Source organism: Nonomuraea sp. NPDC050786 (assembly GCF_040654115.1).
In the GTDB taxonomy this organism is placed as follows: domain Bacteria; phylum Actinomycetota; class Actinomycetes; order Streptosporangiales; family Streptosporangiaceae; genus Nonomuraea.
Genome location: NZ_JBFAHJ010000045.1, coordinates 1 through 56,553, shown reverse-complemented (window position 1 = coordinate 56,553; position 56,553 = coordinate 1). Strand labels below are relative to the sequence as shown.

The following is a 56,553-nucleotide window of genomic DNA, read 5'->3' as shown; positions in this document are numbered from 1 at the left end:
TGATGCCGATGCGGGTTGAGATCGTCGACCCCACGGTGCAGCCGGTGCCCGCCGACTGGGAGCTCTTCCGCAAGCAGCAGGGCCTGATCGCGGCCTGGCAGGCGGACGCGCTGACCACGGTCGCCTGGTGCTCCACCCGCTCGATCCGGCTGGGGATCGTGCGGGACGGAGGCCAGGTGGTCGCCCTGTTCACCGGCGAGGTGGCCGGGCTGCCGCCCCGCCGGGGCAGATACGCCGAACCCGGGGCGCTGCCGCCGGCCGGGTGGTTCAACTGCCGCCTGCCCATCGGCTTCACCAGCGGGTTCTCCTTCGCCGCCGAGCTGTCCGAGCGGGACAGGGCCGCCGTGCTCGCCGCGTTCGAGAAGGCGCTGCGCCGCGTGCTGGGCCGGCGCTGCCTGGGCATCGTCTACCGGCAGGTCACCGCGGACCTGCTGCCCGTGGTGGCGCGGCGGTCCCGGCCCCGGCTCACGACCGCGCCCAACACGCTGCTGCGCAACCGCTGGAGCGACATGGACGCGTACTTCGCCGACCTGCCGCGCGACCGGCGGCGCCGGCTACGCAAGATCCACGCCGAGGCAGGAGAGAGCACGCGGGTGCTGGCGGGCGCGGGCGAGATCGACCCCGCGCAGGCCGGCACGCTGGCCCGGGCCACGCTGCGCAAGCACGGCAGCTCCGACGCGCCCCTGCCCGCCCGCTACTTCCACGTGCTCGGCGGCGAGGAAGGCGTGCGGTACTTCGGCCACCTGGACGGGGACCGGCTGCTCTGCTTCGACCTGGCCTTCGACGACGGCCGGCGGCTGGTCACCACGGTGACCGGGGCGCTGGACGTGCGCGACGGAGGCCGCCGCAACCTCTACTTCGACCTCTACCTGCGCGAGATCGACTACATGATCGGGCACGGCCGCGAGGGGTGCGAGTTCGGCAAGGGGATGGCCGAGCTGAAGCAGCGGTTCGGGTGCGAGCTGATTCCCCAGACCGCGGTGCTGGCCGCGTGGTGACCATCCGACATCTTGAGAGGCGAACGACCGTGGAGTTCTCACAGGCGCTCGACGCGCACCTGAAGGCGATAGAGGCCCGCGACCTGGAGGCGTACCTGGCCACCGTCCACCAGGACGCCTCGGTGATCCTGCCGAACGGGACGCTGCTGCGCGGCAAGGAGGCGATCGCCGAGTTCCACACCGCCTGGTTCGGCGACCCGGACTGGTCGCTGCGGGCCGAGACCGTACGGGTGGAGACCCTCGGGGAGGCCGCCTTCGCCCTGCTGTCGGTGGAGTACGACGACCTGGACCCGGAGGGCAAGCCGTACCAGAAGGTCTACTACCTCACCCTGTACTTCACCAGGACCGACGGGCGGTGGCTCCTCGTCCACGACCAGAACACCTTCTGCTGAGATGGCCGGATCGGGGTTCTCCGAGCGAGCCTGGGACCAGGCGTACCGGGCCGCGGTGGCACAGGCGTTCGGCACCGTGCCGTACTACCGCGAGATGTGGGCCGAGGCGGGCGCGCGGCGGGAGGACCCGGCGCCGACGCCGGTGACGCGGCTGGAGGAGGTGCTGGCCGCGCTGTACCCGCTGGGCGCGCCGTACGAGCGGCGGCGGGAGGAGCCGGGCTGGATCGGCGAGCCCGCCGAGCTGCTGGAGGCGCTGCGGCTGACCGGGGCGTACCGGGGTGAGCGGCCGCTGTTCGAGGTGCGCCGGGCCCTGCTGGACTGGCGGCGGGTCGGCAGGGCGCGCTACCACGTCGTGCTCAGCGCGGACGCCGAGGCGGCCGACCCCGAGACCAGGGCGGCCGGGCTGCGCGCCCTGCGCGCCGCGCGCGAGCCCGCCCTGCTGGGCGACCCGGGCCAGCTCGCCGAGCTGCCCGACCACCCGGGCGGGGCACGCCTGCTCGTCCGCCTGCCCCTCACGGACCCCGCCGTCAGTGAGCACGGCGCCCACGAGCACGGCGCCCACGAGCACGGCGCCCACGGGCAGGAAGTGCACGGGCAGGAAGTGCACGGGCAGGAAGTGCACGGGCATGTGGTGCACGACGGCCACCTGGGTTATCTCGGGGGCCGGGACCGGGGCTGCGGCCGGGTCCACGTGAACTGGCGGCGCGTCCACGTCCGCCAGACCCCGGCGGGACCGCTCTTCACCCTGCTGCGACGGCGCCGGCCGACCCTGGTGGGCATCAGCGTGCCGGGCACCGCCCACCTCGCCGTGGAGCGCTGCGCCCGGCACGGCACCCCCGTGCTGGCCGCCCGCGAGGCGGTTGCCGCGTGAGAGGGTCCACGTTCAGCCTCGCGCCGGTCGCCTATCACCTGGCCGGCATCCGCCGCAGGGAACGTCTCGGCCACGAGGCGCAGCTGCGGCTCCAGGCCCAGCGGCTGCGCGCCCTCGTACGGCACGCCTACGCCAACGTCCCCTACTACCGGCGCACGTACGACCCCGCCCGGGTCGAAGCACTGCGTACCGCGCACGACCTGGCCGGCTTCCCGGTGCTGGACCGCATGGACCTGCACCACCACGGAGCCGCCCTGCTCGCGGACGGGTTCACCGAGGCCGACACCCGCTCCGCCACGACCAGCGGCTCCTCCGGCATCCCGATCACCATCCGCAACTCCGAACGCGACCTCGGCTACCTGCGCGCCACCTACCTGCAGGACATGCTCTCCAGCGGCCTGCGTCCCACCGACCGGATCGCCTATTTCCGGGTCAGACCGTTCCTGCGCCATCCGCTCGAACGCCTGGGAGTGCTGCGCAACTTCCACGTCCCGACCGACAGGTCGCTGGACGAGCAGGTGGCCGCGTTCCTGGCGGCCAGGCCGACGTTCCTCGTCGGCTTCCCCAACGTCATCGGCAGCGTGGTGGACGAGCTCAAGCGGCGCGGCATCGCCTACGACGGCGTCAGGACCGTGCTGTTCGGCGGCGAGCGGCTGACTCCGGTCGCCCGCGCGCACATCCTCGACTACTTCGGCGCGGCCCACCAGGAGGTGTACGCCTGCGTCGAGACGTTCACCATCGCCCGCGCCTGCCCCCGGGGCAGCCTGCACCTGCGCACCTCCGACCTGGTCGTCGAGGTCGAGCACGACGACGGCACCGTCTCGGTCGAGGACGGCCGGGGAGAGATCCTCCTCACCAGGCTGCGCGGCCAGGCCATGCCGCTGATCCGCTACCGGCTCGGCGACCGGGTGCACATCACCCCGAACGACTGCGCCTGCGGAGCAGCCCGCACGCCCATCGTGCGCGAGGTGCTGGGCCGCAGCGAGGACCGCATCGCCGACGCCGACGGCCGGCGCTACTACGGGGACTTCCTCACGTACGTGGTCCAGGACTTCCCCGAGGTGACCCGGATGCAGCTGATCCAGCACCGTCCGGGGGCGATCGAGGTGGTGGTCGTGCCCACGGCGGACGCCCGCCACGACCTTACGACCGACATCGAGCAGGCGCTCCGCCGCAGGGCGCCCGGCCTGGAGGCCACCGTACGGACGGCGACCCACATCGCCCCGGAAGCCAACGGAAAGATCAAGATCGTGAAAGTCCACGGAGACCCCGTGCTTTCCGGTGACTCGTCCACAACCTAAGAAAGGTCACTGCCACATGTCGCTGAAAGCAACCATCGACCAGCGCATCGCCGAGCACCTCCAGAGCACGTACACCGATGACCACGCCGTCCGCAAGCTGTCGCAGCACTTCCGCCGCGAGGGCTACGTGAAGCTGCCCGAGTTGGTCCCGCAGTCGCTGTTCACGGAGGTCACCGACGAGGTCCACCGACTGCTCGACCTGCACGAGAAGCGGATCGACATCCACCTGGCCGAGACCGGCAACTCGCCCCGCTACATGAGCACGATCAGCCAGCAGGCCATCGCCAAGGACAGCGAGCTGATCCCGGCCATCTACGAGTCGCAGGCCCTCATGGGCTTCCTGTCGCGGCTGGCGGCGCAGCCCGTCGTGCTCTGCCCGTGGGAGGAGGAGAAGTACATCGCCATCCGCCAGCACAAGAAGGGCGACACGCACGGCTGGCACTGGGGCGACTTCAGCTTCACGGTGATCTGGATCATCGAGGCACCGGAGGCCAAGTACGGCGGCCAGCTCCAGACCGTCCCGCACACCGACTGGAACAAGCAGGACCCGCGCGTCGAGGAGTACCTGCAGGAGCACCCGATCAGGACCTGGGGCCACGTCACCGGCGACCTGTACTTCCTGCGTTCGGACACCACCCTGCACCGCACGATCCCGCTGAACGCCGACCAGACGCGCATCATCCTGAACACCTGCTGGGCCAGTGAGTCGGACGCCAAGAAGGAAGCGACTCACGAGACCATGCACGCGATGTTCGACTGACAGATGTCCGAGTTAATTCATCAGACAGGGGCGCATGCGGGCACGAAGGACGTCCGCATGCCACCCCCCGGCATCACCGCGATCATCCCGTGCTACAACGAGATCGCCTGTGTCGAGCGCGCGTACCAGGAGATCCAGGCGGAGCTGAGCAGGTACGACGACGTCGAGCTGCTCTTCATCGACGACGGCAGCACCGACGGCACCCTGGAGGCGATCAAGGGCTTCGCCGCCGTCGACCCCCGGGTGAAGTACATCTCCTTCGCCAGGAACTTCGGGCTGGAGGCGGCCTTCTCCGCCGGCTTCAAGTACGCCTCCAAGGCCTGGACGGTGCAGTTCGACGCCGACCTGCAGTCGCCGCCGCGCGAGATGCACCGGCTCGTGGCCAAGGCGATGGAGGGCTACGACGTGGTCTTCGCCGTGCGCGAGAACCGCCAGGACGCGTGGTACCGCAAGCTCGGCACCTGGGCGCACCAGACGATCGCCCAGCGCTGGCTCGGCATCGAGCTGCCGCAGGGCGCGTCGGTGTTCCGGATCGTCCGGACCAGCGTGGCGCGCAAGGTGGTGGACAGCAAGCTGTCCACGCCGTACTTCATCGCCACCGCCCCGCTGCTCGGCGCCCGCTACACCACGCTGCCCACGGCGCACCAGCCGAGGGTGGACGGGGCCGGCAAGTGGAACCTGCGCAAGCTGTTCACGCACGCCGTCGAGCTGTTCGTCGGGTTCTCGTTCCGGCCGCTGGCCTGGCTCATCGGCCTGGCCGGCGTGGCGGTGGCCGGGGGGATCGCGATCGCGGCGCTGGCGCTGGCCGGGCGCGTCGCCCCGATCGCGGTCGACCTGGCGGCGCTGCTCACCGCCCTGGTGACCCTCGTCCTGCTCGCCGTGGTCGCGCGTTACCTCGTACGGGTGATGCGCGTGCAGGCGATCGGCGTGCCGCGCTACCAGATCCGCGAGGCCAACATCCCGATCCGGGCGGACGAGGCCCTGTACGGCCACGAAACCCCGTATGTCGTCGCCGAAGTCTGGGAGAACGTCAGTTGAGAAACCTCATCGTGCTCGGCGGAGGCGAGGACCAGATCCCCGCCTACCGGGAGGGGCGCAGGCTCGGCTACCGGGTGATCGGCGTGGACCAGCGCCCCGACGCGCTCGGCGCCGCGGAGGCCGACCAGTTCCTCTGCATGACCAGCAGGGATCCGGAGGGCATCGCCCGCGCCCTGGGCCCGATCGACGTCGCGGCCGTCATCTCCCCGGCCAGCGACGCGGCCCAGGAGGCGGTGGCCGAGCTGCGCCGGATCTACCGCACGCCGCACCAGACCGCGCCCGACGCCCTGCGCTGCACGGTGGACAAGGGCTTCTTCCGGCAGGTCATCGACCGGCTGGGGCTGCCCGCGTACCGCTACGCGCAGGACGACGACATCGAGAAGCTGACCGCGGCGGCGGCGGACCTGGGCTACCCGCTGATCGTCAAGCCGGCCGACTCGTCGGGCAGCAAGGGCATCACCGTGCTGCACGACCCGTCCGACCTGGCGGGCGCGATCGAGCACGCCCGCAAGAACTCCTTCTCCCGCCAGGTGATCCTGGAGCAGCTGATCGAGGGCAGCCACGGCGCGGTGGAGTCGTTCTTCGCCGACGGGCGGCTGGCGTTCATGGCCGTCACCGACCGCGTCATCACCGGGCCGCCGGCGATGATCAGCCTGGCCCACGTGGTGCCCGCCGCCCTCGACCCGTCCGTGTACGCGCGGCTGAGCGAGGCGGTCAGCGCCATCTGCGCCGAGGTCGGGCACCGGCACGGGCCGGTCAACTTCGACTTCGTGCTCACCCCCGGCGGCGACCTGTGCTTCATCGAGATGGGCGCCAGGCTGGGCGGCAACGGCATGCCGCTGATGGTCCGGCACGCCTTCGGCCTGAACACGGTCGAGGCGGCCATCCGGCTGGCCCTGGGCGAGCCGCTGACCATCGACGTCGCCCACCGGCGCACCGCCGCGCTGCGCATCCTGGCCGCCGAGGCCGACGGCGTGCTCACCGCCGTCGAGGGGCTCGCCGAGCTGAGGCGGATGCCCGAGGTGGTGGACGTGCAGGTGTTCAAGTCTCCCGGCGACCACGTACGCGCCTACACGCAGGCCGGGCACAAGCTCGGCTACCTGGTCCTGGTCGCCGACACGCGGGAGCTGCTGGAGGACGCGCTGGACCGGGCCCTGCGCACGCTCCAATTCAAGATCGAGCCCGATGTGAAAGGTTCCCCATGATCCCCCGTAAGCCGCTCGGCTTCCTGATCTTCCTGGCGCTCGCCGTCGCCGCCGCGGCGTTCGTCTGGTTCGGCCTGCCCCATGACCGGGAGGTGAAGTCGCTCGGCGTCTTTCTGGTGAAGCTGCTCCCGTTCGTCTTCGCCACCGAGGCCCTGGCCAGGCTGGACGTCGAGTGGGCCAAGCGGATCAGGCTCGCGCTGTGGACGGTGCCGCCCGCGTTCCTGCTGTACTTCCTCTACTTCGTGCCGAAGATCTTCTTCTTCGGCGGAGTGGAGGAGCGCAGCCGCGAGGCGTTCTACGGCCTGTACTACCACGTCCTGACGGTGACGCCGTTCCTCATCCTGGCCATGGTGCTGGCCTTCCGGCTGGGCGGCGGCTCGGCGTCGCTGGTGCGCAGGCTCTCCTACGGCATGCTGCTGCTGATGCTCTCCGGCCTGGAGGACCTCGCCTTCCTCACGGTCAACGACCACACCGACCCCGCCTACGCCACCATCCCCGACGTGTGGGACTGGGCCTCGCACATGACGGTCTTCCTCGGCCACCCGCCCACCAAGTACGAGGCGTACGCGTTCATCATCGTCCACGTGGTGCTGGCGCTGGCGGTCTTCTTCACCCCGCAGCGCTGGTGGGACGGGCTCAGGCTGCGCTTCGTCCGGACCCGGACCGAGAGCGCGTAGCGATGCTCGTGCGCGAGGCGGCGTACGTGCCGCTCACCATCGCGCGGCAGTACGGCAGCGCGGCGGCCCTGCGCCGCCGCCAGCTCCGCGGGCTCAACCGGGTGCTGGAGCTCGCCCGCACCCGGGTGCCGTACTACCGCGACGACCCGCGCTACGCCAGGGGGCCGCTGCGCTCCCTCGCCGAGCTGGCCGAGCTGCCGGTGCTGGACAAGCAGGTGCTGCGCGAGCAGCCACTGGAGCGCATGCTCGCCGACGGCGTGGACCCGGAGCGGTGCCTGTCGTTCCAGACCAGCGGCAGCACCGGGCGGCGGGTCAGGATCCTGCACGACCAGGACAGCCACGACTACCACATGGCCGCGTGCGTGCGCAGGTTCCTGGCCACCGACCGCTACCTGCCCACCGACCGGCTCAGCCACATCCGGCCGTTCGCGCCGCCCGCCCGCATGTTCGAGCGGTTCGGCCTGTTCAGGCGGCACGTCATCCTCTCGCACCGGCCCATGGCGGAGATCAAGGCGGAGCTGCTGGCCAACCGCCCCAAGGTGCTGATCGGCTACCCCGTCCACCTGCGGGCCCTGCTGCGCTCGCTGACCCCGGACGAGCTGGCGCGGCTGCGGCGGACGCTGCGGATCGTGATGACCGAGTCGGAGCTGCTGCTGCCCGAGCACCGCGCCATGTTCGCCACGCAGTTCGCGGCGCCGGTCTTCGACGAGTACTCGGCCTTCGAGGTGCTCAACGTAGCCTACGACTGCCGCCACGGCCGCGCCCACCTGGGCGAGGACCGCGTGTACGCCGAGATCGTGGACGACCGCGGCAAGCCGGTGCCGGACGGCGAGCCCGGCCGGGTGGTGGTCACCTCGTTCCTCGAACGGGCGATGCCGCTGCTGCGCTACAGCCTGGGCGACATCGGCCTCATCGAGCCGCACCGCTGCCCCTGCGGCCGCCGCTTCCGCACCCTGCGCCTGACCACGGGACGCAGCAACGACTACGTCACGCTGCCGTCGGGGGAGCGGCTCTACCCGGACGCGTTCCTGCACCTGGCGGCCACCCACCCCGGCATCAGCGAGTGCTTCGTCCACCAGGAGGCCGACGGGCTGGTACGGCTGCACGTCGTGCCGAGCGGCGAGGAGGAGGCCGAGCGGGTGTTCGCGACCGCGCGGGAGAAGCTGTTCGGGCTGGCCGGAGGGGAGTTCCCGCTGGAGGTGGTGCGGGCGGAGTCCGTGCTCATCACGCCGGGCGGCAAGGGCAGGTTCGTCACCTCCGATTACCCCGCATGAAACTCCCCGCACCGGCCTCCACCAGGCGGCTGGCGGCGCTGGTCGGCGGCCGGGCGGCGTTCCGCGGGACGCTGCTGCTGGCCAACGTGACGCTGCTGGCGGCCTGGGGCTCGCCGGTCTACGCGGGATACGCGCAGGCCATGGGCGGCGCGGCCGTCCTGGCCCTGATCGCCTCCACCGGGATCGAGAAGTGCGCGCTCAAGCTGATCCCCCGGCTGCGCTACACCGTCCCCGCGCTGGTCGGCGTCTTCGTGGCGCTCGCCGGGCTGCTGCTCGTGGCGGCGCTCGCCGTCCTGGGCGGCATGCTGGCGCTCGGGCGCAACGGTCCGTGGCCGCTGGCCGCGCTCGCCGGGCTGAGCCAGATCGGCGTCGGGCTCAACCAGGTGCTCGTCGGGCTCACCAGGGCCATCGGCAAGCCCGCGCGCGACGTGGCCAACCACCTCGTGCTCTCGGCGGCACTGGCCGGCTGCACCGTGGCGGCGCTGGTGCTGAAGATCACGCCGGTGACGTTCCTGGCGCTGTACTCGGGCACGGTGGCGCTGCTCAGCCTCGCGCTGCTGGCCGGGCTGCGGCCCGACTTCCGCGGGCTGCGCCGCCGCACGCTCAAGCGGGCCGCGATCGGGACGTCGCTGCGGATGGCCGTGCCCGACCTGGCCGGCGGGATGACGATGAGCCTGATGTTCCTGGCCCTGTCCGTGGCCGGCGCGCAGGCCGAGAGCACCGGGCTCTACATGGCCTCCACCGCCTCCTCGACCCTGCTCAACGCCTTCTCCTACCTGCTGCGCATCCTGCAGCCCGACGTGTCCAGGGCGCTGCACCAGCGGGACCTGACCGCCGCCTACCGGCGGCTGTCACGCTGGCTGCGCCTGCTGATGCTGACCGGCACGCCGTACGTGCTGGGCGTGCTGGTGGTGGCGCTGACCGTGCTGCGGCCGCACGGGGACGCCGGGGTCGTGATCCTCTACATCGCCTGCGTCCCCGTCATCTTCGCCGTCGGCAGCGCCAACTACGTGATGGAGAACGCCACCCGCGAGGCGCTGCACGCGACCGCGGTAGGGGCGGCCCTGTCGCTGGCGGTGATCGGGGTGCTGGCGTTCGTCGTCGTGCCGTGGGCGGGGGCGTTCGGCGCGGTGATCCTGATCGCCTTCGGTGAGCTCATCCACGCGGGGGCGATCCTCCGCTGGCTCGGACCGCACTCTCGCCAACTCACAGGGGTGGAACATGCGCGTTGAGAGACCGATGGAGGAGACCGAGCAGCGGCTGCTGCCGGCGCCGGCCCGCGGCCTGGTCCTGGCTCTCGTGCTGACCGGGGCCGCCGTGGCGCTGGTCCTCGTGGCCTTCGGCGGCGCCGTGGGGGGCTCGGGGCAGGCGGTCGCGGGGGCGGGCGCGGAGGAGGTGACGCGGGCCGAGTTCGCGCTGCGGCTGTTCATCGCGGTGGGGGCGATCAGCGGGCTGGCCTCGCTGGGCGGGGTGCTGGCCCGCAGGCTCGGCCAGCCGACCGTGGTGGGGCAGATGGTGGCCGGGCTGCTGCTCGGGCCGTCGGCGCTGGGCGCGCTGGCACCCGGCGCGATGAACCTCATCACGCCGGACTGGATCAAGCCCGACCTGAGCCTGATCGCCCAGGCCGCGTTGGCGATCTTCATGTTCACCGTGGGCATGGAGTTCGATCCTGGAGTGCTCGGCCGCCAGCGGAGCGTCATCGGGGCGGCCAGCGTGGCGATGATGGCGGTGCCGTTCGCGCTGGGCGTGGTCGCCGCGGTCCCGTTCGCCGCCACGATGGCCGGGCCGGAGGCCGGGATGACCGCGTACGTGCTCTTCGTCGGCACCGCGCTCAGCGTCACCGCCTTCCCCGTGCTCGCCCGGATCGTGCAGGAGTCGGGGCTCTCCGGCACCAGGCTGGGCTCGCTGGCCATGGTCTGCGCGGGCGTCGCGGACGTGCTCGCCTGGTGCGCGCTGGCCGTGGTGCTGGCGATCACCACGGCGGGCAGCCCGGCCGGGGTGCTGACCGCGGTCGCCCTGACGGCCGGGCTGGTGCTGTTCGTCCTGCTCGTCGTACGCCCCGCGCTGCGCGCCCTCGCCGCCCGCCACGCCGGGGCGAGCCTGCCGACGCCCGCTGGCCTGGCCCTCGTACTCGGACTGATCTTCGCGCTGGCCGCGGCCACGGACGCCATCGGCGTGCACGCCATCTTCGGGGCCTTCCTGGCCGGGGTCGTGCTGCCACGCGACTCCGCCCTACTTGGCACCGTGCCGGAACGGCTCGGGACGCTCAACCGGGCCATGCTGCTGCCGGTCTTCTTCGCCTCCATCGGGCTGCAGACGAACGTCCGGCTGGCCGTCGACCATCCGGCCGTGCTGATCGGCGGGGCGGTGCTGCTCGCCGTCGCCGTGCTCGGCAAGCTCGGCACCGCCTCCGTGGTCGCGCTGGCCGGAGGCATGCCCAGGCGGCTCGCGCTCGGCCTCGGCGTGCTCATGAACGCCCGCGGCGTCACCGAGATCGTCGTGCTCAGCACCGGGCTGAGCGTCGGCGTCATCAGCGACGGCGCCTTCGCCATGCTCGTCGTGATGGCACTCGTCACGACCGTGATGACGGTGCCCGCGCTCCGCCTGCTCAAGCTCTACAACCCCGCCGGGCCCGCATCCGGGCCGGAGCAGCACGACGCCGCCACAAGCGGCGTCACCATCAGCGGAAAGGAACGACTTTCATGACCTCCACCTCACTCGTCACCGGGGGCGCCGGGTTCATCGGCTCCCACGTCGCGGCCGACCTGCTCCGCGCCGGACACCGCGTGGTGGTGCTCGACGACCTGTCGGGCGGGGACGCGGCCAACGTGCCCGAGGGCGCCCACTTCCACGAGGGCAGCGTGTGCGATCCGGAGACCGTGGACGAGCTCTTCGCGACGTGGCGGTTCGACTACGTCTTCCACCTGGCCGCGTACGCCGCCGAAGGGCTCAGCCACTTCATCAAGCGCTACAACTACACCAACAACGTGATCGGCAGCGTGAACCTGATCAACGCGTCCGTCAACGCCGGGACCGTGCGCTGCTTCGTCTTCACCTCCTCCATCGCCGTCTACGGCCACGCCAGCCCGCCCATGACCGAGGACCTGACGCCCGCGCCGGTGGACCCGTACGGCATCGCCAAGTACGCGGTCGAGCAGGAGCTGAAGGTCAGCCACGAGATGTTCGGCCTGCCGTACATCATCTTCCGGCCGCACAACGTCTACGGCGAGCGGCAGAACATCGGCGACCGCTACCGCAACGTCATCGGCATCTTCATGAACCAGATCCTGCGCGGCGAGGAGTGCACCGTCTTCGGTGACGGCGAGCAGACCCGTGCCTTCAGCCACATCGACGACGTGGCGCTGCCGATCGCCCGCTCGATCGGCAACCCGCGCGCCTACGGCGAGGTCTTCAACATCGGCGGCGACACCCCCTACACCGTCAACGAGCTGGCCGGGGCCGTCGCGGAGGCGATGGGCGCGCCGCTGCGGGTACGGCATCTGGAGGCCAGGCACGAGGTGGTCCACGCCTTCTCCTCGCACGACAAGGCCAGGGAGATCCTGGGCGTGGGCGCGGACTCGGTGCCGCTGGAGGAGGGGCTCGCGCAGATGGCCGCCTGGGCGAAGAAGCACGGGCCGCAGGAGCCGTCGGTGTTCTCCGGGATCGAGGTCAGCCGCAACATGCCGCCCTCCTGGCAGGCCCTGGTCAGATGACCGCCCATGTACTCCAGTGATCAGGAGATCCGTAACGCACGTGAAAGGGCGATGATGATCGAGACGTTGTTCGACGAGGACTATCTGCGTGACCCGCATCCGGTCTACGCGCGGCTCCGCGCGGAACGGCCCGTCTTCCAGACCGCGACACCGCAGGGCGTACGGGTCTGGGTGGTGAGCCGCTACGAGGACGTCAAGGCGGCCTGCACCGACCCGCGCCTCAGCAAGGACTTCACGAACAACCCGCATCTGATCAAGGCGAACGAGCTGGAGGGCGGCGACAGCAGCGGTTACGAGGCCGTGGTGCCCCACAACATGCTCTTCGTCGACCCGCCCGACCACGCGCGGCTGCGCAGGCTGGTGGGCAAGGTGTTCACCGCCGGCCGCGTGCAGGCGCTCCGCCCGCGCGTCGAGGAGATCAGCGCCGGTCTCCTCGACAAGGTGGGCCCGGAGTTCGACCTGCTGCGCGACTACGCCGTGCCGCTGCCCGCCATGGTGATCGGGGAGCTGCTCGGCATCCCGGAGAGCGACTGGCCGCGGCTCATCGAATGGTCCAACACCACCATCGAGGGGGCCGTGCTGGACCCGGAGGACGTCGTACGGGCCGCCGTCGACTTCACCACCTATCTCGGCGAGCTCTGCGAGGCCAGGCGGGCCGAGCCGACCGGCGACCTGCTCAGCGCCCTGGTGCAGGCCCAGGACGAGGCGGGCGCGCTGAGTCAGAGGGAGCTGGTCGACACCGCGTTCCTGCTCACGGTCGCCGGCCACGAGACGACCGTGCACCTGATCTGCAACGGCATGCTGGCGCTGCTGCGCCATCCGGAGCAGTTCGCCGCGCTGCGCGCGGACCCGGGGCTGCTGCCTGGCGCGATCGAGGAGTTCCTCCGTTTCGACGGGCCGGTCAGCACGTCCACCCTCAGGTTCACCAAGGAACCCGTCACCATCGGCGGTACGGAGATCCCGCAGGGCCAGCTGGTCCTCGTGTCCTTCCTGTCCGCCAACCGGGACGCGGCGCAGTTCGACGACCCCGACCGTTTCGACGTCACCCGCGCGCCCGGCCAGCACGTCGCCTTCGGGCACGGCATCCACTACTGCCTCGGCGCGCCGCTGGCCCGCACCGAGGGCGCGGTCGCCTTCGGCCACCTGCTCGAACGCTTCCCCGGCCTCCGGCTCGCCGTCCCCGAGGACCGCCTCGCCTGGCGGCCGGGCCTGCTCATGCACGGCCTGACCAGCCTTCCGGTCTCGACCTCCTGAGCGTCCTGCTCGGGGCGGGCAGTGGCGTGGCCGTCCGCGTGGGGCCACGCCACCGGCCGGCGACGATCGTCTATCCCCCGGCGCCTGGATGGGTGCGGCGACCCGGTGGGCCGGCTGTCGAGGCGCGCGGCGCTTTGGGCGGCGGCGTGGGGCCGTGGCGTGTGCCGGGGCGTGGTGCCTGTTCTCTGTGGCCTCGGCGATCGCGCGTCAGTGGCCGGGCATTCGCACGGTCGTAGGGCGCTGGAGCGTCAGGGGCGGATCGCGCCGGCGAGGCGGTTGCGCCAGTAGTCGTCCAGGTCGACGATCTTGATGACGTCCCCGGTCTGCGGGGCGTGGACCATCTTGCCGTCGCCTGCGTACATGCCCATGTGCCCCAGCCCCTTGCTGAAGAGCAGGTCCCCGGGCTCCAGCCGGTCGAGCGGGACGCGGCGGTTCGCTCCCCAGCTCCACTGCGTCCAGGTCGTGCGGGGCAGCCGGACTCCCGCCGCGCGCCAGGCGGCCTGGGTCAGGCCGGAGCAGTCGTACGAGCCGGGCCCGGTGCCGCCGTACCGGTACGGCTTGCCCACCTGAGCGAAGGCGAACCGGAGCGCCGTGCGGGCGCTGCCGGAGGCCGGGCCGGTGTACGGGATGCCCGTGCTGTCGGGGTTCCCGGTCTTGAACGTACCCAGCCCGCGCAGGAGCTTGGTCTGCTCGGCGATCAGCTTCTCGATCCTGGCCTGCTCGTCGCGTACCTCGTCACGTGCTGCCTCCGCCTCCGCCAGGGCTCTCCTGGCCTCGTCGCGCCGATCGCGCAGCTCCTTGGTGGCCGCCTCATACGCACGCACCTTCGCCGCCCTGGCCTCGGCGATCTCCTGGAGCGAGGCCATGCCGCCCATGATCGCCTCAGGGTCGCCCTGGCCGGCGAGGCGCTCCCACCCCCGGAAGGGGCCGAGCTGGTAGTCGCCGACCGCCACCCTGACGACGTCCTCGCGCAGGGCGCCCGCCGAGGCGTCCTTGCGGCCGAGCTCGACGTCGAGGGCGTCGTACTTCGTCTTCGCCTTCTTGTACGTCTCCGTGGCCTGGTTGAAGCGCTCGACCACCTGATCGGCCCGCTCGTTCAGCTTCACCAGCCTGGCCCTGGCCTGGGCCGGCGACGGCTCGGCCACGGCGGCGCCCGGGGCGGCTGCCAGCGCGGCCGAGGTCAGGGTCACGGCCGCCGCTGTCCGCCCGAGCCATCTCGGCACGGTCACCACGATGCCTCCTCGCGAAGTCCTGCTTCACTGGCCGACTTCACGTGGGGATACGCGTGGCGTCGCTCCGGCGTTCAGTACGCGGGCCCGGTGCGGCGACGGGTCAGAGCTTGGAGACGTAGTACATGTTGCCGGCCGGCTGCAGGACGTCGGCCAGGGCGGAGGCGCTGATGACGTGGGTGCCGCCGGTCGGCTTCCACGGGTCGTAGACGGTGATGGTGCGGGCCGACTTGTCGTAGCCGTACGCGAGGATCGCGTGGCCGATCCTGTGGCCCTTGACCTTGCCCTTGTTCCAGGGCAACTGGTCCATCCACACCGTGAGCACCGGTGCCCGGTGCAGCTCGCCGATGTCCTTGGCGACCCGTTTCATGAGCACGGCCGGGTTGCCGTCGGCGTCGGTGGGCATCGTGACCTTGTAGCCGAGGAAGTTGATGTAGGTGTTGATCACCGGTACGGCGTCCACCCCCTCGGTGCCGTAAGGCGGGGCGGTCTTCATCTTCTTGGCAAGGGTCGCCTGGTTGACCATGATGCCGAAGCTCGCCAGGCTCATCGACGACGAGGCGGGCACGCAGAAGTAGTTGGTCTGCTGCCGCTGGGCGTCCAGGCTGAGCTGATACTTCAAGGGCCTGACGAGCTGGTCGGACTGCGGGTCGGCGACCGGGGACCCGGCCGGGACACCAGGGGAGGCGTAGGCCGGGGACAGAGGGGTGAGGCAGAGCGCTCCCACCGTCGCAGCCAGGGCGAGGGCGGTGCCGGTCGCCGGTCCAGGTTTCTTCACGTGACCACTCCTACATATGCACATAAAGAAGCAAAGAGTAGTCAACGACGGCTGATAAGTGGTCAAACATGAGCAAATGGTGATTTGTCGGGACTCATGGGGCAAAAGAGGACGGCAAATTTTGCCGTCCGCAGCGGACCGCTGGAGCTATGCCAGCGTCGAGTGCCGGCGGCTGTAGGCGAAGTAGATGATCAGCCCGATCAGGAACCACACGGCGAAGCGCAGCCACGTCACCGGGTTCAGGAACGTGATCAACCAGAGCGAGAAGAGCGCCCCGAGGCCCGGCACCACCGGCATCCCCGGCGCCCGGAACGAACGCGGCAGGTCCGGCTGCCGGTAGCGGAGCACGATCACCGCCACGCACACGACCACGAACGCCAGCAGGATCCCGATGTTCGTCAGCTCGGCCGCCTCACGGATGGGCAGGAATCCGGCGATCGCCGCCGACGCGACGCCCACGATCCACGTGACCCGCGAGGGCACCCGCCGTACCGGGTGGAGCTTGGCGAACCACTGCGGCAGCAGCCCGTCGCGGCTCATCGAGAACCAGACGCGGGTGACGCCGAGCATGAACGTGAACATCACCGTGAGGATGCCGATCACGGCCCCGGCCGCGATCAGGCTGGCCAGCCCGGACAGCCCGACGGCGGCGAACGCCGAGGCGAAGCCGCTCTCCGGGTCGATCTGCCGGTAGTTCTGCATGCCGGTGAGCACGAGCGTCGCCAGCACGTACAGGACCATGGAGATGATCAGCGAGTACACGATCGCCTTCGGCATGTGCCGCCGCGCGTCCCGCGACTCCTCGGCCGCGGTGCTCATCGCGTCGTAGCCGAACACGGCGAAGAACACGGTGGCGGCCCCGGTGATCGCGCCGCTGATCCCGTACGGGAAGAACGGCGTGTAGTTGGCCGTGTTGATGTGGAAGAAGCCGACCCCGATCACCAGCAGCACCACGGCGACCTTCACGGCCACCACGAACGTCTCGAACCGGGCCGCGGCGCGGATCCCGAGGTTCAGCATGAAGGCGATGAGCAGGCACAGCAGCACCGCGAACAGGTCCACCACGTGCCCATGGCCGGTGCCGGGCGCGCCGAGCATCCACGCGGGCAGCGTGAAGCCGAGCTGCTGGACGAGGAAGCCGAAGTAGCCGGAGATGCCGATCGCCACGACCGCGACGATGGCGGTGTACTCCAGCAGCAGGTCCCAGCCGATGAACCAGCCGACGATCTCTCCCAGGACCGCGTACCCGTAGGTGTAGGCGGACCCGGCCTTCGGGATCAGGCCCGCGAACTCGGCGTAGGAGAACGCGGCGGCGGCGCTGGCGATCCCCGCGATGAGGAACGACACGAGCACGGCCGGCCCCGCGGTCTCGTTGGCGACCGCGCCGGCCAGGGCGAAGATGCCCGCGCCGATGATGCCGCCCACCCCGATGGCGGTGAGCTGCCACAGGCCGAGCGATCTGGACAGCTCCCCCTCGTGCTCGGTGGCGATCTGCTCCACCGGCTTGCGCCTGAAGACGCTTCGCGACATGACCATGACGCCCCCACATGCTCCGTGGGAGCGAACTGCCCACCTGCGACTTCTCTATGCCGGGGCGGTCCGGCGGCGGGTGGTTGGGACGCCCCGGGAGTGGAAAGGCACACGACTGTACGCCGAGATCCTGCGGATAGGTGGCCGATGCTTGCCTGCGAACCGACGCCATGAGGCTCGCGGATGCCCATGTGCTGGTCACCGGGGCCTCGTCCGGGATCGGGGCGGCCACCGCGCGGGCGCTGGCGGGCGCCGGCGCGCGGCTGACCCTGGCCGGGCGCGATCGCGAACGCCTGGCGGCGGTCGCCGCGGCGACGGGCGGGCGCGTGCTGGTGTGCGACGTCGCCACCCAGGCCGACGATCTCGCCACCCGGGCCGGCCACGTCGACGTCCTGGTCAACAACGCGGGCGTGGGATGGGCCGGGCCGTTCCTGCGGATGCCCGCGGGCAGCGCCGAGCAGCTGCTGGCCGTCAACCTCGCGGCGCCGATCGCGCTCACGCGGCTGCTGCTGCCGGGCATGGTGGCGGCGGGCCGGGGACACGTCGTGTTCGTGGCCTCCATCGCCGGGGCCGTGGGCGTGGCGCAGGAGGCGGTCTACTCGGCGACGAAGGCGGGGCTGCTGACCTTCGCGGAGGCCCTGGGCCACGAGCTGCACCACGTGCCGGGCGTCGGCGTGTCCGTCCTGCTGCCGGGCGTGGTGGACACGCCCTTCTTCGTACGGCGCGGCGCCCCGTACACGCGCGGCTGGCCGGCGCCGATCGCGCCGGAGCGGGCGGCGCGGGCGATCGTGGCGGCGATCCGCCACGGCCGGCCGGAGTCCTTCGTGCCGGGCTGGCTGCGGGTGCCGGCCCGGCTGCGCGGAGCGGCACCCGGCCCGTTCCGGGCGCTGGCGCGGCGCTTCGGAAGCGCCCAGGGATCAGCCGCTCCTGATGGCCCGCAGTGACTCCTTCAGGGAGCCGAGCGTGGCCAGGACGGCGGTCGGCTCGTAGCCGCAGTGCGCCATGCAGTTGTCGCACCGCGGGTCGCGGCCCCGGCCGTACGCCGACCAGTCGGTCTCCTCGATCAGCTCGCGGTACGTCCGCGCGTACCCGTCCGCCATCAGGTAGCAGGGCCGCTGCCAGCCGAACAGCGAGTACGACGGGATGGCCCAGGCCGTGCAGGGCAGCTCGATCCGGCCCTCCAGGAAGTCCAGGAAGAGCGGCGAGTGGTTGAACCGCCAGCGGCGCCGCCGCCCGCCGGCGAAGGCCGCGCGGAACAGGGCGCGCGTCTCCCGCACGCCCATGAACCGGTCCTGGACGGGCGCCTTGTCGTACGCGTAGGCGGGGGAGACCATCATCTGGTCGACGGCGAGCTCGTCGTTGAGGTAGTCGAGCACCTCGATGACGGTCTGCGGGCTGTCGGTGGAGAAGAACGTCGTGTTCGTGGTGATCCGGAAGCCGCGCCGCCGGCACTCCCGAACGGCGGCGACCGCCTCGTCGAAGACCCCCTCCTTGCACACCGCGGCGTCGTGGCGCTCGCGGACGCCGTCGATGTGCACGGTCCAGGTGAAGTACCGCGAGGGCTGGAACTCGTCGATCTTCTTGGGGATCAGCAGCGCGTTCGTGCAGAGGAAGACGTACTTCTTCATGGCCACGAGGCGGCGGACCAGCTCGCCGATCTGCGGGTGCATGAGCGGCTCCCCGCCGGCGATCGAGACCATGGGGGCGCCGCACTCCTGGATGGCCGCGACGGCCTGCTCCACCGGCATGCGCCGCTTCAGCACGTCGGCGGGATGCTGGATCTTGCCGCAGCCGGCGCATTTGAGATTGCACGCGAACAGCGGCTCCAGCTCCACCAGCAGCGGGAACTTCGTCCGTCCCCGGAGGCGCTGGCCGAGGATGTAGCCGCCGATGCGCAGGCTCTGCCTAAGCGGGATCGTCATGGCAGCGACTCCTCCGGTAGCGGGAACGGCACGGTCTCCGGGGTGATCGCCGCCGCCCAGCGGACCAGGACGGGGCCGAGCGCGCGGAGCGTGCGGCGGGCGGCGAAGCCGCGGGCGAGCGTCGCCGGGCTGAGCAGCGGCGCCCGCGGGGTGTCGACGATGACCCGCACGGCGGCCAGCGGCCGCCCTGCGGCGGCGCGAGCCAGGGGTCCGGTCTCCATGTCCACGCCGTACGCGCCCACGGCGGCCAGGCGCCGGCGCTCGGCGCCCCTGACGAGGCGATCGGCGGTCACCAGCGGCCCGACCTTGACCGGCAGCCCGGCGCGGGCCAGCTCGCCCGCCAGCAGGGCGGCCGACGGACAGGGATGCACCCGCCCCCGGAACCGCACCTCGCTCGCCACCAGAACGTCGCCCGGCCGCAGACCCCCACCGACCGAGCCGCCGAACCCGACCACGGCCACCGCCTCCCGCACGCCCAGGCGGGAGACGACCGCGCCGCCGCCCGCCGTGTCCTGCGCGCTCAGGCGGGTGGCGAGCGCGCTGCAGCCCGCCGTCTCCTGCGCACCCAGGTGACCGGCCACGGCCGTCGCCTCTTGGCCGCCCAGGCGGGCCGCCGCGCGGGCCGCCCGCCGTGGGCCGATCCCGGTGACGATCACCCTGATGCCGGTGAGGCGAGCGGGCAGGCCGCGCCTGATCGCGCGCGCCTCGATGCCGAGCGCGGCACAGATGAGCAGAGCGGTCATGACGACTCCCCGCTGATGGTCGCGGCGCCGTGGAGGCGGCTCGGCAGCCGGGATCCGTCGCTGTGCTCATGGCCTGCACTCCGTGCAGGCGGCTCGGTCGCCGGGGATCCCTCGCGGCGCAGGTAACGTCCCAGGGCGGTGATCGGGAAGACCAGCCGGTAGAGGTGGTAGTTGATGTAGAAGTCGCCGGGAAAGCCGGTGCCCGTGAAGTGCGGCTCGTCCCACGTCCCGTCCGGCCGCTGCCGCTCCACCAGCCAGCGCACCCCGCCCTCCACCGCCGGTGACCGCTCGCCGGCGGCGAGCAGGGCCAGCAGCGCCCAGGCCGTCTGCGACGGGGTGGAGGCGCCGCGGCCGATCCAGGTGGCGTCGCGGTAGGAGCGCAGGTCCTCTCCCCAGCCGCCGTCGCGGTTCTGGTGCCGTTCCAGCCAGGCCACGGCCCGCCGTACGGACGAATGCCCCGGACGGACCCCGGCGGCGACGAGGGCGGGCAGCACGGCCCCGGTGCCGTAGACGTGGTTGGCGCCCCAGCGGCCGAACCACGATCCGTCCTGCTCCTGCGCCTTGAGCAGCCAGACGACGGCTCTGCGCAGCACGGGGGAGTGGGGCCGCTCCTTGGCCAGGGCCTCGACGACGTGGGCGGTGACGTCGGCGGACGGAGGGTCGATCACCGCGCCGAAGTCGCAGAAGGGCAGCCTGGTGCAGAGCGCGCGGTCGTTGTCGGCGTCGAACGCCGCGAAGCCGCCGTCGCGGCTCGCCATGCCGGCCATCCAGCGGAGCCCCCGCTCGACCGCCGGCCGTACGCCGGGACGGTCCAGCCGGCGCAGCGCCAGGATGACCTCCGCGGTGTCGTCGGTGTCGGGATAGCCGTCGTTGTCGAACTCGAACGCCCAGCCGCCGGGCGGAAGCCCCGGCTTGCGCACGGCCCAGTCGCCCGCCCTCGTGACCTCCTCGCGCAGCAGCCAGTCGGCGGCCCCCGTGATGGCCGGATGATCGGCGGGGGTGCCCGCGTCCAGCAGGGCGTTGACCGCCAGCGCGGTGTCCCAGACGGGAGACTGGCACGCCTCCAGCCGGCGCCCCCTCTCGTCGTGGATCGTGAACCGGTCGAGCCCCCGGATCGCGCGGCGCATCACCGGATGGTCGACGTGGTAGCCGGCGAGGTGGAGCGCGATCATCGAGTACACCCACGGGGGCTGGATGCCGCCCCAGGATCCGTCGGCCTCCTGACGTGCGACGATCCACTCGACGGCGCGCCGCAGAGCGGCCCGGCGCAGGGCCGGCGACGGGCGCCGCTCGTACCGGTGCAGCGCCTTGTCCAGCGCGCCGAAGGCCGCCTCCCAGCCGCCTCGCGCGGCGCGGCGCGGCGCCCGCCCGGTCCGCAGCTCGGACAGCTCGAACGGCAGCCGCCGCACCGGCCGGTACGCGGTCACGACGGTCAGCGGCACGATCGTCTGCCTGGCCCAGCAGGCCCAGTCGTAGATGTTGAGCGGGAACCACGACGGAAGGAACATCATCTCGGGAGGCATGACGGGCAGGTCCCGCCACGGCCACTCGCCGAACAGCGCCAGCCAGACCCGGGTGAACACCCGGCTCGCCTCGATGCCGCCCATGGCCCGGATGTGCCCGGCGGCGGCACGCATGTGGGCCGCGTCGGGCGGGTCGCCCGTGAGCCGCAGGGCGGTGTACGCCTCGACGGAGGTGGACAGGTCGGGGGGCCCTTCGTGGAAGTTGGCCCATGTGCCGTCGGCCCGCTGCTCGGAACGGATCCACCGGGCGGCCTCGGCCGTCTCCTGCTCGGTGCGGATGCCGAGGAACTCCCGCAGCAGCAGGTCCTCCGCGTCCATGGTCACGTTGGTCTGCAGCTCGCCCTTCCACCAGCCCTCCGGCGACCGCAGGCCGATCAGGTGGTCGCAGGCGGACTCGAGGGCGTGCTCGACGCCGGTGAGCGGACTCCGGGTCTCGAGGGTGGTCATGTCAGTGGTCCCTGGATGCGAGGAAACGGGCGATGTGCAGAAAGGAGTCCCGTACGTCCGCGGGCATGTCCGCGTCGGCGAGGTGCCGGGCCGCGGCGTCGAGGCGCCGCCCGGCCTCCAGCTCGGCCCACGCCCGGCCGCCGGCCTGCTCGATCAGGCGGGCGGCGTCGTACAGGTCGGGCTCCGTCAGCGGCTCCGGCCGGGCCAGCAACTCGGCGAGGCGGCGTCCGGCCTCGGTCGGGCCGGTGAGCGCGGCGACCACGGGCAGGCTCTTCTTACGGGTCCGCAGGTCCGACAGCACCGGCTTGCCCGTCGCCTCGGTCCTGCCCCAGATGCCGAGGAGGTCGTCGGCCAGCTGGAACGCCAGCCCCGCCTCGGTGCCGAACGCGGCCAGGGAGGCGGCCAGACCGGCGGGGCCCTCGACCGCCGTGACGCCGATCGAGCAGGCGCAGGCCAGCAGCGCGGCGGTCTTGCGCCGCGACATCCGCAGGCACTCCTCCCTCGTCACGTCGTCGCGGTCCTGGAACGCCAGATCCTGGGCCTGGCCCGCGATGAGCGAGAGCGTGGCCAGGTTGAGCGCGCGGGCCGCCGCCACGTAGCCGGGGGTCCCCTGCTCCAGCAGCAGGTCCCCGGCCAGCGCCAGCAGGGCGTTGCCGCAGAGGATCGCCGCCGAGCGGCCGAAGACGGTCCAGGCGGCCGGGCGGTGCCGGCGTACCGGGTCGTCGTCCATGACGTCGTCGTGCAGCAGCGAGAACGCGTGCACCAGCTCCACCGCGGCGGCGGCGGGCAGGCACCGCGCGATGTCCGCGCCGGCCGCCCGGCCTGACAGCACCGCGAGCATGGGTCGCAGCGCCTTGCCGCCGCCGGCGCGGGGCTGCCCGGAGTCGTCGATCCAGCCGAAGTGGTAGCGGGCGACGTGCGCGGTGTGCGGGTCGAGGCGGCCGACGGCCTCGCGCAGCACCGGCTCGACGAGCTCGCGTGCCGCCTCGGCGGGTGGCAGGGTCAGGGTCATGGCGCGCTCTCCTGATCTCGTATGTGCCGCCTGACCAGGCGAGCCGCGTGGAGTCCGCTGCGCACGGCCCCCTCCATCGTGTCGGGCCAGCCGGTGTCGGTCCACGCGCCGGCGAGGTAGAGGCCGGGCCACCCGGTGGCGCTCCGCGGGCGGAGCGCCCCGCTGCCGGGGGCCTGGCGGAACGTCGCGCGCCGTTCCCTGGTGACGAAGAAGTCCGTCATCCGGGCCTGCCGCGCGGCCGGGAAAACCGACTGCAGCGCCGGGACGAAGACCTTGCGGAGGTCCGCGGTCGGCCGGTCGATCCAGGTGTCCGCGACCGACACGGACACCGCCAGGTACTGCCCCTCGCGCAGCCCCGCGACGCGGGTCTTGTCGAACACCCACTGCACCGGCGAGCCGGTGACCGCGACGAACGGCACCCGCATGACCGGCCGGTCGTAGACCGCGTGGACGTTGATGATCGGGCTCGCGTCCAGGCCGCTCCACCTGTCCTGGCCGGGCGCCGCCCCCGGCGGGACCAGCTTGGCGGCCTGCTCGTGGCGCGTGGCCACGACGACCGCCGACGCCTCGACCCTGGCGCCGTCCACGATGACGGCGGGGCCCGGCTCGATGGCCGTGACCTTCGCCGACAGCCGTACGGTGCCGCCGCGCCGCGTAATGGCGGCCCTGGCGGCGGTGTCGTGCAGCTCGCCGAGCGGGACCAGGGGGATGCCCAGGTCCGCGGCGTCCGGCCGGCCGAGCAGGGCGGTCTTGAAGACCTTCACCGCCGGGCCGAGCGCCGCGTCGTCGACCCCCGTGTTCAGGGCCGCCACCGCGAGCAGCTCCCAGAGCGCCTGACGCACCGGGGCCCGCTGGCCGTGCGCCGCCAGCCAGCGCCCGAACGTCACCGTGTCGAGCAGCGGATCGGCCGGATCGAGCCGGCCCAGCGCGATCGAGCCGCGCAGGGCCTGGATCCGGTCGCCCGGCCCGAGCAGGCGGTAGCCCGCGAGCGCGGGCATGAAGTGGAGCGGCCCCGGCAGCGCGGCGCGGCGCAGCCGCCCCGCCCGGCCCGGCCCGCCGAGCACCCGCACGTCGAACCGGCTCTGCAGCTCCACCAGCGCGGTGCCGCCGATCCGTTCCAGGAGTCCCCGGTAGGCCGTGCAGCAGCGGAGGAAGACGTGCTGGCCGTTGTCCACCGTCAGCCCGCCGCGCTGGAACGAGTACGTGGCGCCGCCCAGCCTCGGACGGGCCTCGTACAGCGTCACGGGGCAGCCGGCCTCGGCGAGGGCGATGGCCGCGGAGATGCCGGCCAGGCCGCCGCCGACGACCGCCACCGGAGCGATGTCCATCGCAGGAGCGGCCCTGCGCGGCTCTGGCGTGATGCTCATCGGAGGCTCCTCGCGGGTCTGTCCTGGTGCTCGCCGGAGGCCCGCGCCATGACCTGCGCCATGACCTGCGCCATGACCTGCGCCATGACCCGCGCCATGACCGGCGCCCGGCTCTCAGGCCGACGGCAGGCGTTGGAGACCGGCACCGGGCCACCCCATGGTCGTGAGGACACGTGTCCACTCCGCGAGCAGGCGTGCGCGGCGCGGCCGGACAGGACGGCCCAGAACGTCGTAGCGGGCCCTTCTCAGCGCCGCCAGGGTCGCGTGGCCGCCCGCGACGTAGCCCGCGACCGCCGTACGGGCGAAGCCGGACAGCGAGGCGACGATCGGCTCGCCCTCCGCCAGCAGTCTCCCGGCCCGCGCGGCCTGCACCGCGACCGCCTCACGCAGCCCGGGTGACGCGGCCGCCGCCGCCAGCTGGGCGACCGGGCAGCCCGCCCGCCGCAGATCCTCCTGAGGCAGGTAGACGCGCCCCCGCCGGTAGTCCTCGCCCACGTCCTGGCAGTGCTCGATGACCTGCAACGCCGAGCACACCCGGTCCGACAGGGCCTGGCGGGCGCCGCTCGCCTCCCCGAACACGTGCAGCACGATCCGGCCGACCGGGTTGGCCGACAACGCGCAGTAGCCGAGGAGGTCGTCGAACGTCTCGTAGCGGGTCACCGTCTGGTCGCGCCGGTTGGCCTCGATGAGGTGCTGGAACGGCTCGGCGGGAATCGAGCACTCCCGCACGGTGCGGGCCAGCGCCCCGACCGGTCCCAGCCTGGGGACCCGGCCGTCGTACAGGCGGGCCAGATCGGCCTCGAACTCCGCCAGCAGTCGCAGGCGGTCCTCGGGACGCTCCTCGTCACCCACGTCGTCCACCGACCGGGCGAAGCCGTAGACGGCCATGAGGTGGTCGCGGTGCCGGCGCGGCAGCAGCCGCGAGGCCACCGGGAAGTTCTCCCGGCACGCCTTTTCCGCCAGCTCCCGCGAATGGCCCCTCTGTGACAGCACGACAGGGAAATTATCCGCCGCGGGGCCGCGCAAACCCGACGGCCTCGCCGCTATATTCTGTTTCCATTTCATTGGCCCGGCATTTACGCGGCGGCGGGTCCCGGAAATAGGCGTTTGAATGCGCGGGAAAAGGGGAGTGGCCTTTATGGAAATACCGGGGCCGGCACGCCGTGGTCGCGCAGCGGCCCCACTCTCAGGCCCATGAGCCGGCAGCGCTCCACGAGCGCGGGCAGGGCGTCGAGCGCCGATCGCCAGGCACCCGGAACGGAGGCGTGGTCGGAGTCATGGAGCAGGACGGTCGCCCCGCCGCGCAGCCCGGCCGCCACGGTGGCCAGCACCGAGTCCGGCGTGGCCGCCTCCTCCCAGTCCCTGCCCCAGACGGTCCACAGCACGGGGCGCAGCCCTCGCATGCGGGCCGCGAGCAGCGCTTCGAGGCTCAGCGCCCCGTAGGGCGGGCGGTACCACGCCGGCCTGACCCCGCCGACCGCCCTCACCAGGTCGGCGGTCCGGCCGATCTCGGCCGTCAGCCGGCCCGGCGGGGCGATCAGGGCGTTGCCGTGCCGCCAGCCGTGCACGGCCAGCTCGTGCCCCTCGGCCACGATGCGGCGGCCCAGCCACTGGTGGCGTTCGAGCAGCTCGCCGAGGACGAAGAAGGTGGCCTGACAGCCGAGCCGCCCCAGCTCGTCCAGGAAGCTCGGCGTCGAGCCGGGGTGGGGTCCGTCGTCGAAGGTGAGCGCCACGTGGCCGGGGTCGCCGGCGCCGGCGAGTGCGGGCACGCGTCGCCGGACCGAGGGCAGCCAGGTGGCGGCCGGGCCCGCGTGCGCCAACGCCAGGCAGGCCAGCCCGAAAGGCAGGGCGAAACGCAGCCCCGGAGGCAGCCCCGGAGGCAGCCGGAGAGGCAGGGCGAGACGGCTCATCGTCCTACCGCCCGAGGTGTCCGGTCATGAGCGCCTGGCCGCGCCGCCGTCGGCGGGTGCTCATCCTCAGCGCGTCGATGGGCACGGGCCATGACGGCGTGGCGGCCGAGCTGGCCGCCCGGCTCGCCGCCGAGAATGCGGATTCAGAGATCATCGATGTCCTCCGCCTCTTCCCGCTCCGGCTGGGATCGGCGCTGCGCTGCGGGTACCGCTGGATGATCCTGCGTGCCCCCTGGCTCTACGAACTCATCTACCAGGTCTTCTTCATCGGCAAACGGGCGCCGGCGACGTCCCCGCTCACGGTGCTCGCCGCCGCCCGCCTCCGCCGGCTCGTCGCCGCCCGCCGGCCCGACGAGGTCGTCTCGACCTTCCACCTGGCCGCGCAGCTCACGGGACGGCTGCGCGAGCGCGGCGCGCTGCCCTGCCCGAGCACGGTGCTGGTCACGGACTTCGCGGTGCACCGGCTGTGGGTCCATCGCGGCAACGACCGGTACCTGTGCCCGAATCCCGACATCGTCCGGCAGATCGCCGCCCTCACCCGCCGGCCCGTGCTCCGCTGCGCCCCGGTCGTACGCCCGGAGTTCGCGCGGGCGGTGGCCGATCCCGGACGGGTGGCCGCCGGTCTCGGCGTGGACCCCGGCGCTCGGCTCGTGCTGGTGTCGGGCGGGTCATGGGGGGTCGGGGAGATCGTCGCGACCGCGCGCGCCCTGGCGGGGTCGGGGCGGTACACGCCCCTCGTCCTGTGCGGCGGCAACGCCGGCCTGCGGCAGGGCCTGCGGGAGGCCGGGCTGGGACCCGCGCTCGGCTGGCGCGACGACGTGCCGGAGCTCATGGCGGCCGCGTACGCGCTGGTCGACAACGGCGCCGGGCTGACCTGCGAGGAGGCTTTCGCGGCGGGGCTGCCGGTCGTCATCCACCGGCCGATCCCCGGTCACGGCCGCGACGGCGCACGGGCGATGGCCAGGGCCGGGGTGAGCCTGCACACCGGCACCGCGTCCGCGCTGCTGGCGGCGCTGGACCTGCTCGAGGACGCGCGGTCGCGCAAGCGCCAGACGGACAGGGCCTCCGCGCTGTTCTCCGCGATGCCGGTGCAGGCCGGCCTCATTTCCCTGTCGAGGTGGTCACGCCGTGGCCCTGGATGAGCGGTGACCTGGTCAGCTCGATGACGCCGAAGACCATGAGCCCGATGCCCGCCACCTCGTACACGATCCACGGGCCGGTGCGGATCGGCTCACCGAACATCAGCGCGCCGTACAGGATGCCCGCTATGGGGTCGCTGATGGTCAGCGCCGGCTGCGCGACCACCAGCGAGCCGCTGTGCAGGGCGTTCTGCAGCAGGAACAGGCTGCACAGGCCCGCCGCCACCATCGCGTACAGCGGCCAGGACACCAGCAGCTCCCCCCAGTCCTCCTGCGCGATCGACGTGCACTCCTTGATGAGCGTGGCCGTGAAGGCAAAGCCGAGTCCCCCCGCCACTCCCAGCGCGGCGGGACGGATGGCGCCCCTGGCCAGGGAGGCCACCGCCACCAGCACGGCGACGGTGCCCGCGGTCACGACGGTGGCGACGATCCATCTGGTCGCGTCCGGCGTCCACCGGCCGGTGCCGGGGGCCGCCGCGGTGAGGAAGGTCGCCAGCCCGGCCGACAGCGCGCCGATCGCCAGCCACGACCGCCTGTCCAGGACCGCGCCGAACGCCACCGACAGAATGATCATGGTGAACGGCAGCTCGACCACCAGGACCGGCTGGACCAGGGCGATGCCGCCCATCGACAGCGCGGCCGCCTGGAAGACGAAGCCCGCGATCAGCCCCGCGATGCCCCACAGCCACACCGGATGCCGGACCAGCGCCCAGATCAGCCCCAGCCGCAACCCGAGCTCCGGCGGCACCGATCGGGCCGCGCGGCGCTGCAGGACCGACGAGACGGCGTTGCACAGCGCCGCGAGCACCGCCAGCAGCGCAGCAGTGATCAACGGGCCCCGGTCCGATCGGCCGAACGGTCTCTCACGCGGCGGACCTGGGCGAGGGCGTGCACCGCGACCATGGACTTCTCCCTCGTCGTCAGGGACAGCCGGGCGGTCAGCGCCCGCCTGGGGTCGGCGGTGATGCGGTCGAGCAGGCAGCGGTAGATGCCGGCCATGGTCGCCGTGCAGGCGGCGCTCCGCGCGTCCAGCATGGGCAGCAGGCGCATCCCGATGGCGAACCAGTCACGTGCCCGGTCCGCCTCGAACCGGACGAGTCCGGCCAGGCGCTCCGGCGGGTCGCGGAAGCGGCCGGACGGGTCGACGTCCAGGGTGCAGCCGAACCGCTCGAGGTCCTCGGCGGGCAGGTAGATCCGCCCGGACAGCCGGTCCTCCCGCAGGTCGCGGAGGATGTTGGTGATCTGCAGGGCCACGCCGAGTGCGTCCGCGAGCGGCGTGGCCGCCTCGGCGTCGTCCGCGCCGAACACGCCCAGCGAGAGCCGCCCGATCGATCCGGCGACGCACCGGCAGTAGCCTTCCAGGTCCGCGAACGTCGCGTACGTCCGGCCGCGCACGTCGGCGGCACAGCCGTCGACCAGGTCGGTGAAGGCCGCCAGCGGGATCGGATAGCGGTCGGCGGCCTCGAGCAGCGCCACCAGCACGAGGTCGTGCGCCGTGGGGGCGGTCCCGTCGAGCAGCCCGCGAACCGTGTCGAGCCGGGCCAGCCGCTGCTTCACCGGGCCGTCCCCGTCGGCGATGTCGTCGATCCTGCGGGCCAGCGCATAGACCGCGCTCAGCGCGCGCCGCTTGGAGGCCGGCAGCAGCCGCAGTCCGTACGAGAAGTTACGGGCCTGACTGCGCATGATCTGCTCGCAGTGCCGGTACGCCTCGTCGACGCCCGAGGCCCCGCACCCTTCCCGCGAGGAGACGCGGCCATGTCGTCGCCAGAGACCTGCGGAGCGGGCGAACATCATGGCCGCATCGGCCGCTTGCGTGTTTTCCCCCATGGCATGAGTGATGGCTGTCCGTTATGTCGTGGCAATAAACTCGAACAACGGCCTCATGGAGGGCTGCCAGGCCAGGACCGGGCGACTAATTTACGTATGGATGAAGAATCAGGTCGCGCGCGGTAATGGGCCGGGAATTTCGTGGCCCTGCGTTTTCAAGGCTCGTCGGAGCGGGCGCGGGACAGCGGCGCCTTCGGCGGGGTCTGCCGCGGGCACGGGAGCGATGCGTCGGCGGGCGGTCTCACGCCGGCGAGCAGGAGAACCTGGCCGATCCATGCCTCTATGACGGAAGAGGAAGGTGGTGGGAGCTCCATGTCTGTCATCTCGTCCCCTTGAGAGGTCCTCGGGGGGAGTCGTGATGATCTGCCCGAGACGGTCACCCGGACAACACGAATAGTAGCAATCAGTCATGATCGGGCGGTGTACCCGCCCCATCATGGAGGTGGCGACAGCCCCCGGAAGCTTTACCCCGTCGCGAGTTACCGGATTCGCCGGAGGGCAGGCGGGACGGTGAGTCGTCGATCGAAGGAGTGGACCATGGCCGTCAGCCACACCACCGTCGAGGACCGGCCACACGTCGCGCTGCCCGTGCTCGGCACGGTCACTCTGCCGGAGCCCGAGCATCTCGCCTTCTACGCGGCACTCCTCGCGCTGGGAGTGCTGGAGATCGTGGAATGGCCGGTCGTGGGCATCGTCGCCATCGGCCATTTCCTGGCCGGCCAGCACCGCTTCGCCGTCCTCCGCGAGGTGGGGGAGGCTGCGGAGGCGGCCTGAGCGCCACGCGGCGGGGGAGGGGATCGGTGTCGTGGCCGCGACCGCAAATCTCAGGTCTCGGCCGCTCCAAGTCTGAGCAACTTTCACCGTGACCTGGTTCTTTGTCCTATCTGAGGGCAGCCCTCCGGCAAGTGCCTCGGCCACGGCAGCAGGCTTCGAGAACAAGGAGCACTGATCATGTCGAACACGTCACGGATAGCCTTTGCCGTGCTCGCGGGCTACTACCTGGGACGGCGCCGCAAGCTGCGCATGGCCGCGGCGCTGGCGCTGGCAGGGCTCGCCGGTCGGGCGCGGATGGGCAAGGGTGGCCTGCTGTCGCAGGGCCTGAAGACGCTGAGCTCCTCCGTCGAGTTCGAGGAGATCACTGACCGCCTCCGCGGGGACCTGATGGAGGTCGGCAAGGCGGCGGCGGTGGCGGCGACCAGCAGGCAGATCGACGCACTGAGCAACAGGCTGCACGAACGCGCCGAGTCCCTGCGTACGCAGGGGCCGGCGGGGGAGACCCGCCGGCCCACGAGGGAGCCGGAGGAGGAAGAGGAGTACGAGGACCTGGATTACGAGGACGAGGGCGAGGACTACGAGGAAGAGCAGGAGCTCCCGCCTCGGAGGGTGCAGCGGCGAGCCCGTCCCGTGCGGGGAACCGGCCAGTCGCGGAGGTGAGTTCGGGTGACTGAGACGAGAGCTGGAGGAGCCGGTCAGGCGGTCCGGGGAACCGGTCGGGCACTGACGGGGACGACCAGGAGCGTCGCAGGCACGGTCAAGAGTGCCGGTCAAGGAGCGGCCGGTACGGCGAGGAGCGCCGGTCAAGGAGCGGCCGGCGCAGCCAGGAGTGTCGGTCAAGGAGCGGCCGGCGCGGCGGCGGAGACGGTCAAGAAGGCCGGCGGCGCGATCATGGAGAACCTGCCGACCAGCCGGCTCGTACAGGAGGCCCAGAACCTGCTCCAGGCGGCGAGCGAGCGCCTGCTCGAGACCGCGGAGGAGAAGATCGAGGACCTCACCGACCGGCTGACCGACTACGCGGAGAACGGCGGGAAGAGCCTCCTCAGCGCGGTCACCGGCTCGGAGAACCCCGGCGGCGTGCTGGGCGGCGCCCTCAAGGGCGGGCTCAAAGGCGGGCTCAAGGGCGGCCTCGCCGGCGGGCTGAAGGCAGGCGTGAAGGGGGTCTGGCAGAAGCTCACCGGGAAGGCCGGCGGCAAGGGCGGCAAACTGAAGCTCGTCAACATCGTCGAGTCGATCGACATCGGCGCTCCACGCCGCCTGGTGTACGACCAGTGGACCCACTTCCAGGACTTCCCGACCTTCATGAAGAAGGTGGAGACGGTCAATCAGGAAAGCGACGAGAAGCTCTCCTGGAAGGCCCAGGTCTTCTGGTCCCACCGGACGTGGAAGTCGCACATCGTCGAGCAGATCCCGGACCAGCACATCATCTGGCGGTCCGAGGGCGCCAAGGGCTACGTCGACGGCGCCGTGACGTTCCACGAGCTCACCGACAACCTGACCCGTGTCCTGCTGGTGCTGGAGTACCACCCGCAGGGGCTCTTCGAGCGCACCGGCAACCTGTGGCGCGCCCAGGGCCGGCGGGCGAGGCTGGAGCTCAAGCACTTCAGGCGGCACGTGATGGCGCACCTCCTGCTGAAGCCCGAGGACGTCGGCGACGGCTGGCGCGGCGAGATCCGCGACAGCCAGGTCGTCAAGGACCACGAGACGGCGATGGAGGAGGAGCGCTCCAGGCAGGCCGAGGAAGAGGAAGAGCGGCCAGAAGAGGAAGCGTACGAGGAGGAAGAGCCCGAGCGGGCGGAAGAGGAGGAGCCGGAAGAGGAGGAGGAAGAGCGGCCCGAGGAAGCAGGGCGCGAACGGGCCGAGGAGGAGGAAGAAGAGGAGCCCGAGGAGGAGGAAGAGGAAGAAGAGGAGCCCGAGGAGGAGGAAGAGCCGCAACGGGCCGAAGAGGAAGAGTACGAGGAGGAAGAGGAGCCCGAAGAGGAGCGCGAGGAGGAGCCGGTCGCCGCGCGCCGCCGTCCCGCCAGAGGCGAGACGCGCCGGGCGCCCTCCGGACAGCGCCCCGTCCGCCGCCGCGAGAGGGAGTGAGCGCGGCAGCGCCACCCTCACCTTCAGCGGGCAACTTCGGCGCGGCGGGCCGCATCTAATCCGCCGTGGAGGCGTTGATCGCGGGGGACCCGCAGCGCATCGGGGAGTACTGGCTGGCCGGCCGCCTGGGCGCGGGAGGGCAGGGCGTCGTGTACGACGCCTACGACCCTGAGGGCCGCCGGGTCGCGGTGAAGGTGCTGCACGCGGCGGGCGATCGCGGCCGCTTCGCCAAGGAGGCGGCCGCGGCGGAGCGGGTGGCCTCGTTCTGCACCGCCCGGCTGCTGGCCGCCGAACTGGACGGCGGCAAGCCGTACCTGGTCTCGGAGTACGTCCCAGGCCCCAGCCTGCGCGAGGCCGTACGGGACGGGCGGCGCTTCACCGGGGACGACCTGCACCGGCTGGCCACGGCGGTGGCCACGGCGCTCACCGCGATCCACGAGGCGGGCGTCGTCCACCGCGATCTCAAGCCGGACAACGTGCTGCTCGGCCCGGACGGGCCGCGCGTGATCGACTTCGGTATCGCCAGAACTCTGGACATGTCGCTGACCAGGACCGGCGAGCTGGCGGGCACCCCCACCTACATGGCGCCCGAGGTGCTGACCGGGCAGCGTGCGGGCGCACCGGCCGACGTCTTCGCATGGGGCGCGATCATGGTGTTCGCGGCCACCGGGTCAGACCCGTTCGGCGGCGAGAACCTGGGCGGCATCATGCACCGCGTGCTGACCCACCATCCCGACCTGAGCGCCCTTCCGCCGCGGCTGGCCGCGCTGGTCGAGGCCGCGATGGAGAAGGACCCGTCGGTACGGCCCACCGCCCGCGACCTGCTGCTGGCGCTGGTCAGCGGCGACGGGTCCGACACGCGCGGCCTGCTGACGGCCGGAAGCCGCAGCGCCGAGGGGGTGCGGGGGCCGGACCGGGGCGATCCCGCGCTGGGCACGATCGCCGAGGACGTCTACGGCGCGCTCGGCCCGGAGGAGCGCGACCTGGCGGCCGAGGTGTTCCTGCGGCTGGTCGCGGTGAACGCCGACGGCCAGGAGACGCTGCGCCGGGCCACCCCCGACGAGCTGTTCGGCGGCCGCCCCGAACAGGAGGCGGCGGCCGTGCGCCGCGTCCTGGAGGCGTTCTCGTACGTGGTCGCCGTCAAGGACGACTCGGTCGTCCTGTCGCGCCCCGGACTGCTGCGGGCCTGGCCGCGCCTGCGCATGTGGGTGGAGGCCGACCGCACCGGACTGGCCGTGCTCGGCGAGATCAACGCGGCGGCGCGGCACTGGGACGAGCACGGCCGGCGCGACGGCGACGTGCTCCAGGGCAGCCGCCTGGAGGAGGCGCTGAGCTGGGCGGCGACCGGCCGCAGGCACCTGACGCTGACCCCGTTCGAACGCGATTTCCTGCGCGCGGGCACCGAGCTGACCAAGAGGCGCGGCCGGCGCAGGAAACTGGTCACCACGGCGCTGGCGGGCCTGCTGGTGGTGGCGCTGGCGGCGGGCGGGGTGGCCGTGTGGCAGCGCGGGCAGGCCGTCGAGCGGCTCGACATCCTGACCGCCAAGCAGGTCGCGGCCGAGGCCGACCGCCTGCGTACGGCCGATCCGACCCTCGCCATGCTGCTCAGCGTGGCCGCCTACCGGATGTCGCCGCAGCCGGAGGCGCGCTCCAGCCTGATGGGCGCGCTCCAGCAGCGGGAGACGGCCGCCTTCCGCGATCCGCCGGTCAAGGGCGTGGGCCGGCGGGTGCTGAGCCGCGACGGGCGCACGCTGGTCAGCGTCAGCGAGGGCGGCGTCAACGTGTACGACGTGCGCACCGGCCGGCGGACGGCGAGCTGGCCGAAGATGACCTTGAAGGGGGTGATCATCCATGACCCCTCGCTCAGCCGCAGCGGACACCTCCTCGCCGAATCCACCTCGGACGAGCTCGCCGTCTGGGACCTGAGAACCGGCAAGGCGCTGGTGAGGCGGCCCCTCCCACAGACCGGGGCCGGCTATGCCGTCGCATTCGGCGAGCATGAGACGACGCTCGCCGTCACCCTGTTCGAGACGGCCCCGTTCGTCATCGACGTGAGCACCGGTAAGCGGTACGGGCGGCCGATCCATGACGACCGGACCTGGTCGGACGACCCGGTGCTCGTGGACCCGACCGGGAAGCACCTGCTGGCGCCCGGCTCCCGGTTCGACCAGATCGCCCTGCCCGGCGGGAGCGCCGAACGCCCTTTCCCGGCCTGCGTCAAGCACCACGTGCTGGCCGCCTACAGCGCCGATGGCAGAACGCTGGCCTGCGCGGACAGCGAGATCGTCCTCATGGACGCCGTCACCGGGCGCAAGCGCAAGTCCTTGGACTGCGGTCCCTGCAAGTACGGCACCGAGATTCGCTTCAGCGCCGACGGCCGATACCTCGCCACCTTCTCAGGCCGCGACCTGACGGTCACGCGGATCGCCGACGAGCAGGACATCCAGACCTACCGGGCCGAGGGCGAGCTCGGCGACGTGCGCTTCGACCCCGACGGCCGGACGCTGCGCTACCTCGTCGACGACATCGTCGTCAGCGTGGACCTCGAGCCCCGTACCACGGCGGTCGCACTGCCCGGCATCCCGCTGCTCAGCCGCGACGGCCGCTGGGTGGTGACCAAGCCGCACGAACCCGCCCTGCACGTGATCGACATGCGGACGCACCGGGACACGGGTCGCATACCTGTCGATGAGGACCACGAGATGAACGAGGCCATCGACGACTCCAGCACCAGGCTGGCCACCGTCGACGCCGACAGGATCACGTTGTGGAACCTCGCGACGGGGAAGAAGCTCTGGTCGAAGCGGGTGGGAGACACCATCTTCAGCCCCTCGCAGGCCTACTTCAGCCCCGATGGGCGCCGGATCGCCGTGACCCTTGTCGGGCAGATCCCGGTCAAGGAGGTGGTGCTGGACGCCGCCGACGGCCACGTGGTGGCCACCCACAAGACTCAGTTTGAGGGCGGCCCCTTCCTCCCCGGACGGCAGGTGTACGCCTCGCACGCCGGCAGGTTCATCGACCTGGCGACCGGCAAGCCCGTCGGCGCCGGCTTCGGCGCGACCACCGCGCTGGCCTTCAGCCGCGACGGTCTCATGGCCGTGTACGAGCCCCTCACTCGTCGGGTCGGCCTGTGGGACGTCAAGGGCGAGCGCTCGCTGCGCCCCTCCCTGCCCCGCGCGGCCGGCGACATCTCCCTCATGGCGTTCTCGCCGGACGGCAGGACGCTCGCCACGGTCACCCAGCAGGGTGAGCTCCAGTTCTGGGACGTCCCGGCCAAGGGCGGGCTCGGCACCGCGTACACGCTGAGGGAGAGCGAGGCCACGTCCCTGGCCTTCAGCGCCGACGGGAACATCCTGTACGTCGGCGTGGAGGGCGGCGTGCACGAAGTGCCCGTCGGCGACGCGCTCGTGGCCCGGAAGGTGTGCGCGCGGGCCGGGCGCACCCTCTCGCCCGCCGAGTGGCGCCGCTACCTCCCGGACGTGCCCTACCGCAACGTGTGCGCATAACGCGGGTCGCTCCCGTACGACTACTCGTGCTTGAGCAGTCGCGCGCGGCCGCACACCCCACGCGGGAAAACCAGTTGCCGCGCACGCGGGCCAGGGTTAGAGTCCCCGATCATCATCTCGTGACGGAGGAGTTGCTTTATGCGTGTCGATGACGTTCGTTACCAGCCCACCTCGGTAATCCCGTCATCACACGTAAGGACTCCTTCCCTTGGACCTGTCACGTAGCTTCACCATCCGGGAGAGCAGCCACCGGGTTCTCAACCCGATCACCCCGGACAAGCTCGCCACGCTGGGCGCCGCCATCGGGCTGCGCCCGGGCGCTTCCGTGCTCGATCTCTGCTGCGGCAAGGGCGAGCTGCTCTCCACCTGGGCCCGCGACCACGGCGTCACCGGCACCGGCGTGGACATCAGCACGGTCTTCCTGGCCGCCGCGCGCGAGCGCGCCGCCGAGCTCGGCGTCACCGACCGGGTGACCTTCGTGCACGGCGACGCCGCCACCCACGTGGCGGCGGAGCCCGTGGACCTGGCGGCGTGCGTCGGGGCGACCTGGATCGGCCAGGGCGTCCCCGGGACCGTCGCGCTGCTGGAGCGCAGCCTGCGCCCCGGCGGCGTGATGCTGATCGGCGAGCCCTTCTGGCGGGCCGAGCCGCCCAGCCAGGAGGCCGTCGAGGCGTGCCACGCCCGGTCCCGCGACGACTACGAGACGCTGCCCGGACTCGTCGAGCTCTTCCAGCGCCTCGGCTACGACGTCGTCGAGATGGTCCTGGCCGACGAGGACAGCTATGACCGTTACCGCGCCGCCCAGTGGCTGAACGTCCGCACCTGGCTGGACGCCAACCCCGACGACGAGCTCGCCCCCGAGCTCAGGGCCGAGCTGTCGGCCCAGCCGCTGCGCTACACCAGGTACGAGCGGTCCCTGCTCGGCTGGGGCGTGTTCGTGCTCATGAAGCGCTGACGTTCCCCGTTCAGGCCCCGGTCGGCGTGCGCCGGCCGGGGCCGTCGGGGGGTCAGCCGCTGCTGAGGGTGAAGCCCTGCTCGGTGCCGAAGGCGGTGATGCGGTCCTGCCAGGACTTCAGCGCCGCGGACAGGTCACCGCCGCCGTCGATGGCCTGGCCCACGGTGTCCTTGAAGATGCTGTTGGCGTACACCTGGAACGGCAGGTACTGCCAGCCGGGGCGGACGGCGGTCGAGGCGTCGCCCAGAACCTGGTTGATCTTCTGGCCGCCGAAGAAATCCTGCGGCGCGTCGCGGAAGGCCGGGTCGTCGAGCAGCGCCTTCGTGGCGGGGAAGAGCCCGGCCTCGGAGTTCAGCGACTTGACGGCCTCCGGGTCGGAGTTGAGCCACTCGGCGAAGGCGACGGCGGCCGGAATGTTCTTGCTCTGCGGGATGACCGCCACCGAGGAGCCGCCGTTCTCGGCGTTCATCGGCTTGGCCGCGTCGTACTGGGGCATGGGGGCGACCGCCCACTTGCCCTTCGTCTTGGGGATGGAGTTCACGATGCCGTTCGGGGCCCAGGCGCCGGTGAGCCAGGTCACGTACTTGCCGGAGCCCATGCCCTTCCACCACTCGTCCGTCCAGCCGGGCTGCGGGTCGACCAGCTTCTCGCCGAGCAGGGTGCTGAAGGTGCTCACCCACTGCTTGACGCCGGGGTCGGAGGCGAGCGTGACGCTGACGTTGCTCTCGCCGGAGGTCTTGAACGGCGTGCCGCCCGCCTGCCAGATCATGCTGTCCACGCCGCCGGCGTCCCCGGGGTCGATCGTGGTGATGAACGAATCCGGGTTGTCGGCCTTGATCTTCCTGGCCGCCTCGGTGAACTCCGCCCAGGTGGTCGGGGGCTTGATCTTCAGCTTGTCGAAGATGTCCTTGCGGTAGAACATCGCCATCGGGCCGGTGTCCTGCGGGATGCCGTAGACGCCCCCGTTGATCGCCACCTGGGACCACGCCGACGCGGCGAACTTGTCCTTCAGCGCGGCGGCGCCGTAGTCGGCCAGGTTGACGACCTGCTTGGAGAGCGCGAACTGAGGCAGCGCGAAGTACTCGACCTGCGCCACGTCGGGCGCGCCGGAGCCGGCCTTGATCGCGGTCTGCAACTTGGTGTACTGGTCGGCGGACTGGCCCGCGTTCACCACATTGACCTTGATGTTCGGATATTTCGCCTGGAAGCGGGCGACGGTCTTCTCGATCCCGGTGACCCACGTCCAGAACGTCAGCTCGGCCGGCTTGCTCAGCGCGTCCTGCACCGCCGCCGACGCGCTCGGGGCCGCGGCCGGGGCGGAGGCGCCCCCGCCACCGCCGCCGCCGGAGTTGCCGCCGCACGCGGCCAGGGCCACCGACAGGGCCGCGGCCACTCCTGCGGTCCGCACAATTGATCTCATGACGTTTCCTCACTCACGGGGGGTTACTGCTTGACGCTTCCGGTGGCCAGGCCCGACTGCCAGAACCGCTGGAGCACCAGGAAGGCGACGATCAACGGCACGATGGACAGCAGGCTGCCGGTCAGGATCAGCTGGTAGGTGGCGTCACCGGCGCCGGAGGTGCCGCTGTTGGCCTGGGCGTTCCACTGGTTGAGCCCGACGGTGAGCGGGAACCAGTCCGGCGTGTTCAGCACGATCAGCGGCAGGAAATAGTTGTTCCAGGTCGCGACCAGCGAGAAGAGCAGGACGGTGACGAAGCCCGGGGCGAGCAGCCGCAGCGCGATGGTCCGGAAGATCCGGAGCTCGCCCGCGCCGTCGATGCGGGCCGACTCCAGGATCGAGTCGGGCACCGCGTCGGCCGCGTAGACCCGCATCAGGTAGAGCCCGAACGGGCTGCACAGCGCCGGGATGAGCACCGCCCACGGCGTGTCGACGATCCCGACCCGGCTGAAGAGCAGGTACGTCGGCACCGCCAGGGCCGTGCCCGGGATGGAGATCCCGCCGAGCACCATCGCGAACAGCAGCTTGCGGCCGGGGAAGTCGTACTTCGCCAGCGCGTACCCGCCGATGGTGGCCAGCAGGGCGGCCCCGCCCGCGCCCACCACGGAGTAGAGCACGGTGTTGCCGAACCAGCGCAGGAAGATGCCGTTCTGGTAGCTCAGGGTGTCGCCGATGTTGGCGAACAGGTGGAAGTCCCCGCCGAACCAGAGCCCGAAGGTCGAGAACAGGTCCGCGCCGCTCTTGCTGGCGTTGGCCAGCAGCCAGAACAGCGGCAGGACCGCGTACACGAACATCACCAGCATGATCACGGTGAGGGTGGGGCTCTTGCCCCGGCGGCGCCTGGCCGCGGGGGAGTGGCGGGCGGCCACGGCGGGGCCCGCCTCGGCGACGGCCGTCACAGCGTCTTCTCCCTTCTCGCGGTGATGAGCTGCACCGCGTACGCCACGACGACGGTGACGAGGCCGAGCAGCACGGCGACGGCGGCCGAGTAGTTGATCTGCTGGCCGTTGAACGCGAGGTTGTAGGCGTACATGTTGGGCGTGTAGCTCGTGCTGATCACCGCGGGTGCGAGCTTCTGGACGATGTTCGGCTCGTTGAAGAGCTGGAAGCTGCCGATGATCGAGAAGATCGTCGCCACGAGGAGTGCGGGGCGCAGGGCGGGCAGCTTGATGCTCCAGGCGGTGCGGATGGCGCCCGCCCCGTCGATCTCGGCGGCCTCGTAGAGCTCTTCGGGGATGGCCCGCAGTGCGGCGTACAGGATGATCATGTTGTAGCCGACGTACTCCCAGGTCACCATGTTGCCGATGGAGGTCAGCATCCAGGAGCGCGACAGCAGGTCGGGCAGGGTGACGTCGAGCGCGTGGCCGATCTGCCCGACCAGGCCGAACTGGTCGCCGTACATGTAGCCCCACATGAGGGCCGCGACCACGGCGGGCACCGCGTACGGCATGAAGATGGTGATGCGGAACAGGGACGGCCAGCGCAGCCTGCCGCTGTCGATGGCGAGCGCGCATCCCAGGGCGAGGAGCAGCATGATCGGCACCTGCACGACCAGGAAGAGCGCCACGCGCAGCAGCCCGGCCCCGAACAGCGCGTCGCCGAGGGCGCGCGTGTAGTTGGCCAGGCCGGCGAAGACCGTGCCGCCGATCAGGCGGTCCTGGAAGAGGCTGAGGTAGAGCGCGTACGCCAGCGGCGCGACCACCGTGACCAGGAAGACCACGAAGAACGGCAGGAAGAACGCGTAGCCGGCGACGCGCAGGCGCAGGAGCGGCCGGGCGAGGCCGGGGCGCCCGGCTTCGGCGGCCTGGGCGGTCATCCCGCGCTCCTGGGCGATGTTCGCGCTGCCACGAAGACTGGCACTGCACTCTCCTTGTCCGGGACGTGGACGGTCGGGGGATATCGCGCGGCTGGCCGCGGCAGTCACGATGATCGAATGTTTACGTAAACATATGGAAGGTGTCCCGTAGTCTGAACCCGCTGCCGAATCATGTCAACAGGTAACCGTGAGTTAACATCCGTGGCGATTTGGACCTGTTTGGCGGCCTGCATTGACGGACAAGGCATGTTTGCGTAAACATCGGCCGAGAGCATCGGACGATCAGAGGTGACAGTGGACGGGGCGACACAGGAAACGGCGCCGGGACGGCGCACCCGCAGGCGGCCCTCCATGGCCGATGTCGCCGCGCTGGCCGGGGTCTCCAGCCAGACCGTCTCCCGGGTGGTCAACAACCGGAGCAACGTGGAGGAGGAGACCCGCCAGCGGGTCCTGTCGGCGATGCGCATGCTGGGCTACCGGCCCAACACCGCCGCCCGTGCCCTGGTCACCGGCCAGTTCCGCGCCCTGGGCCTGATCAGCTTCGGGCTCGCCAGCTTCGGCAACGCCCGCACCGTCGACGCCGTCACGAGAGCGGCGCAGCGGGCCGGCTACACCGTGAACATGATCGCGATCGAGTCGCAGACCGAGCGGGCCGTGCACGCGGCGTTCGACCAGCTCACCATGCAGGCGGTCGACGGCATCGTGCTCATCGAGGCGCAGATCCTCGACACGCCGGCGCTCCGCCTGCCGCCCGGGGTGCCGGTCGTGATGGCCGACGGCGACGTCAGCCACCGCCATCCCATGGTCGACACCGACCAGACCCAGGGCGCCCGGCTCGTCACCCGCCACCTGCTCGACCTCGGCCACGAGACCGTCTGGCACGTCGCCGGGCCTGAGGACTCCTACGCCGCCAAGCGCAGGGCGGAGTCCTGGCACGCCACGCTCAAGGAGGCGGGGGCCGCGGTGCCCGGGGTGCTGTTCGGCGACTGGAGCGCCGCCAGCGGATACGAGGCCGGCCGCGTCCTGGCCCGGCGGCCCGGCGTGACGGCCGTCTTCGCCGCCAACGACCAGATGGCCCTCGGCGTGATGCGGGCCATGATCGAGGCGGGCCGCCGCATCCCCGAGGACGTCAGCATCGCCGGGTTCGACGACCTCGAGGAGTCGGCCTACCTGTCCCCGCCGCTCACCACCGTCCGGCAGGACTTCGACGTGGTGGCGGAGCGGATCGTGGCGCTCATGATCGACCAGATCGAGGCCGGCCCGGCCCCCGCCGACACCGCGTACGTCGCCCCTGAGCTGATCGTCAGGCAGAGCACCGCCCCACCGCCATCTCGCCGCCCGTGACCTGCGACCCCATGAAGGGAGGAGCGGCGCCCTCGCCTGCCGAGGCCGCCGCGCCGACGATGAACGCCGTATCTCCTGATGCCATGCCGGTCCAGCGGTTCTGGCGCCGGCTCGGCGGCGTGGCCTTCGGCGGCGACTACAACCCCGAGCAGTGGCCGGCCGAGACCAGGGCCGAGGACCTGCGCCTCATGGCCGAGGCCCGGGTGAACCTCGTCACCGTAGGCGTGTTCGGCTGGGCCCGCGTGGAGCCGGCCCGCGGCGCGTACGACTTCTCCCTCTTCGACCAGGTCCTGGATGACCTGCACGCGCACGGGATCACCGCCGACCTCGCCACCATGACGGCGTCGCCGCCGCCGTGGCTCGCGTACGAGCACCCCGAGATCCTGCCGGTCACCGCGGACGGGACCGTGCTGGGCCCCGGCGGGCGGCAGCACTTCTGCCCGTCCAGCCCCGTCTACAGGGAACGGGCCGCGCTGCTGGTGGAGCGGCTGGCCGAGCACTACCGCGGCCATCCGGCCCTCGGGCTGTGGCACGTCGGCAACGAGTACGGCTGCCACATCCCCGCCTGCTACTGCGAGGTGTCGGCGGCCGACTTCCGGCGCTGGCTGCGGGAGCGGTACGGAGACGACATCGAGGCACTCAACGACGCCTGGTCGACCGACTTCTGGTCGCAGCGCTACGCGAGGTTCGAGCACATCCAGCCGCCCCGGGCGGCGCCCACGTACCCCAACCCGGCCCAGCAACTCGACTACGCGCGCTTCAGCGACGAGGCCCTGCGCGCCTGCTACGACCTGGAGGCCGGCATCCTGCGGCGCGTCACCCCCGACGTGCCGGTCACCACGAACTTCCTGGCCGGCCTCAAAGCGGTGGACGTCTTCGGCTGGGCGCCGCGGGTGGACGTCGTGGCGGTCGACTGCTACCCCGACCCCGCCGACGAGCGGCCGCATCTCCTCCCCGGCCTGGTGTACGACACGATGCGCGGCGCCGGGGGAGGGGACCCGTGGATCCTGATGGAGCAGGCGCCGAGCGCGGTCAACTGGCGGGCCAGGAACGCGATCAAGCAGCCGGGCCGGATGCGGCTGTGGAGCTGGCAGGCGGTCGCGCAGGGTGCGGACGCGATCCTCTACTTCCAGTGGCGGCAGTCACGCGGCGGCGCCGAGAAGTTCCACTCGGGCATGGTGCCGCACGCGGGCGCCGACAGCAGGGTCCACCGCGAGATCGCGGCGCTCGGCCGGGAGCTGGCCTCGGTCCCCGACCTGCCCGGCACGCGGGTCAGCAACCAGGTGGCGCTCCTGCTCGACTGGAACAGCTGGTGGGCACTCGAGCTCGACTCCCATCCGTCGGACGGCGTGCGCCAGGAGGACCGCCTGCTCGACCACTACGGCCCGCTGTTCGACCTCGGCGCCGGCGTGGACGTCGTGCCGCCCTCGGCCGACCTGACGGGCTACGCCCTCGTCGTCGTGCCCAACCTGTACCTGCTGTCGAGCGAGGACGCGGGGCGCCTGTCGTCGTACGTGTCCGGCGGCGGCGCGCTGGTCGTGTCGTTCTTCAGCGGGATCGTCGACGAGCACGACCGGGTCCACCTGGGCGGCTACCCCGCGCCGCTGCGCGAGGTCCTCGGGGTGCGGGTCGAGGAGTTCTGCCCGGCCGCCGAGCACGAGACGTTCGCCGTACGCGGGTGCGGGGCGTTCGCGCGGCTCGAAGGGGTGGCCGATCTGTGGCGGGAGGACCTGCGGCTCGCGGGGGCCGAGCCCGAGCTCGTCTTCGACGCCCCCGACTGGGCCGGCCGCCCGGCCGTGACCAGGCACGAGTACGGCGCGGGGACCGCGCGCTACCTCTCGACGCGGCTCGACGAGCCCACCATGCGGGCGGTCCTGGCGCGGGCGCTGGCCGACGCGGGGGTGGCTCCCGTGGTCGAGGGCCTGCCTCGGGGGGTTCAGGCGAGCGTACGCGCCGGGGGTGGTCGGCGCTTCCTGATCCTGCTGAACCATACCGATGACAAGCACGACATCACGGTCGGCGGCGAGTGGAGCGACGCGCTGTCGGGCGAGGAGGTCTCCGCCGTCACCCTGCCGCCGGCGGGCGTCGCGGTGCTCCGCGCGACCACGGCGGACTGACCGGTCCCGCGCCTGTGCGGCCCTTCGACCGCCGGCTGGCCGTCTTCGGTTCGCGCCTGGCTGGCCGGTGGCGTGCGGGGGCCGTCACCGGGCGGGCAGGAGCAGCCGGAACTCGGTCCGGCCGGGGCGGCTGCGTACGTCCACCGAGCCGCCGTGGGCCGCCATGACGGCGCGGACGATGGCCAGGCCGAGCCCGGCTCCACCGGTGGCGCGCGACCGGGCGGGGTCCACGCGGGAGAACCGCTCGAAGATCCCCTCCGAGAGCCCGGCCGGTATGCCGGGACCGTCATCCGTGACGCTGACCTCGACGTCACGGGCCTCGACGTCACGGGCCTCGACGTCACGGGCCTCGACGTCACGGGCCTCCGCGTCGGCCGGCAATCGGCGGGCTTCCGCGTCGGCCGGCAACCGGCGGACGGCCACCGTGACCGTGGTGCCGTCCGGCGTGTGGACCGCGGCGTTGCTCAGCAGGTTGGCGAGCACCTGGTGCAGCCGCAGCGGGTCGCCGGTCACCGTGACGGGGTCCTCCGGCAGTTCCAGCCGCCACCGGTGGCCAGGGGCGGCGGCGCGCGCGTCGCCCGTGGCCTCGATGGCCAGGCGGGTCAGGTCCACCTCCTCCCTGGCCAGCGGGCGCCCCTCGTCCAGCCGGACCAGCAGGAGCAGTTCGTCGACGAGCTCGCTCATCCGTCCGGACTCGGCGTCGATCCGGTTCAGCGCGTGCCGTACGTCGCCGGACATCGCCCCGCGCTCACGCAGCGCGAGCTCGGCGTGCCCGCGGATCGACGCGAGCGGCGTGCGCAGCTCGTGGCTGGCGTCGGCGGCGAAGGCGCGCAGCCGCTGTTCGACGGCGTGCCTGCGGGCCAGAGCGGCCTCCACGTGGCCGAGCATGCGGTTGAACGCGGCGCCCACCAGGCCCGTCTCAGTTCGCGGATCGGTGTCGGGGACGCGTTCGGCCAGGCTCACCTCGCCGCTGGCCAAGGGCAGCTCGCTGACCTTGCGAGCGGTGGTGGCGATGCGTTGCAGGGGGCGCAGCGACAGGCGTACCCAGAGGGTGCCGGCGACACCGGCGACGGCGAGCGTGCCCGTGAACATCGCCAGCTCGAGCAGGGCCAGGCGGCCAAGGGTCTCCTCCACCCCGTGCAGCGAGAGCCCCTCGACCAGGACGTCACCGTCCCGGCCCGCGACGGCCTGGACCCGGTAGTCGTCCAGGACGGACAGGTCCACGGTCAGCGCGGGGCCGCCGACCGGCACCGCGGCCAGCGTCTCCTCGTCCTGGCGGCTCAGCCGCACGGGGAGCGCGTCCGCCCGTGCCACGACCGCCGCCTGGGTGACCCTCCCGCCGACCAGTCGCGCGCCGAACATGCCCGGGGCCTGCCCGCGGGTGTCCTCGCCGTGCTCCAGGCTCGCGGCGAACCGCACCCCGTAACCGGCGAGCTGCTGGTCGACGCGGCCGAGCAGGAAACTGTCCATCGCCCGGAACGTGGCGACGCCGACGATCGCGCACGTGAGCGCCAGCAGCACGAGCAGACCGGCGATCATCCGGCCCCTGATCGTGCGTGGCATGAGCTTCACGGCTTGAGCACGTATCCGACGCCGCGGACGGTGTGGATCAACGGCCGGCGGCCCGCGTCGATCTTCTTGCGCAGATAGCTGATGTAGAGCTCCACCACGTGCGCCTGGCCGCCGAAGTCGTAGGACCAGACGTCGTCGAGGATCTGCGCCTTGGTCAGCACCCTGCGCGGGTTGTACATGAGCAGCCGCAGCAGTTCGAACTCCGTCGGCGTCAGGTCGATCAGCGTGCCGCCCCTGGTCACCTCCCGGGACTCCTCATCCATGGACAGCTCGCCCACGACGAGCCGGTCGCCGTCGCCCTGGCGGGCCATGCCGGCCCGGCGCAGCAGCCCGCGCAGGCGGGCGAGCACCTCTTCCAGGCTGAACGGCTTGGTCACGTAGTCGTCGCCACCCGCCGTGATGCCCTCGATCCGGTCCTCCACGGCGTCCCGCGCGGTCAGGAACAGCACGCACAACTCGGGCGTCCGCTCCCTGAGCCGGCGCATCAGCTCCAGCCCGTTCAGGTCGGGCAGCATGATGTCCAGGATCGCCGCGTCGGGTGCGAACCGCTCCGCCTCCTGGACGGCGGCGCTCCCGCTCGCCACCGCGCGGACCTGCCAGCCCTCCTGGCACAGCGTCCTGTCCAGCACCTCCAGGAGGTCGGGCTCGTCATCCACGACGAGCACGCGGATCGGCGTGCCGTCCGGGCGCGACAGGGTGCTCATCCTCTCGACGATAGGAGCCTCCTCTGAAAATCCTCTTAAAGATACCTTTGAGAGGAAAAACAGAGACTGGCCTGGCACTTTGTCCCTCATGACGACTGTTCACACTGCAGTCCGCACGTCGGCGATGCCGCGGCGCGGCCGCTTCCGGCCCGAGGCGCTGCTGGCGGCCGTGGCGGCGGGCGGGGTCGCGGTCATCGCGCTGTGGTGGCACAGCACGCCCTCGGTGTCGGGACTGGACGGCTGGCTGACCGAGAGCGGCCGCGTCACGGGCCTGCTGGCCGGGTACGGGCTGGCGGTGCTGCTCGGGCTCATGGCCAGGGTCCCGGCCCTGGAACACGGCGTGGGCAGCGACCGCCTGGCCCGCTGGCACGCCATGGGCGGCAGGTACGTCATCGGGCTCGTCACGGCGCACGTGCTGGCCACCATCTGGGGGTACGCGGTGGCCGACCGCGTCGGCGTGGTGGACGAGACGGTGACCATGGTGCTGTCCTTCCCCGACGTGTTGAAGGCGACGGCGGCCTGCCTGCTGCTGCTCGGCGTCGCCGTGGTGTCGGCCCGTGCCGCGCGCCGGAGACTGCGCTACGAAACCTGGTTCTACCTGCACTTCTACACCTATCTGGCGGCCTGGCTGGCGTTCGGGCACCAGCTCGCGACCGGCGCCCAGTTCACCGGCGACCGCGTGGCGCGACTCGCCTGGTACGCCCTCTACCTCGGGGTGGCCGCGCTGCTGGTCTGGTACCGCTTCCTGGGACCGGTCAGGTTGTGGGCGCGGCACCGGCTCCGCGTGGCCGGCGTCACCGCCGACGCTCCCGGCGTGGTCTCCATCCACCTCACGGGGCGCGGGCTGCGGCGGCTGGGGGCCGAGCCGGGCCAGTTCTTCCGCTGGCGGTTCCTGACCCGCGAGCTGTGGTGGTCGGCCAATCCGTACTCGCTGTCGGCGGTTCCTGACGCCGGTGGGCTGCGCATCACGGTCAAGGCGCTGGGCGACCACAGTGCGGCGCTCGCCCGGCTGCGGCCGGGCACCCCGGTGCTCGCCGAGGGGCCGTACGGCGGGTTCACCGCGCGTCTCGGCCGGGGCGGCAGATCGCTGCTGATCGCGGGCGGCGTCGGCATCACCCCGCTGCGCGCCCTGTTCGAGACGCTGCCCGGACGGGTGACGCTGCTCTACCGGGCCCGCACGCCCGAGGAGATGCTCTTCAAGGACGAACTCGAGCAGATCATCGCGGCCCGCGGCGACGCCACGGCGTACTTCTCGACCGGGCCCAGGTCCCCGGACCTGTTCGACGGTCTCGGGCGCCTGCTGCCCGATCTGCGCGAGCACGACGTGTACGTGTGCGGGCCGCCCGAGATGACGCAGGCGGCGATCAAGGCGCTGCGGTCGGCGGGCGTGCCCCATCGCCGGATCCATCACGAGTCGTTCGAGTTCTGAGTTCCGAATTTTCACCTTATGAGAGGTCACTGCCATGCGCAGGGTGCTGTTCGCGGTGCTGGTCACCGCTATCGGCCTGGTACTGCTGCTGTCGTTCAAGCCACACGACATGGCGGGCGTCGCCCAGCCGCCCGCCGCCGTCGCCCCCGCCCAGGCTTCGGCTTCGCCGTCGCCGCAGGGCTCCATGGAGTCTGCCGACGGCCGGACCTTCGACGGGGATGCCGTCGACACCCGCTGGGGACCCGTGCAGGTACGGATCGTCGTCTCCGGCAGCAAGATCACCGACGTACAGGTGCTCCAGGCCCCGCAGGAGAACCGGCGTGACATCGAGATCAACAACAGGGCGCTGCCCATCCTCCAGCAGGAGGCCCTCTCGGCCCAGAGCGCCCAGATCGACTCCGTCTCCGGGGCCACGTACACCAGCGACGGCTACACGGGCTCCCTGCAGAGCGCCATCGACCAGGCGGGGCTGTGACGCGCCACGTCGAGAAGGCGATGGGCACGGTCTTCTCGTTCGATGTGCGCCACGCCGCCGACGCCGCCGCCGACGCCGCCGCCGCCGACGCCGATGGCGCGGTGGCGCGGGCCGTCGCCTGGCTGCACCACGTGGACGCGGTCTTCTCCACCTACCGGCCGGACAGCCCGGTCAGCCGTCTGGCCCGGGGCGAGCTCGGGCCGGCCGACTGCCCGCCCGAGGTGCGACAGGTGCTCGCGCTGTGCGCGGAGGCCGAACGGCGGACCGGCGGCTATTTCACGGCGTGTCCCGGCGGCCGTCTGGACCCGTCCGGCCTGGTGAAGGGGTGGGCGATCGAGCAGGCGTCCCTGCTGCTCACCGAGGCGGGCGCGCCCCGCCACTGCGTCAACGGCGGCGGCGACATCCAGCTCGGTCCCGACCCCTTCCCGTGGCGGATCGGGATCGCCCACCCCCTACGGCCCGGCGCTCTCTCCGCCGTGGTCACCGGCCACGACCTCGCCGTGGCCACCTCGGGCAGCGCCGAGCGCGGCCCGCACATCATCGATCCGCACACCGGGCTCCCCGCCGCCGGCCTGGTGTCCCTCACGCTCGTCGGGGCCTGCCTGACCGCCGTCGACGCGTACGCGACCGCCGCGTTCGCCATGGGCGAGGCCGCCCGGGACTGGGTCGAGGGGCAGCCCGGCCTGGAGGCGTACGCGGTGACCGCGCGCGGCCACACCTGGCAGACCAGCGGCTTCGCCGCGTTCACCGCCCGCGGGTGAGGCGTCGGCTCCTCCTGGGTATGCGGTCCGGTGAAGTCGAGCTAGTCACGGGGGCGAAGATGCGGCGGCTGGCCGAGCGTACGCCCGCGCATCGCGACCGCACGGTCGACCTGCTCCGCGCCATCGCCATCACGGCCGTGGTCGTCGGCCACTGGCTGGCGGTGCACGTCAGCTACGACGGGGGCCTGCGCGGCGGCAGCGCGCTGGAGCTGGTGCCGTGGACGCGCCCGCTGACCTGGCTCTTCCAGGTCATGCCCGTCTTCTTCCTGGTCGGCGGGTACGCCAACGCCGCCTCGCTCGCCGCCCACCGGGCCCTCGGCGGTGACGCCACCTGCTGGACGCTGCGCCGTACCGACCGGCTCATCCGCCCTACCACCGTGCTGCTGGCCGTGCTGGCGGCGGCGGCGCTGCTGGCGCGGGTGCTGGGCGTCGGTCCGGGGCTCATCGGCATCGGGGTGTGGGTGGCCGGGATCCCGCTCTGGTTCCTGGTGGCCTACCTGGCCGTGGTGGCCCTCACCCCGCTGATGCACGCCCTGCACCGTCGGTACGGCCTGGCCGTGCCGATCGCGCTGACCGTGCTGGTCGGCCTCGGCGACGCGGCCCGGTTGGCGCTGCGGGATCCCGCCCTGGGGCAGGGGAACTTCCTCTTCGCCTGGCTGGCGGTGCATCAGCTGGGCTTCGCCTGGCAGGACGGGCGCCTGCCCGCCCGGCCCCGCGTCGGGCTGCCGCTGGCGTTCGCAGGGCTGGCGGCCCTGGTCGGGCTCACCGTGGTGGGGCCTTATCCGATCAGCATGGTCGGGATCGCGGGGGAGGGCATCCAGAACACCTCCCCGCCCACGCTGGCGCTGCTGGCGCTGGCCGCGACGCAGACCGGGCTGGCTCTGTCGGTCCACGGCCCGGCCGGCCGGTGGCTGCGGCGGCCGCGGCCCTGGACCGCCGTCGTGGCGGTCAACTCGATCGTCATGACGCTCTTCCTGTGGCACATGACCGCCGTCGTGCTCGGCGCGCTGGCGCTGTATCCGACCGGGCTGCTGCCGGCCGCGCCTCCGGGGACGCCCACGTGGGTGCTGCTGCGGCTGCCCTGGCTCGCCGCCCTGGCCCTGATCCTGGGCGTGCTGGTCATGGTGTTCGGTCCCGTCGAGCGGCGGGCCGGTCCCCGTCCCGCGGCGGGGGCGACGGCCGGGGTGACGGCGGGTGTCCTCACCTTCCTCGGCATCGCCGGCGTGGTGGCGGGGCTGCTCACCCTCGCGGTGACCGGCCCGAGCGGTCATACGCTGACCGGCCTGCCGATCGTGGCCATGCTCGTGTATTCCGCGGGCGCCGGCACCCTGCGTTTCACCCGGTGGCGATCATCCCGTACGGCGTGAGCCTCAGCGTGCTCTGCGGGCCAGGGTGAGGTCGGTGGTGAAGGTCAGGTCCACGCCGTCGCCCCCCAGCAAGGCGGCGAACTCCTCCATCACCTCCTCGCGGGTGTCCGGGTCCAGGATCCGGTAGGCGGAGACGGAGCGGGCCAGGTCCAGGTAGCGGCCGGTTCCGTACCGGTCGGTGCGCGTGTAGTGGCGCTGGTCGAGATCGGTGTAGCGCGGGTCGTGCGCCAGCTCGTGCTCGGACCACTTGCCCCGGGTCGAGCCGTCCCGGTGCATGCTCGAGGTGGTCACTCCGTAGTGGCTGTCCACCGCGGCGAGCGCGCCCCGCAGGCGGGGGTCGGTGACGACGTAGTGGTTCCAGAAGACCGCCACCGCTCCGGACGGCGCCAGGGCCGCATGGGCGAGGTCCCAGCGCCTGCGCTCGTCGATCCAGTGCCACGCCTGCGCGGAGTAGAGCAGGGCGAACGCCCTGTCGGGGACGTACTCCTCGAAGAACCCGATCTCCACCCGGGCGCCCGGGCACTTCGCCGCCAGCGCGGCGGCCATCCTGGGGTCGGGCTCGACGCAGGTCAGCTCGGCGCCGCGAGCGGCGAAGCCCGCCGTGGCCTTGCCCGTGCCCGCGCCCACCTCCAGCGCGGGGCCGGCCGGCGCGTACTCCAGCACGTCGGTGATGAGCTGGGCGGGATAGTCGGGTCTGGCCGAGTCGTACTGCTCGACCGCCTCTCCGAACACCACGCTCCGCTCGCGGTCCACCGCCATCGAATCCCCTTCCGTGGTCCATGCCCTGCGCCGGGCCCCCTCCCGGCGGAGGGCCGGTAGACAACATCCCACGAAATCCGAAGAAAGAGGGAGTATGTCGCGCGAGGCCATCACCGCCCTGGCCCTCGCCTGCCCCCGTGACCGCGTCGACGAGCAGAAAGAGCGGCCCTGGCGCGTCGCCGGCACGAACGCGGGTCGCTGGAGCAGCGGGCGCTTGCGCGCCGGAAGCGAGGGCTACTCGCTGCCGGCGTGGTCCGGGAAGAGGGCCGCGGCCACGTGCCGGGTGTCGGCGTACTCCACGACCGAGGTGATCTTGCCGTTGCGGACGGTGTAGATCCCGATGCAGCGGTTGTCGTAGGCGCCGCCGTACACGGTCCGCGCCTTGGAGGTCCACTCGGCGACCACGCGGTCGCCCTCGGCGATCGTGCTGATGAGCTCGATCTTCATGGTGCCGGGGACGAGGATCGGTCCCATGCCGCCGAGGAAGTCGTTGATGATCGCGTCGCGGCCCCGCCATACCTTCGAGATCGGCAGATCGCCGGGATAGTGCCAGGTCGCGTCCTCGGCGAAGCTGTCGCGGATGATGTCGGCGTCGCCGTCGCGGACGGCCTCGACGTAGCGGACGACGACGGTCCTGGGGTCGGTGGCGTTCATGATCGTGCTCCTTTGCTGATGGGGTGTTCCCGCGGATCTCCGGTCGGAACGAGAGCCTTCACGGCGGGTACCTCCTTGGCGGTGCCGGTGGCAGGGCCAATCGGTGGCCAGTTCAGCAGGTGAGGCGGTGACCGGGCCAACAACGGAACCGTCCGGTCGACAACGCCGGGTTGTCGTCTATGGCCAGCGGCGTGGACCTGGCTCTGGTGACCCGAGCGCGGAGGATGCCGAGCATCCGTAGCCGGGTGAGAAACCCCAGCTCGGCAGATTCCGAGCTGGGGTTTCCTGTTCGACGCCTCGTCTCGTCCGCCCGAGGGCGCGTCTCTGGGCCGGATCGCCGGCGCCCTCGTCGAGGCCGGGTCAGCGGATCCTGGGGATCGGGACCTTGGACCAGTCGAGGTCGGAGGCGAGGTAGAAGCTGGGGTAGGCGGGCTGGTTGTAGCCCGTCTGCTGCCTGGCCACCTCGACGCGGTACTGCGGATCGTGCATCAAGGTGTAGAGCTTGCGGTCGGTCACCTCGGTGCTGAGGTAGATGCGGGCCGCGCCGCTGTCGGCGGTGCGGACGACCAGCTCCTCGCGCCAGTCGCCGAAGATGTCGGCGACCAGGCCGGGGTTGCCCTTGGTCCAGTTGTTGGTGAGTGTGCCGGTGGCGGTCAGGAGCGTGCCGCGCTTCCAGTCGTCGATCGTGGGGGTCTGGAGCTCGGTGGTGGCTGTGCCGTTGATGAGCTGGGTGGTCATGTCGGCGGCCCAGCGGATGCTCTGGTTGGTGCCAGGGGTGACGCGGCCCAGGTGGTCGCCACGGACCGACCAGAGGCCGGAGACGATCTCCTGATTGGGGGGCATCGCGGACCAGGCTTCCAGACCGCGGATCGCGGGATCGATGTCGCCGACCATCCCGCGCCCGGTGTCCCGGCCGCTGTAGCCGCCGAAGAGCACCTTGCCGGTGGCGGCGTCCCGCATGGCCCAGCCGTACGGCGCCCAGGCTCCGCCCTCGTGCACGGTCCAGATCTCCAGGCCGGGCCGGTCGGGGTCGAGGTCGCCGACGTGCATGGCGTCGCCGTGGCCGAGCCGGACGTTCTGGCCCGGGACGCTGCTCTCCGGTGGGGCCACGTCGAAGGAGGAGTACAGCAGGCTGCCGTCGTCGTCGATGGTGGCCCCGCCGTACACGATCTCCTGCTTGCCGTCGCCGTCCACGTCGGCGGCGCTCATCGAGTGGAAGCCCTGGGTGGTGAGGGTGGCGTAGGCCGGGTTGCCGCCGTTGACGCCGTGCGGGCCGGCGTTGAAGGGGTTGGCCATCGGGGCGTGGCCGCTGTCGACATACCAGACCTGCTTCAGCTTGTGGCCGTTCCAGGTGTAGGCGACCAGGGTGGTGCGGGTGTAGTAACCACGGGCGAAGACCGCTGACGGGCGCTTGCCGTCGAGGTAGGCCACCGAGGACAGGAACCGGTCGACCCGGTTGCCCGGCTCGATGCGGGCCATCGCGTAGTCGCCCCACAGGAGGCCGTCGTCGCCGCGTCCCGGCTTGTACGGGATCGTCTGGAGCTCCCTGCCGGTGGCGCCGTCGAACACCGACAGGTACTCGGGGCCCGTGAGGACGAACCCGGCGAATTCCCGCAGGCGGTTGTTGCCGCTGCGGGCGGGCGCGTAGACGTCGACGAAGTAGGCGGCGAGCTCGGCCGCGGACTCGCCGGAGAGCGGGTAGCTGTGCGTGGGCGCGATGCCGAAGGCCTGCTCCAGCGTGGCGGGCCAGTGCCCGGCGACCACTTCGGGGTGCTCGTGCCACTTCATGAACATCTGGACGACGTGCTCGAAGTAGCCGGCCGCGCTCAGCCGGTAGTCGTCGGTGTGCGAGTAGCCCGCCTTGACGTCCTGCTCCGGCATGGTGATGTAGCGCTCGCCGATCACGTTCCCGGCGGCGTCGTAGCGGATCTGTCTGGTGCCCGGCGCCGTCTTGACCATCAGTTCCGAACGGCCGTCGCCGTCGAAGTCGTAGACGAGGAACTGCGTGTAGTGAGCGCCCGACCTGATGTTGACGCCCAGGTCCAGCCGCCACAGCAGCCTGCCGTCGAGCGTGTAGGTGTCCAGGTAGGTCGAACCGGTGTAGCCGCGCTGGGAGACGTCCTTGGCGTTGGAGGGCTCCCACTTGACGACGAGCTCGTACCGGCCGTCGCCGTCCACGTCTCCGACGCTCATGTCGTTGGCGGCGTAGGTGTAGGCCTCGCCCGCCGACGTGACGCCGTCGGCGGGCTTGCGGAGGGGTAGGTCGTAAAACGTTTCACCCCAAGGCCGGATGGCGGCGCTCGGCCGGCCCTCCTTGCCGCGTACTATCGGCGCCACGCTGTAGCGGGCGGTGGCGCTTCCCGTGGGATCGAGGTAGTTCGTGCTGTCGGTGACCGTGGCGATCGGGCGGCCGTCGCGGTAGACGCGGAAGTCCGGGCCGGCCATGCCGCGGCTGCCGCTTCCGGTCACCTCTGTGCCGAGAAGACGCCAGCTCAGGAAGACACCGTTGGGGGCGGTGGCGGCGACCAGTCCGCGATCGAGACGCTCCATCGTGATGCGGACGTCCGCGACGGCGGGAGTGGCCGGAAGGGTGAACGCCAGGGTGGCCAGGATCAGGAGGGCTAACCGTATGTGGCGGATGGGGTGCTCCTCGGGGGCGCCGTAGTGGTTGAAACGATCTAATCGATCGAAGGCTACGAACGTTCACATTTTTGCGTCAAGGCCTTGGTCAGGAGCTCGCGCTCTTATCGCAGGTCACGCCGTCCGTCGCCGCCGTGAGGTAGATCTTGGCCGAGGCGCTCGGGCCGAGCCCCTCCACCAGCGCCTTGCTTCTGGCGGTCAGATCGATCAGCGGCGCGTTCTGCGCCGTCGCCACCTGCCGCATCGTCGCGGGCAGGTCCACGCCGACGCCGTTGACGTGCAGCGCCGTCGAGGTCAGCTTGCCGCCGGAGTCGAAGAGCCCGGCCGGGGAATCGCCATCATGCCCTGCCACCTGGTCAGTCTCCTCTCGGATACCACGCAGCAGGCGTCACGGTGTCCACCGGACGTTGGGGTTGATGCGCCCGGTCCAGTTGAAGATGGCCATGTTGTCCCACCCGTTGCCGCTGGAGCCGATGTTCGCGGGGTCCCACCCGTTCCCGGGCACCGCGTACCAGGTCGGCTCCCAGTAGAAGATCCCGATCGCCCCCGCGTTGCGGGCCGTGCTCTGCACCGCCGCGAACTCGGCCCCCTGTCCCTGCCAGGTGAGGCCATAACCCGAGCACCCGGACGTGACCGCGTTCCGCGTGGAGTCGGCATTGTCGGCGGTGAAGGGGTACGCGGTCTCGGCGATGACCACGTTCTTGCCGTAACGAGAGCGCATGTCCGAGATCACGCTGGACAGGTTGGACAGCGTGCCGTGCCACATGCAGTAGTACGACAAGCCAGTGATGTCCCACTGCACGCCCTTGGCCCGGATCCCGTCGTAGAACCAGCGGGCAGAGGACAGGCTCTCCGCCAGCGCCGTGTGGATGATCACCTGGGTGCCGGCGTTGCACGCCTTCGTCGCGTCATAACCGGCCTTGAGCAGCAGGCTCAGGTTCGTGAAGTCGTTGTTGACCACCTTGCCGTCGTTCCAGAGCATGCCGGTGTTGATCTCGTTGCCGATCTGCACGCTGTCCGGGGTGGTGCCCTGCGCCTTGAGACTGGTGCACACGTCGTAGGTGTAGTTGTAGACATCCGTCCGCAACTGGCTGATGCCGTGGCCGGCCCAGGCGGCGGGCTTGTACTGCTTGCCGGGGTCGGCCCAGGTGTCGGAGTAGTGGAAGTCGACCAGCAGCCTCAGGCCCCTGGCCTTGACCGCCCTGGCCTGCTGCAGCACCTTGGCCTTGTTGTTGTAACCGCTGATCGGGTCGTTCCAGATCCGCAGGCGGGCATAGTTGACGCCGACTCCCTTGAGGATGTCCAGCGGATCTCTCTGGTTGCCGCTCGCGTCGTAGTACGTGGCACCCAGGTCGAGCGCGCGCTGTAAGGAAGAGACGTCGGCGCCGAGCATGGTCAGCGTGGCGGCGTGCGCCGGCTGCGCGGCGGCGAGGGTCGCGGCGACGAAGAGGACCAGCGCCACCCAGAGCCTTTTCATGATTCCTCCGCTCAGGAGAGGAACGGCCATTGCTCGCGCACGGGGACTGTGAACGTGCACAGTAACGAACCAACAGCCGTTCCGACAGTCTCCAACATGAATCCCACAGAAGAGCGCACACAACAACCACGTGAGCGGCCATTGACGCAGCAAACGCGATCTCCCACACTCTGTGAACGCTCCCAGAGCGCGCCGTTCCTGCTCCTCCCGCGTCGATCCGTCTGGCAGGAAAACATGGGTAGACCAGGGCTTTGCCGGCCGTGGGCAACGTGGACCGAGCCCCCGCGCGTGGGTCAGCCTGACCGGCCGCGCCCCGTCCACGCCGTGAAAGTTTCAGCGGGCCCATGGCGCCCAGGCGACGATCTACGGCTGCAACGGCGCGACCGGCCAGCAGTGGCGGACGAGTTGACCCCCGGATTCCCCGAGCTCGGGCGGACGGCCCCGTTCGGCGTCTGTCCGCGCAACGCCGACGGCAAGAACGAGATCGTCTACGGTGCGATGGCGATCAACGACAACGGCTCCCCGCTGTGGAACACCCGCAACGGCCACGGCGACGCCATGCACGTCGGCGACCTCGACCCGTCCCGGCCGGGCCTGGAGGAGTTCAAGGTCGACGAAGACAGCAGCAAGCCCGCTGCCTGGTTCGCCGACGTCCGCACCGGGCGGATCATCTGGCAGAACGCCTCCTGCGGCTGCGACAACGGCCGCGGCGTCTCCGCCGACATCTGGGCCGGCAGCCCTGGGGCGGAATCGTGGTCGGCGGCCGTCGGCGGCTGCTCGACGGCACCCACATCGACAAGTACGGAACGGGCGGCCGTCACCACGACCAAGATCCACACCCTGCTGCACGACCCGCAGTACCGCGCCGCCCTGGCCTGGCAGAACACCGCCTACAACCAGCCGCCGCACCCGAGCTTCTTCATCGGCGCCGGCATGGCGACCCCGGCCCAGCCCAGGGTCTACCTGCGCTGAAGTCTCCGGTCTCCCGGAGATCTCGGCCCCCCTCACAGCCAAGAAACGGATCATCATGAAGCTGACACGTCTCGCCGCCGCCGCGGGCGCTGTGGCCGCCGCGGTGGCCATGGTCGCGACCATGCTCGTGACACCGCCCGGTGCCCTGGCCGCCACCGGCGACGGCTCGCCCACCGATCCGAACATCCGCTTCGTCGGCCGCTGGGACACCCGCAACAGCACCGCCTACGTCCCGGGCTGGGCCGGCGCCTACCTCAAGACCGCTTTCACCGGCACCACCGTCAAGCTGAAGCAGCGCAACACCATCGACCTCTACTACAGCATCGACGGCGGCCCAGACGTCTACCTGCAGAACGTGCGGGGCACGGTGAACCTGACCCCGAACCCGTTACCGTCGGGCACCCACAGCCTGCGGGTCTCCTACCGCGTGGTGGCCGGCTCCTACCACGGCGATGCGGTGTTCCAGGGGCTGGTCCTCGACTCCGGCGCGCGCACCCTGCCCGTCGCGCCACCCCGCGGCATGGTGGAGTTCGTCGGGGACTCCATCACCGTCGGCACCACCACCTCGAAGAACGCGCTCACCGCGTACGGCTGGCTGGTCGGGGAGCAACTGGGGGTGGACCACATGCAGGTCGCCCAGGGCGGCGCCTGCCTGGTGAGCACCGCCGACGGCTGCGTCGGTCTGGACCGCCGGTTCGTGAAGGTCAGCGCCGCCGACGGTGCGGTCGACCACGACTTCACCCGGTACCAGGCGAACGTCGTCGTGATCAACCTGGG

51 protein-coding genes (1 of these 51 only partly in view) are annotated in these 56,553 nt (G+C 71.7%); 29 read left to right on the top strand and 22 right to left on the bottom strand.

Going from position 1 to position 56,553, the window contains the following annotated elements; translation table 11 throughout:
• The 14 genes in view from AB0H84_RS48855 to AB0H84_RS48790 are tightly spaced (at most 57 nt apart) and all read left to right on the top strand, a layout consistent with a single transcriptional unit that may run on beyond the window.
• Window positions 1–19, top strand: partial view of a hypothetical protein gene (locus tag AB0H84_RS48855; RefSeq protein WP_357620473.1) — the 3' end only. The gene continues 1,511 nt to the left of window position 1, outside the view; only the last 19 of its 1,530 coding nucleotides appear in the window; its start codon lies beyond the left edge, outside the window; the stop codon is at window positions 17–19.
• Window positions 9–998, top strand: coding sequence for a hypothetical protein (locus AB0H84_RS48850; RefSeq protein ID WP_357620471.1), 990 nt, complete (start codon window positions 9–11; stop codon window positions 996–998). Before AB0H84_RS48855 ends, AB0H84_RS48850 begins: the two co-directional genes overlap by 11 nt.
• A 29-nt stretch (window positions 999–1,027) precedes the next feature.
• Window positions 1,028–1,390 carry an SgcJ/EcaC family oxidoreductase gene (locus AB0H84_RS48845; RefSeq protein WP_357620469.1) on the top strand — a complete coding sequence of 121 codons (363 nt, stop codon included), beginning with the start codon at window positions 1,028–1,030 and terminating at the stop codon, window positions 1,388–1,390.
• A 1-nt stretch (window position 1,391) separates the two neighbouring features.
• Window positions 1,392–2,261, top strand: a complete 870-nt coding sequence (locus AB0H84_RS48840; protein ID WP_357620467.1) for a hypothetical protein — start codon at window positions 1,392–1,394, stop codon at window positions 2,259–2,261.
• Entirely contained in the window at window positions 2,258–3,562 is a 1,305-nt protein-coding gene (locus AB0H84_RS48835; RefSeq protein ID WP_357620465.1) for a hypothetical protein, read from the top strand. The genes AB0H84_RS48840 and AB0H84_RS48835 overlap by 4 nt, the downstream gene beginning before the upstream one ends.
• Before the next feature lie 16 nt (window positions 3,563–3,578).
• Window positions 3,579–4,322 (top strand): hypothetical protein, encoded by a 744-nt coding sequence (locus AB0H84_RS48830; RefSeq protein WP_357620463.1) that lies wholly within the window; start codon window positions 3,579–3,581, stop codon window positions 4,320–4,322.
• 57 nt (window positions 4,323–4,379) lie between these two features.
• Entirely contained in the window at window positions 4,380–5,360 is a 981-nt protein-coding gene (locus AB0H84_RS48825) for a glycosyltransferase family 2 protein (protein WP_357620461.1), read from the top strand.
• A complete protein-coding gene (locus tag AB0H84_RS48820; RefSeq protein WP_357620459.1) occupies window positions 5,357–6,565 on the top strand; it encodes an ATP-grasp domain-containing protein in 1,209 nt (402 codons plus the stop codon). Before AB0H84_RS48825 ends, AB0H84_RS48820 begins: the two co-directional genes overlap by 4 nt.
• Window positions 6,562–7,242, top strand: coding sequence for a hypothetical protein (locus tag AB0H84_RS48815; RefSeq protein WP_357620457.1), 681 nt, complete (start codon window positions 6,562–6,564; stop codon window positions 7,240–7,242). Before AB0H84_RS48820 ends, AB0H84_RS48815 begins: the two co-directional genes overlap by 4 nt.
• A gap of 2 nt (window positions 7,243–7,244) precedes the next feature.
• Window positions 7,245–8,516 (top strand): AMP-binding protein, encoded by a 1,272-nt coding sequence (locus tag AB0H84_RS48810; RefSeq protein WP_357620455.1) that lies wholly within the window; start codon window positions 7,245–7,247, stop codon window positions 8,514–8,516.
• Window positions 8,513–9,748, top strand: coding sequence for a hypothetical protein (locus tag AB0H84_RS48805; protein ID WP_357620453.1), 1,236 nt, complete (start codon window positions 8,513–8,515; stop codon window positions 9,746–9,748). Before AB0H84_RS48810 ends, AB0H84_RS48805 begins: the two co-directional genes overlap by 4 nt.
• On the top strand, window positions 9,738–11,222 hold the full coding sequence (locus AB0H84_RS48800; protein WP_357620451.1) for a cation:proton antiporter: 1,485 nt from the start codon (window positions 9,738–9,740) through the stop codon (window positions 11,220–11,222). Before AB0H84_RS48805 ends, AB0H84_RS48800 begins: the two co-directional genes overlap by 11 nt.
• Window positions 11,219–12,229 (top strand): NAD-dependent epimerase/dehydratase family protein, encoded by a 1,011-nt coding sequence (locus tag AB0H84_RS48795; RefSeq protein WP_357620449.1) that lies wholly within the window; start codon window positions 11,219–11,221, stop codon window positions 12,227–12,229. The genes AB0H84_RS48800 and AB0H84_RS48795 overlap by 4 nt, the downstream gene beginning before the upstream one ends.
• A gap of 6 nt (window positions 12,230–12,235) precedes the next feature.
• Window positions 12,236–13,483 carry a cytochrome P450 gene (locus AB0H84_RS48790; protein WP_357620447.1) on the top strand — a complete coding sequence of 416 codons (1,248 nt, stop codon included), beginning with the start codon at window positions 12,236–12,238 and terminating at the stop codon, window positions 13,481–13,483.
• Window positions 13,484–13,731: 248 nt separating this feature from the next.
• On the opposite strand, the gene AB0H84_RS48785 is transcribed toward AB0H84_RS48790, so the two are convergent.
• The 3 genes from AB0H84_RS48785 to AB0H84_RS48775 form a co-directional block, all read right to left on the bottom strand.
• The gene (locus tag AB0H84_RS48785) at window positions 13,732–14,712 is read right to left on the bottom strand and encodes an NlpC/P60 family protein (RefSeq protein ID WP_357620445.1); all 981 of its coding nucleotides are present in this window, start codon (window positions 14,710–14,712) and stop codon (window positions 13,732–13,734) included.
• A gap of 103 nt (window positions 14,713–14,815) precedes the next feature.
• Window positions 14,816–15,490, bottom strand: coding sequence for a C39 family peptidase (locus AB0H84_RS48780; RefSeq protein ID WP_357620443.1), 675 nt, complete (start codon window positions 15,488–15,490; stop codon window positions 14,816–14,818).
• A gap of 147 nt (window positions 15,491–15,637) precedes the next feature.
• The gene (locus AB0H84_RS48775; RefSeq protein ID WP_357620441.1) at window positions 15,638–17,020 is read right to left on the bottom strand and encodes an amino acid permease; all 1,383 of its coding nucleotides are present in this window, start codon (window positions 17,018–17,020) and stop codon (window positions 15,638–15,640) included.
• Between the two features lie 170 nt (window positions 17,021–17,190).
• Between AB0H84_RS48775 and AB0H84_RS48770 the strand changes: the two genes are divergently transcribed.
• Window positions 17,191–17,964, top strand: a complete 774-nt coding sequence (locus AB0H84_RS48770) for an SDR family NAD(P)-dependent oxidoreductase (RefSeq protein ID WP_357620439.1) — start codon at window positions 17,191–17,193, stop codon at window positions 17,962–17,964.
• On the opposite strand, the gene hpnH is transcribed toward AB0H84_RS48770, so the two are convergent.
• The 7 genes from hpnH to AB0H84_RS48735 form a co-directional block, all read right to left on the bottom strand.
• Window positions 17,938–18,942 carry an adenosyl-hopene transferase HpnH gene (hpnH, locus tag AB0H84_RS48765; protein ID WP_357620437.1) on the bottom strand — a complete coding sequence of 335 codons (1,005 nt, stop codon included), beginning with the start codon at window positions 18,940–18,942 and terminating at the stop codon, window positions 17,938–17,940. The two genes, AB0H84_RS48770 and hpnH, sit on opposite strands and share 27 nt — an antisense overlap.
• A complete protein-coding gene (locus AB0H84_RS48760; protein ID WP_357620435.1) occupies window positions 18,939–19,685 on the bottom strand; it encodes a hypothetical protein in 747 nt (248 codons plus the stop codon). Before AB0H84_RS48760 ends, hpnH begins: the two co-directional genes overlap by 4 nt.
• Window positions 19,682–21,655: a squalene--hopene cyclase gene (gene shc / locus AB0H84_RS48755; protein ID WP_357620433.1), complete on the bottom strand. Its 1,974-nt coding sequence runs from the start codon at window positions 21,653–21,655 to the stop codon at window positions 19,682–19,684. Before shc ends, AB0H84_RS48760 begins: the two co-directional genes overlap by 4 nt.
• A gap of 1 nt (window position 21,656) precedes the next feature.
• Window positions 21,657–22,667 carry a polyprenyl synthetase family protein gene (locus tag AB0H84_RS48750; RefSeq protein ID WP_357620431.1) on the bottom strand — a complete coding sequence of 337 codons (1,011 nt, stop codon included), beginning with the start codon at window positions 22,665–22,667 and terminating at the stop codon, window positions 21,657–21,659.
• Window positions 22,664–24,034: a hydroxysqualene dehydroxylase HpnE gene (gene hpnE / locus AB0H84_RS48745; RefSeq protein WP_357620429.1), complete on the bottom strand. Its 1,371-nt coding sequence runs from the start codon at window positions 24,032–24,034 to the stop codon at window positions 22,664–22,666. Before hpnE ends, AB0H84_RS48750 begins: the two co-directional genes overlap by 4 nt.
• A 114-nt stretch (window positions 24,035–24,148) precedes the next feature.
• Complete coding sequence (gene hpnC / locus AB0H84_RS48740) at window positions 24,149–25,027, bottom strand: squalene synthase HpnC (protein WP_357620427.1); 879 nt, start codon at window positions 25,025–25,027, stop codon at window positions 24,149–24,151.
• 143 nt (window positions 25,028–25,170) lie between these two features.
• Entirely contained in the window at window positions 25,171–25,944 is a 774-nt protein-coding gene (locus AB0H84_RS48735) for a polysaccharide deacetylase family protein (RefSeq protein ID WP_357620425.1), read from the bottom strand.
• A gap of 26 nt (window positions 25,945–25,970) precedes the next feature.
• Between AB0H84_RS48735 and AB0H84_RS48730 the strand changes: the two genes are divergently transcribed.
• Window positions 25,971–27,086 (top strand): hypothetical protein, encoded by a 1,116-nt coding sequence (locus AB0H84_RS48730; RefSeq protein WP_357620423.1) that lies wholly within the window; start codon window positions 25,971–25,973, stop codon window positions 27,084–27,086.
• On the opposite strand, the gene AB0H84_RS48725 is transcribed toward AB0H84_RS48730, so the two are convergent.
• Both AB0H84_RS48725 and AB0H84_RS48720 read right to left on the bottom strand, forming a co-directional pair.
• Window positions 27,046–27,915 (bottom strand): DMT family transporter, encoded by an 870-nt coding sequence (locus AB0H84_RS48725; RefSeq protein ID WP_357620421.1) that lies wholly within the window; start codon window positions 27,913–27,915, stop codon window positions 27,046–27,048. The two genes, AB0H84_RS48730 and AB0H84_RS48725, sit on opposite strands and share 41 nt — an antisense overlap.
• The gene (locus AB0H84_RS48720) at window positions 27,912–28,910 is read right to left on the bottom strand and encodes a squalene/phytoene synthase family protein (RefSeq protein WP_357620419.1); all 999 of its coding nucleotides are present in this window, start codon (window positions 28,908–28,910) and stop codon (window positions 27,912–27,914) included. The genes AB0H84_RS48725 and AB0H84_RS48720 overlap by 4 nt, the downstream gene beginning before the upstream one ends.
• Window positions 28,911–29,447: 537 nt before the next feature.
• Between AB0H84_RS48720 and AB0H84_RS48715 the strand changes: the two genes are divergently transcribed.
• From AB0H84_RS48715 to AB0H84_RS48695, 5 genes are all read left to right on the top strand, one after another.
• Window positions 29,448–29,684, top strand: a complete 237-nt coding sequence (locus tag AB0H84_RS48715) for a hypothetical protein (RefSeq protein WP_357620417.1) — start codon at window positions 29,448–29,450, stop codon at window positions 29,682–29,684.
• 177 nt (window positions 29,685–29,861) lie between these two features.
• Window positions 29,862–30,344 carry a hypothetical protein gene (locus AB0H84_RS48710; protein ID WP_357620415.1) on the top strand — a complete coding sequence of 161 codons (483 nt, stop codon included), beginning with the start codon at window positions 29,862–29,864 and terminating at the stop codon, window positions 30,342–30,344.
• A 6-nt stretch (window positions 30,345–30,350) separates the two neighbouring features.
• Window positions 30,351–31,769, top strand: coding sequence for an SRPBCC family protein (locus AB0H84_RS48705; RefSeq protein ID WP_357620414.1), 1,419 nt, complete (start codon window positions 30,351–30,353; stop codon window positions 31,767–31,769).
• A 65-nt stretch (window positions 31,770–31,834) separates the two neighbouring features.
• Window positions 31,835–35,275, top strand: a complete 3,441-nt coding sequence (locus tag AB0H84_RS48700; RefSeq protein WP_357620412.1) for a WD40 repeat domain-containing serine/threonine-protein kinase — start codon at window positions 31,835–31,837, stop codon at window positions 35,273–35,275.
• 208 nt (window positions 35,276–35,483) lie between these two features.
• On the top strand, window positions 35,484–36,230 hold the full coding sequence (locus AB0H84_RS48695; protein ID WP_357620410.1) for a class I SAM-dependent methyltransferase: 747 nt from the start codon (window positions 35,484–35,486) through the stop codon (window positions 36,228–36,230).
• A 52-nt stretch (window positions 36,231–36,282) separates the two neighbouring features.
• Here the strand turns inward: AB0H84_RS48695 and AB0H84_RS48690 are convergent, their stop codons facing one another.
• The 3 genes from AB0H84_RS48690 to AB0H84_RS48680 are packed head-to-tail and all read right to left on the bottom strand — an operon-like array spanning window position 36,283 to window position 39,505.
• A complete protein-coding gene (locus tag AB0H84_RS48690; protein ID WP_357620408.1) occupies window positions 36,283–37,650 on the bottom strand; it encodes a sugar ABC transporter substrate-binding protein in 1,368 nt (455 codons plus the stop codon).
• A gap of 23 nt (window positions 37,651–37,673) precedes the next feature.
• Complete coding sequence (locus AB0H84_RS48685; RefSeq protein ID WP_357620406.1) at window positions 37,674–38,588, bottom strand: carbohydrate ABC transporter permease; 915 nt, start codon at window positions 38,586–38,588, stop codon at window positions 37,674–37,676.
• Window positions 38,585–39,505 carry a sugar ABC transporter permease gene (locus AB0H84_RS48680; RefSeq protein ID WP_357620404.1) on the bottom strand — a complete coding sequence of 307 codons (921 nt, stop codon included), beginning with the start codon at window positions 39,503–39,505 and terminating at the stop codon, window positions 38,585–38,587. The genes AB0H84_RS48685 and AB0H84_RS48680 overlap by 4 nt, the downstream gene beginning before the upstream one ends.
• A 351-nt stretch (window positions 39,506–39,856) precedes the next feature.
• Between AB0H84_RS48680 and AB0H84_RS48675 the strand changes: the two genes are divergently transcribed.
• Entirely contained in the window at window positions 39,857–40,849 is a 993-nt protein-coding gene (locus tag AB0H84_RS48675) for a LacI family DNA-binding transcriptional regulator (protein ID WP_357620402.1), read from the top strand.
• Between the two features lie 11 nt (window positions 40,850–40,860).
• Complete coding sequence (locus AB0H84_RS48670; RefSeq protein ID WP_357620400.1) at window positions 40,861–42,966, top strand: beta-galactosidase; 2,106 nt, start codon at window positions 40,861–40,863, stop codon at window positions 42,964–42,966.
• A gap of 84 nt (window positions 42,967–43,050) precedes the next feature.
• Here AB0H84_RS48670 and AB0H84_RS48665 read toward each other — a convergent pair whose 3' ends face one another.
• Window positions 43,051–44,529, bottom strand: coding sequence for an ATP-binding protein (locus AB0H84_RS48665; protein WP_357620503.1), 1,479 nt, complete (start codon window positions 44,527–44,529; stop codon window positions 43,051–43,053).
• A 5-nt stretch (window positions 44,530–44,534) separates the two neighbouring features.
• Window positions 44,535–45,242: a response regulator transcription factor gene (locus AB0H84_RS48660; RefSeq protein ID WP_357620398.1), complete on the bottom strand. Its 708-nt coding sequence runs from the start codon at window positions 45,240–45,242 to the stop codon at window positions 44,535–44,537.
• An 88-nt stretch (window positions 45,243–45,330) separates the two neighbouring features.
• Here AB0H84_RS48660 and AB0H84_RS48655 point away from each other — a divergent pair, with 88 nt between their 5' ends.
• From AB0H84_RS48655 to AB0H84_RS48640, 4 genes are read left to right on the top strand one after another with little or no spacing between them, the layout of a single operon-like run.
• Window positions 45,331–46,671, top strand: a complete 1,341-nt coding sequence (locus tag AB0H84_RS48655; RefSeq protein WP_357620396.1) for a ferredoxin reductase family protein — start codon at window positions 45,331–45,333, stop codon at window positions 46,669–46,671.
• Between the two features lie 34 nt (window positions 46,672–46,705).
• Window positions 46,706–47,146, top strand: coding sequence for an FMN-binding protein (locus tag AB0H84_RS48650; protein ID WP_357620394.1), 441 nt, complete (start codon window positions 46,706–46,708; stop codon window positions 47,144–47,146).
• Window positions 47,143–47,907: an FAD:protein FMN transferase gene (locus tag AB0H84_RS48645; RefSeq protein ID WP_357620392.1), complete on the top strand. Its 765-nt coding sequence runs from the start codon at window positions 47,143–47,145 to the stop codon at window positions 47,905–47,907. The genes AB0H84_RS48650 and AB0H84_RS48645 overlap by 4 nt, the downstream gene beginning before the upstream one ends.
• Before the next feature lie 20 nt (window positions 47,908–47,927).
• Entirely contained in the window at window positions 47,928–49,274 is a 1,347-nt protein-coding gene (locus tag AB0H84_RS48640) for an acyltransferase (RefSeq protein WP_357620390.1), read from the top strand.
• 3 nt (window positions 49,275–49,277) lie between these two features.
• Here the strand turns inward: AB0H84_RS48640 and AB0H84_RS48635 are convergent, their stop codons facing one another.
• The 5 genes from AB0H84_RS48635 to AB0H84_RS48615 form a co-directional block, all read right to left on the bottom strand.
• On the bottom strand, window positions 49,278–50,033 hold the full coding sequence (locus AB0H84_RS48635; protein ID WP_357620388.1) for a methyltransferase domain-containing protein: 756 nt from the start codon (window positions 50,031–50,033) through the stop codon (window positions 49,278–49,280).
• Window positions 50,034–50,267: 234 nt separating this feature from the next.
• The gene (locus AB0H84_RS48630) at window positions 50,268–50,687 is read right to left on the bottom strand and encodes a nuclear transport factor 2 family protein (RefSeq protein WP_357620386.1); all 420 of its coding nucleotides are present in this window, start codon (window positions 50,685–50,687) and stop codon (window positions 50,268–50,270) included.
• A gap of 360 nt (window positions 50,688–51,047) precedes the next feature.
• Entirely contained in the window at window positions 51,048–53,237 is a 2,190-nt protein-coding gene (locus AB0H84_RS48625) for a rhamnogalacturonan lyase (RefSeq protein ID WP_357620384.1), read from the bottom strand.
• A gap of 178 nt (window positions 53,238–53,415) precedes the next feature.
• Window positions 53,416–53,679, bottom strand: a complete 264-nt coding sequence (locus tag AB0H84_RS48620; protein WP_357620382.1) for a hypothetical protein — start codon at window positions 53,677–53,679, stop codon at window positions 53,416–53,418.
• Between the two features lie 36 nt (window positions 53,680–53,715).
• Window positions 53,716–54,804, bottom strand: coding sequence for a glycosyl hydrolase 53 family protein (locus AB0H84_RS48615; protein ID WP_357620380.1), 1,089 nt, complete (start codon window positions 54,802–54,804; stop codon window positions 53,716–53,718).
• Between the two features lie 393 nt (window positions 54,805–55,197).
• Here AB0H84_RS48615 and AB0H84_RS48610 point away from each other — a divergent pair, with 393 nt between their 5' ends.
• Both AB0H84_RS48610 and AB0H84_RS48605 read left to right on the top strand, forming a co-directional pair.
• Window positions 55,198–55,776 carry a hypothetical protein gene (locus AB0H84_RS48610; RefSeq protein ID WP_357620378.1) on the top strand — a complete coding sequence of 193 codons (579 nt, stop codon included), beginning with the start codon at window positions 55,198–55,200 and terminating at the stop codon, window positions 55,774–55,776.
• 55 nt (window positions 55,777–55,831) lie between these two features.
• Window positions 55,832–56,553, top strand: a 722-nt coding sequence (locus tag AB0H84_RS48605) for a hypothetical protein (RefSeq protein WP_357620376.1), incomplete at its 3' end; no start/stop codon positions are given.

Excerpts from the sequence above, each read along its gene's own strand:
- AB0H84_RS48795 (WP_357620449.1), top strand. The coding sequence starts at position 11,219 with ATGACCTCCACCTCACTCGTCACCGGGGGCGCCGGGTTCATCGGCTCC.
- AB0H84_RS48680 (WP_357620404.1), bottom strand. The coding sequence starts at position 39,505 with ATGACCGCCCAGGCCGCCGAAGCCGGGCGCCCCGGCCTCGCCCGGCCG.
- AB0H84_RS48735 (WP_357620425.1), bottom strand. The coding sequence starts at position 25,944 with ATGAGCCGTCTCGCCCTGCCTCTCCGGCTGCCTCCGGGGCTGCCTCCG.
- AB0H84_RS48710 (WP_357620415.1), top strand. The coding sequence starts at position 29,862 with ATGTCGAACACGTCACGGATAGCCTTTGCCGTGCTCGCGGGCTACTAC.
- hpnE (WP_357620429.1), bottom strand. The coding sequence starts at position 24,034 with ATGAGCATCACGCCAGAGCCGCGCAGGGCCGCTCCTGCGATGGACATC.
- AB0H84_RS48640 (WP_357620390.1), top strand. The coding sequence starts at position 47,928 with ATGCGGTCCGGTGAAGTCGAGCTAGTCACGGGGGCGAAGATGCGGCGG.
- AB0H84_RS48825 (WP_357620461.1), top strand. The coding sequence starts at position 4,380 with ATGCCACCCCCCGGCATCACCGCGATCATCCCGTGCTACAACGAGATC.
- AB0H84_RS48665 (WP_357620503.1), bottom strand. The coding sequence starts at position 44,529 with ATGCCACGCACGATCAGGGGCCGGATGATCGCCGGTCTGCTCGTGCTG.
- AB0H84_RS48650 (WP_357620394.1), top strand. The coding sequence starts at position 46,706 with ATGCGCAGGGTGCTGTTCGCGGTGCTGGTCACCGCTATCGGCCTGGTA.
- AB0H84_RS48690 (WP_357620408.1), bottom strand. The coding sequence starts at position 37,650 with ATGAGATCAATTGTGCGGACCGCAGGAGTGGCCGCGGCCCTGTCGGTG.
- AB0H84_RS48800 (WP_357620451.1), top strand. The coding sequence starts at position 9,738 with ATGCGCGTTGAGAGACCGATGGAGGAGACCGAGCAGCGGCTGCTGCCG.
- AB0H84_RS48850 (WP_357620471.1), top strand. The coding sequence starts at position 9 with ATGCGGGTTGAGATCGTCGACCCCACGGTGCAGCCGGTGCCCGCCGAC.
- AB0H84_RS48660 (WP_357620398.1), bottom strand. The coding sequence starts at position 45,242 with ATGAGCACCCTGTCGCGCCCGGACGGCACGCCGATCCGCGTGCTCGTC.
- AB0H84_RS48730 (WP_357620423.1), top strand. The coding sequence starts at position 25,971 with ATGAGCGCCTGGCCGCGCCGCCGTCGGCGGGTGCTCATCCTCAGCGCG.
- AB0H84_RS48775 (WP_357620441.1), bottom strand. The coding sequence starts at position 17,020 with ATGTCGCGAAGCGTCTTCAGGCGCAAGCCGGTGGAGCAGATCGCCACC.
- AB0H84_RS48810 (WP_357620455.1), top strand. The coding sequence starts at position 7,245 with ATGCTCGTGCGCGAGGCGGCGTACGTGCCGCTCACCATCGCGCGGCAG.
- AB0H84_RS48815 (WP_357620457.1), top strand. The coding sequence starts at position 6,562 with ATGATCCCCCGTAAGCCGCTCGGCTTCCTGATCTTCCTGGCGCTCGCC.
- AB0H84_RS48720 (WP_357620419.1), bottom strand. The coding sequence starts at position 28,910 with ATGGGGGAAAACACGCAAGCGGCCGATGCGGCCATGATGTTCGCCCGC.
- AB0H84_RS48635 (WP_357620388.1), bottom strand. The coding sequence starts at position 50,033 with ATGGCGGTGGACCGCGAGCGGAGCGTGGTGTTCGGAGAGGCGGTCGAG.
- AB0H84_RS48760 (WP_357620435.1), bottom strand. The coding sequence starts at position 19,685 with ATGACCGCTCTGCTCATCTGTGCCGCGCTCGGCATCGAGGCGCGCGCG.
- AB0H84_RS48805 (WP_357620453.1), top strand. The coding sequence starts at position 8,513 with ATGAAACTCCCCGCACCGGCCTCCACCAGGCGGCTGGCGGCGCTGGTC.
- AB0H84_RS48715 (WP_357620417.1), top strand. The coding sequence starts at position 29,448 with ATGGCCGTCAGCCACACCACCGTCGAGGACCGGCCACACGTCGCGCTG.
- AB0H84_RS48830 (WP_357620463.1), top strand. The coding sequence starts at position 3,579 with ATGTCGCTGAAAGCAACCATCGACCAGCGCATCGCCGAGCACCTCCAG.
- AB0H84_RS48790 (WP_357620447.1), top strand. The coding sequence starts at position 12,236 with ATGTACTCCAGTGATCAGGAGATCCGTAACGCACGTGAAAGGGCGATG.
- AB0H84_RS48770 (WP_357620439.1), top strand. The coding sequence starts at position 17,191 with ATGAGGCTCGCGGATGCCCATGTGCTGGTCACCGGGGCCTCGTCCGGG.
- AB0H84_RS48750 (WP_357620431.1), bottom strand. The coding sequence starts at position 22,667 with ATGACCCTGACCCTGCCACCCGCCGAGGCGGCACGCGAGCTCGTCGAG.
- AB0H84_RS48840 (WP_357620467.1), top strand. The coding sequence starts at position 1,392 with ATGGCCGGATCGGGGTTCTCCGAGCGAGCCTGGGACCAGGCGTACCGG.
- AB0H84_RS48630 (WP_357620386.1), bottom strand. The coding sequence starts at position 50,687 with ATGAACGCCACCGACCCCAGGACCGTCGTCGTCCGCTACGTCGAGGCC.
- AB0H84_RS48670 (WP_357620400.1), top strand. The coding sequence starts at position 40,861 with ATGAAGGGAGGAGCGGCGCCCTCGCCTGCCGAGGCCGCCGCGCCGACG.
- AB0H84_RS48675 (WP_357620402.1), top strand. The coding sequence starts at position 39,857 with ATGGCCGATGTCGCCGCGCTGGCCGGGGTCTCCAGCCAGACCGTCTCC.
- AB0H84_RS48625 (WP_357620384.1), bottom strand. The coding sequence starts at position 53,237 with ATGGAGCGTCTCGATCGCGGACTGGTCGCCGCCACCGCCCCCAACGGT.
- shc (WP_357620433.1), bottom strand. The coding sequence starts at position 21,655 with ATGACCACCCTCGAGACCCGGAGTCCGCTCACCGGCGTCGAGCACGCC.
- hpnH (WP_357620437.1), bottom strand. The coding sequence starts at position 18,942 with ATGACGATCCCGCTTAGGCAGAGCCTGCGCATCGGCGGCTACATCCTC.
- AB0H84_RS48655 (WP_357620396.1), top strand. The coding sequence starts at position 45,331 with ATGACGACTGTTCACACTGCAGTCCGCACGTCGGCGATGCCGCGGCGC.
- AB0H84_RS48615 (WP_357620380.1), bottom strand. The coding sequence starts at position 54,804 with ATGAAAAGGCTCTGGGTGGCGCTGGTCCTCTTCGTCGCCGCGACCCTC.